The following is a 57,671-nucleotide window of genomic DNA, read 5'->3' as shown; positions in this document are numbered from 1 at the left end:
GCCGTAATCGGCATTATTGTCCCTACTATGATTAGCAATCAATCAGGTGCAGCGCTTTCTAGAAGTCAAAACGGTGAAGCTATTTTGTTGTCCAGTCAGCATAAAATGAATAAACGGCCGCGTCGGTTGAAACATTTATATCGGATTGACTTAGCTACGAACGATCTTGAAGAAGAGTTGGACGAGTTAGAACTTGAAGACGAATTAGAATTAGTAAATGAAGCAGTCGGTCAGATTGAGGTTGTGGATACTGTAGATGAGATTATTCAATCTGATCAGGATCAAAAGAAAACTAATCAATTTAATGAGACTACACAACCCAAACGTAATCAATCAGATGAAAGTAAACAAGATAACGACAATAATACTGAGACAGATGAGAACAAAAATGGCAATTCTCAAACGGATAAGGATGAAGAGCGAGATCCAATTGTAGAAGATCCTAAAAATCAAAAGGACAATATAGTTACTGACTCGTCAAAAGATAGTGAAAAATCAGATCAGCAAGAAAAGAAAGATGTAAACGAAGATAAAAACGCAGATGAAAAACAAAACGAAAATCAGCAAGAAGAAGAAGAACCACAGGATGAAAACCCTACTAATCAAGATGAAGAATAAGCGTCAAAATAATCATTCAATGTTACATAAATGTATGTTACAATAAACTTATGTAACATGGAGGTGTGGTTATGTCAGCTACCGAACCGATCAAAGATGTTGATAAGATTAGATCAATGATTGAAGCGAGTAAAGTTAGTCCAACACGAAATTACTGTTTTGTTTTGTTAGCGCTTCATACAGGATTACGAATGAAAGACTTATTACAACTAAAGAAGAAAGATGTTTATGAAGGTGACGAAATTAGAACATTTTTAAATTTATCACTATATCCTAACTCACCTATATACATCAATCCACAGTTAAAAGAGTTAATAGATCGATATGTAACAAGTGAGAATTTAGGTATGGATGATTATGTCTTCCAATCAAAAGAAGCAAAGGAACCAATCTCAAGACAGCAAGCAAGCCGCATCATAAAAAAAGTTGCTAAACGACATGGGATTGAAGGATCGATTAATATGCATACACTACGGAAAACTTATGCATATCACGCATATCGAAATGGAATCGCTATCTCACTGATACAGAAACGACTTCATCAACGGACGATTATGACAACGAAACGTTATATTGGCTTGGATAATTTAAACCCTACAGGAATTAAAGTTGATGTTCGATTTTAAGTAATTTGATATTGGAGGATACGCTCATGGCTAGAATGACTTGTGAGTTTTTTTCTGATGTATTGACAAAACATACAACGATGACAGTTATCTTACCTGATCGACCAAATAAAGATAAGGCTGGTTTAGAGAAACGTTTTCCAACATTGTATTTATTGCATGGATTTAGTGATGATCATTCAATGTGGACAAGACAAACGTCAGTTGAACGTTATGCCAATGAACGTGGCCTAGCGGTTGTCATGCCAGATGTTGACCATAGTTTCTATACAGATATGCGCTATGGTAAAAAGTATTGGACATTTTTAACCGAAGAAGTTCCACGTATAGCTCGTTATTTCTTTCCGCTTTCAGATCGTCGTGAAGATAATTTTGTTGCAGGACTTTCTATGGGGGGCTATGGAGCGTTTAAGTGGCTTTTAAATAAACCAGAACAATTTGCAGCAGGCGCAGCATTATCAGGTGTATTAGATTTAGCGAATCATAATCAAGAAGATAACGCTGAAAACCCAATGGATCAAGTAGTTTTTAATGCCTTTGGTGGTGAGAAACTAGTTGGCACAATGCATGATATCTTTCACTTAGCTAAAGTAGTGGATCAAATGGAGGGTAAGAAGCCTAAGCTTTACCTTGCTTGTGGGAAAGAAGACTTCCTATTTGATCATAATCTACGATTTAAGCAACTAACAGATCAATTATCATTAGATATTGAAACAACTTTTGATTCAGGTGAGCACGAATGGAGTTATTGGGATCGACATATTGAAAGAGTAATCAAGTGGTTACCGATACAATAATTTATAACCAACAGTCAATATATTTGGCTGTTGGTTTTTTTATGTTTATAAATCAAACTAAGTTTAAACTTAATATAGTTATGTTAAACTGTAACTATGATTAATCTATAGAAATTAGGTGAACCAAATGAATATTCTCATTGTTGAAGATGAAAAGAATTTAGCTCGTGCTTTACAATTGGAATTAGAATATGAAGGTTATCAGGTGACAACAACACATGATGGACGAGAAGCTTGGGGCATCATTAGTGATAAGACATATGACTTAATATTACTAGATATTATGCTACCTGGGTTAAGTGGAATGGAAATTCTCCGGCGGATGAGAAAAGACGGCTCACTAACACCGGTTATCCTATTAACAGCAAGAGACACTACTTATGATAAAGTTAGCGGACTAGATTTAGGTGCAAATGATTATATTACTAAACCATTTGAAATCGAGGAATTGTTAGCAAGAATTAGAGCTCAATTACGACAAAGTCAAAATCAAGTAAGCAAAAGTAAGCAGATCAAAATTAAAGATCTCGTTATTGATATTGGCCAATACCAAACAACATGGCAAGATGAAGTGGTTGAATTAACTAAGCGAGAGTTTGATTTACTCGTATATTTAGCAAGTAACGCAAACCAAGTCTTATCACGAGATCAGTTGCTTAGTGAGGTTTGGGGTTTTGATTATGTAGGAGAAACAAATGTTGTTGATGTATATATTCGTTATTTAAGACAAAAAATTGACTATCAATTAATCGAGACAGTTAGAGGAATCGGTTATGTTATAAGGACTGAATGATCATGACATTACGACGAAAAATCACGTTAATTGTTACGGGGATCATGTTGAGCTTTTTGGTCTTAATTTTTGGTTTAATTTATTATTCTTTTCAACAAGTAACAATAAATCAAGAAATGGAACGAATTGAAGATCAAGCATCGATAATAAGAGAGTCCCTAGCAAGTGATGCTGGTCAAGCAGTCAATCCTAACCAATTATTGCGCGCTTATTTGCCTGCAAATGGAATGATTCGAGTCATTGATAAAGAAGATATAGCCATCCAAACGATAACACGTGATACGGAATTAACTACTCTTAAGCCATTGTATAGTTCAGGTCAGTTATTAGAACAAATTAATCATACACAATTAGGTAGAATCGTTCGATTATCATTTCCTGTAATTTGGGCAGATGGTGAAGTTGTAACATTAGAAATTATCGAACGAATAGATCAAGTAGATGAGATGATGAATAGTTTACTTTATGTTCTGATTATTGCGCTAATATTTATGGTTATTCCGATTTGGCTTGCGGGTAAGGGAATCAGTCATATTGTGTTTACACCAATTAAGAAATTGACTGATGTCATGAAAGCTAACCAAACTGATGGTGAATGGCAACTCATTGAATTTGATTCAAAAACAAATGATGAAATTGCACAACTAGGTGCGACATACAATGAAATGAATGAACGGATTAAAGAGAACTTTCTTAAGCAAAAGCAGTTTGTCTCAAATGCATCTCATGAATTAAAAACACCGATTGCCATAATTAAAAGCTATGCCCAACTGATCAAGCGTCAAGGCAAAGTAAATCCAGAAGTCATTGAAGAGTCAGTTGAGGCGATTGATTTTGAAATAAATCGAATGACTCAGTTAATTCAACAAATGCTATTGTTAGCAACATTAGATCGAGGTGATGGTTTAACTTATCAACTAGTCGATATCGTAAAAATGTGTCGTGATACGATTCGCTCAATAGCGACTGCATTTGAACGGAAGATCCAGTTTGAAACAAATATAGAAGAGATTGAAGTAACGATTGATATAGAAAAAATTAATCAAGTTCTCTATATTTTATTGGATAATGCTCGAAAATACAGTGATGGACTAATAGAGCTTACGGTTGAGAATTTGCCTAATCATGTAAAGATTGACATTCGTGATCATGGTGAGGGAATCAGTCAAGCAGATCAGGAAAAAATATTTGATCGATTTTATCGTGTAGATCATGGAAGAAGTCGAGAAACTGGTGGTACTGGACTAGGTCTTGCGATTGCTAAAGAGATTGTATTAGCTCATGGAGGCTCATTAACAATCTCAAGTGAGGAAGGAAAAGGCTCAATTTTTACAATTATGATTCCGAATTAATCACTTTCTCATCAAATTCTCATTTTACTTAAAGTTGTTTTTCATCTTCTTTCGATAAGATTAAAGTAATCAAATAAGGAGGTCATCAAATGATGAAAAAAGCAACAATTAAAGCAATCGTAAGTATATTAGGTGGTTTGGTAGTTTTTGGTATCGCGTTCTATATATTCCAATCTTCACCGAGAACAACTGAAGCGACAATGACAAGACAAGACGCAGAAAGAATTGCGCAAGAGCAATTCCAAGGTGAGGTTGTTTCTGTTGAATTTGACGATGGTCGATATGAAGTTGAGCTAGAAACTGAAGATACACAATATGAATTAGAAATAGATGCTAAAACAGGTGCAATCGTAAAATTAGAAGAAAAACGAGTTAGACAACAAACAGTTAAAAATACTGAACTAACTGACGAGAAAAGAACTGAAAAAGAAGTAGAAGTTACTGAGAAAGAATCAAAAGTTGAAGTTAAACAAGAACAAACAAAAAATACTTCAAAAGAGAAAGAAGTAACTAATAAGGAAGAACAACCAGTCAAAAAGACAACAAAGAAACAAACTAAAAATGTGATCATTTCAAGTGATGAAGCAATTAAAATTGCTCATGAGCAAGTGCCAAATGCGAAAGTTATTGATATTGAATTAGAATCTGATGATGGTCAACGCTATTATGAGATTGAAATGCACACAGATGATCAAGAAGTAGATATTGAAATTGATGCTTATACGGGCAAAGTTATCATGATTGAGTTTGAACGTTTAGAAGGTAGTAGTAAAGCTAAGAGTGATTTGATTTCAATTGAAAAAGCTAAGCAAATAGCTTTAGATAAAGAACCAAATGCTAAAATAATTGAAGCAAAATTGGATTCTGATGATGGCTATTATTACTATGAAATTGAAATGGAAACTGCACAGTATGAAATCGATCTAGAAATTGATGCATATACAGGCAAAATACTTGATATTGATTATGATGATCGTGATTAAGCCAAAAATAATTATAATGTGTTTAAAAAATACCCTGAACAGCAACAAAGCTGCTCAGGGTATTTAGGTATGATATCAATTGATACTAATCTTTAGCTTGTGCTGTCCCCACATAATTGAATACACTCACTAAAAAAGATCATTAAAAAAAGAGAACGAATTTATTCGTTCTCTTTTATGTTTTTTAGTAATTACGCTTTAACAACGTTAGCTGCTTGTGGTCCGCGGTTACCTTCTTCGATATCGAAAGTTACGCTTTGTCCTTCTTCAAGTGTTTTGAAGCCTTCGCCTTGAATAGCTGAGAAGTGTACGAATACATCATCTTGACCTTCAACTTCGATAAATCCAAAACCTTTGTCTGCGTTAAACCATTTAACTGTTCCTTGTGCCATATTACTTTTCCTCCTAGTGTGGTATATCCACACACATGTATTACTATTCTTGCTCAAGCATCAAAACGAAAACTTTCACGATGTCAGTTACTTGAAGTGTTTTGTCGAACAAAATAGCTAAGTTCATTATAGCAAGCATATGTTTTAAATGCAAGCCTTTCTCCGTTAAAAGTATCCTGAATCTAAAATGAAGCAATATCTCATAGTTAAAAAAGCAATAAAAGCCATGAGTTATCAATGATTAAGGCGAATTTTCATATCCTTTTCACAAAAAAACTTTTTTTAAAAAAATAATTAGATATGTGTTAAAACTAAGATAAACGGGCGAAATTTGCGAACGTTATCAAAATCAAAATGGAAATAAAAAGATTACTGTTAGCCTTTGGAAATCGGCGTATGAGTAAAATTATTGTGGGCGCAAAAATATATTAACCCCTTCACTAAGTGAAGGGGCCAGCAAGCGATAGCGCGGTAGGAAACAAAGCAAAAGTCATGAAAAAAGGGACACTCCTTGGTAAAATGATAGTCGACTAAAACACCATTACCGAAAGGAGAATCCCTCATGGAAAAGAATATCATAAAATACCCAAATTTAAAACAAATTGAGCAATTGGTTTGGAGACAATTACAAGAAACCTTTGGTTTCGTTATGAAACAGGTCTTGGAGGATATGGACCAACAGATTGCCGATGAACGTGATAAAAAGCGCTATCGTCTTATTGATAAAAGAAAGTTTAATATAGCTAGTCTCTTTGGTGAGATTGAATTATATCGCAATTATTACCTTGACCGATCAACTGGGGAATATGTCTATCTTCTTGATCGTTATCTAGAGTTTGAGGAGGCCGGTTCTTTTAGTCCATTGATTGAGGAAGCTGCCATTGAGCTAGCTGTTAAGGGTCGCTCCTATCGAAATGCAGCTAATACATTACAAACTCTATTAGGTTACCGGGTTATCAGTCATGAGGCAATTCGTCAACACCTATTAGAGGTTACGTGTAAACCTAAAAAGCGTGAACCTATACTCCAACCCGTCTTATTTGTAGAAGTAGATGGTTTATTTGTAAAACGCCAAGGTAAATGGAAAAAGGGAAAAGAAGAGAAAATAGCAGCTGTCCATCAAGGATGGGAAGTCAATGGAAAACGGGTTAGCCTTAAGAACAAACGTCATTTTATTCACAAAGGAAAGCAACCCTTTTGGGAGGCTTTTGAGGACTTTCTAATTGAAAACTTCGAATATGACCCGACTTTTCACAAGCTGGTTATAAATGGAGATGGTGCCAACTGGATTACATCCTGTCGTGAGTATTTTAAAGGTCGTGTATTCTTTTCTCTTGATCGCTTTCATGTGGCACGAGAGGTTAAGAGTATATTCAGTAAGCATCCTCGTTATCGGTCCATTCGTAAAGCCCTTGCGGCATACAAATACAAAACGTTCTTAACAGAGCTTAACAGTGCCGTAGGAACGCTTGAGGATGAGGAGAAGGAGGAACGACTTGTGTCGTTTATCCGCCAATTAGAAAAATATCCAGAAGCATTGGGAGATTATAGAATATGGTTAAAAGAACAGGGAATTGATACAACTGGTATGCGTCCAATGGGAAGCGCAGAGGGAACCATGAGTGTGTTTGCCAAAAGACTAAAAAATGGCCGTAGTTGGTCGGATAAAGGTGTAAGTGCCATGGGCACTGCATTAGTGGCCTTCTTGGATAATTTGTCCCTAAAGACTTTATTCGGGCGAATAGATAAATGGACAGAAATCGAGCTGGAAAAGAAACCACCAAGACATTATAAAGAAAAGGTTAAAAGAACCATTGGTCAGGTTACCAGAGACAATCTTATGTACCTAAAAGGAAAGGCAAATATTCCGATATACAACGTGTTAAAGGAGTTATCTGGTTTTTAAAAAAGGCAAAAACTTTATCAAGGGGTCACCTTAAAATGATGAATCCGCTTTCATTATTAACGTAGAAAAAATTGCCTACAAATACTTGACTCAAACGAAATCGGCTTATTTCTTGACACTTTCTAAAATTTTATGATACCATTTTCACAGGCGAAACATGGTATCCAAAACTGTTTATTTTTAGGATGCCATGTTTTTAAGCGGGGAGGTCGTTAACTTGAGTACACATAATAATGGGAATAAGCAGCGCCCTAAAAAAAATGAAATGATGCGAACGTTAACGTACTTCTCACAAATAGGCGTAACAATAGGAACGACGATATTGATTGGTGTCTTTATGGGGAAATACTTAGACAACCTATTCGGTACGTCACCATGGTTGTTATTAGTTTTTTCTCTTCTAGGTGCAGGAGCAGCACTTAAATCTTTATTTAATTTCCCGAAAGAATAATTGATAACAACCAGTGAAAGATTATAGGGAAGAGAGGTATCATGAAACTGTCTAGTTTAGCCAAAAAAATGATTATAACGATCATAATCATTTCAATTATTAGTACATTGGGTTCAGTCATTTACCACCGCTCTTTAGATTTCCTTCCATTTTTATTTGGAGCCGCACTAGGCTCTGCCGTAAGTATTGCTAAAGTATTTCTCCTGGAATCTGCCGTCAATAAAGCACTGAAGATGGAAAAGAAAACCGCAGGCAACTATGTTACAATCCAGCATGTTCTTAGATTATTACTCTCTGGTGTTGTGCTTTTTCTAGGAGCAGTTGTGCCTCAAATCAGTTTGTGGGGTGTAGCGGTAGGTATTATTTCATTCCAAATAGCTGTTTATACAATTAGGTCTACAACTAAAAATTAATCTAAATTGATTTTCAAGACAGGTGGTGATGAGAGATTGGGTTTAGAAATAGAAAATCTAAAGAGTATAGAAATCTTCGGTCATGAATTTTGGATTACTGAAACTATCGTCAATACTTGGTTTATTATGCTGTTCCTAATTGTCGTAGCTATCATTGCTCGAATTAAGCTTCGGAATTTTAAAGAAGTACCTAGTGGCTTCCAAAATGCGATTGAAGCAGTTGTTGAAATCTTCGAAAATTTTGTCAAAAGCACAGTAGGTGAAAAACTTTCCTATATTGCTCCTTGGTTTTTCATGGTATTTATGTTCCTGTTATGGTCGGCTCTACTCAGTATTTTTGGACTTAGACCACCAACTGCTGATTGGGCAACCACGTTTGCTATTGCCTTTGTAAGTTTAGTATTAATGTTCTACATGGGCTTTAAGCACCGTAAAGGCGATTACCTTAAGGAGTTTTTCGAACCGCATTTTGTCTTCTTTCCGATGAACTTAATTGGGGAATTGGCCAAGCCTGTTTCATTAAGTTTCCGTCTATTTGGTAACATGTTATCAGGAACGATAATCATTACGCTATATTACGCATTGACTCCAATGTTGGTCCAATTTGGAATTCCGTCATTACTCCATGCATTCTTTGACGTAATCATTGGTGCTTTGCAAACGTATATCTTTGTTATTTTAAGTCTAATGTATGTTAAAACAGCTGCAGATTAGCAAACGTTGTTCATACATATATGACATAAATAATTCAAAAAAAATTATTCAGAATTGAATTGGAGGAATTAAACATGCAAGATCCATTAGCATTTGTAATCGCAATCGCACACATCGCAGCAGCAATCGCACTATTAAACGGTGTTACTACAACATTTGGACAGGCGAAAATCGCCTCACAAGCTTTAGAATCAATCGCTAGACAACCTGAAGCTGAGGACTCAATTCGTACAACAATGTTTGTTGGTTTAGCTTTAGCTGAAACTTCTGGTATTTATGGTCTCTTAATCGCGATCATCATGTTATTCGCTAACCCACTTGTTACAATTCTACTTAACTACTTAGGTTAAGCAGAAATGTATGTGACTGAACAGAGCGAAAGGAGGCTATTTTAATTGCTTAATATGGTATCACTTTTGGCTCAAACAGCTCCTGATGGTCGCGTTTTTGGTTTAGATTTGCAAACATTTTTTGATATGGGTATTCAACTATTTAACGGTATTTTATTATCAGTCATATTAGGTTGGCTTCTTTATAATCCCGTTAAACAATTTTTGCAAAATCGTGCTGAACGTATTCAGAGTAAGATAACTGAATCAGAGGCTGTGATGGCCAAAGGTAATAAACTCATTGCAGAATATGACAAAAAACTACAAGAAATCGATAAAGAACGAGTTGAAATTTTTGAGGCTGCACGCCTCGCTGCTGAAGAAGAAGGTAAAACTATTATTGAGGCAGCAAGGAAAGAAGCTCAAGAATTAAAAGCACGTTCGATGGAGAGCATTTCAAAAGAGAAAGCTCGACTTAAAGAAGAATCACGCCTCTATATTATTGAACTTGCCTCTCTAATGGCCGAGAAATATATCACTCAAAACATAGATGATGAAACTCAAGAGAAGATTTTTGAGGAAACATTAGCTAAGTTGGAGGACACGCAATGGCAAAACTAAACGAGCGTTATGCAAATGCACTTATAGAGCTATCTGATGAAAATAATAGCTTAAGTGAAGATTTACAAGGTGCAATTTTAGTTAGGGATATGTTATCTGACCAGGATAGTCAAGCATTTTTAACTCATCCCCATATTGCAGATTCAGCCAAGTACAATCTTTTTGATAGTGCTTTTTCGGGTAAGATTTCTCAACATCTTATGGGATTTCTATCACTCATGGTAAAGAAAAATCGAGAATCACTCATACTACCCGCTTTAGCAGAATTTATTAATCGTGCCAATCGACGTTTAGGAAAAATTGAGGCAAGAGTCGTATCTGCTAAACCACTTAAACAAGAACAACTAGAATCAATCCGTAAAATATTATCTAAGAAAACTAATATGCAAGTTGAGATTTGTACTGAACATGATCCTGATGTGATTGGAGGATTTTATATCTTAGTAGATGGTAAAATCTTCGATGGTACAGTCAGAACTAAATTAAATGTAATGAAAGAACGATTGAAGAGAGGAGGTTATCAATGATCATTAATCCTGATGAAATTAGTAAGGTAATAAAACAACAAATTAAATCTTATACAGATGAATTAGATTTTTCCGAAGCTGGTACAGTCATTCAAGTTGGTGATGGTATTGCGCGTGTTCATGGGTTGAATAGTGCAATGAGCGGTGAGCTTCTTGAATTTGCTAATGGTACTTATGGTATGGCATTAAACTTAGATGAAGACAGTATTGGTGTTGTTATTATGGGTTCAGATGCAGGTATAAAAGAAGGTGACCCAGTTAAATTAACAGGAAGAATGGCTGAAGTCCCAGTTGGTGACGGTATGCTTGGTCGTGTTGTAAATGCACTAGGAGAACCAATTGATGAAAAAGGTCCAATTGCATCTGATGGGTACAGATTAATTGAGAGTCCTGCTCCGAGTGTAATTGACAGACAAGAAGTTAATCAACCGTTACAGACGGGTATTAAAGCTATTGATGCACTTGTACCAATCGGAAAAGGTCAAAGGGAATTAATTATTGGTGACCGTGAGACAGGTAAAACAGCTATTGGTATTGATACAATTATTAATCAAAAAGATAAAGATGTTTATTGTGTATACGTAGCAATTGGACAGAAAGCGTCAACAATTGCGAGAATTATAAAAACCCTAAATGAAACAGGGGCTATGGAATATACAACAGTTGTTGCAGCTACAGCAAGTGAGTCTTCTTCATTACAATACATTGCACCTTATGCAGGTTGTGCAATTGCTGAAGAATGGATGCATAAAGGTAAAGATGTATTAGTCGTATATGATGACTTATCAAAACATGCTGTTGCATATCGTGCAATTAGTTTACTTCTACGCCGTCCACCTGGGCGCGAAGCATATCCAGGTGATGTGTTCTATCTGCATTCAAGATTACTAGAACGCGCAGCAAGCCTAAGTGAGGAAAACGGTGGTGGTACTTTAACAGCACTACCAATTGTTGAGACACAAGAAGGCGATATTTCTGCATACATTCCAACAAATATCATCTCTATTACTGACGGACAAATTTTCTTAGAGTCAGATTTATTTAATGATGGTATTCGTCCTGCTATTAACCCTGGTTTCTCTGTTTCACGTGTTGGTGGATCAGCGCAAATTCCAGTTATGAAGAGACTAGCTGGTCCATTAAGAATTGAATTTGCTCAATATAAAGAATTAGCCGCATTCTCTCAATTTGGATCAGATTTAAACCAAGATACATTAGATCGGTTAAATCAAGGTGAGCGAATTACCGAAGTACTTAAGCAGCCGCAGTATAGACCAATGGCTGTTGAAGATCAAGTATTGATCCTCTATGCTTTAAGCAACAAGCATCTTACAGATATTGAAGTTGAACGGATACTAAGATTCCAAAGAGACTTTATCAATTATGTCAATCAGCATGCTCCACACATTAAGGAAGAAATACAACAAACTGGAGACATTTCAAAAGATCTAGAACAAGAAATTGATAAGGCGATCGCGGAAACAAAGAAACAGTATCAATACAACTAATAAGGAGGTACCGATGTGACTTCGATGAGAGATATTAAGCAAAGAATCGAAAACGTTCGCTCTACAGAACAAATTATTAGAGCGATGGATATGGTCGCCTCCACGAAGTTGCAAAAAGCTAGAAGGCAGTTGGAAGGTGTCCGTCCTATCTACGGGAATTTGAAACGTGTAGTTGAGGAAATAGGGAATCTAGAAGAAGTAGAGACACACCCGTTTTATTATGAAAGAAAAGTTAAAAATACATTATATATCATTATTACAAGTGATCGTGGTCTTTCAGGAAGCTATAACGCAAACATTTTGTCTGAATCGATAAAACATATGAATAATGGCAAGAATGAAAAGATACTTGTAGTAGGATCTAAAGGTAATGATTATTTAAAAAAGAGAGAAAAAAATATTATCCGTAAAATTACAGACATTGCAGATTCACAAGTCTATTACGGAACCGAAAACCTTGCAAAATGGTTATCGGATCTCTACTTGTCTGGTGAAGTGGATGAAGTATTTGTTGCATATACGCGCTTTGAAAATGTGTTAAGTTATATTCCGCATGTTGAGCGATTACTTCCAGTCGCAACTGGGGTTGAGCTAGAAGATAATAACCGAAACAATGAAAAGAAATATGAGCCAGATTTAGCAACATTTATTGATCAAGTGATGCCATTATATCTGCATATGAGTCTTTTTAGAGCATTTTCTGAATCGCATACGAGTGAACAAGCAGCTCGAATGGTTAATATGGACGCTGCAGGTAATAATGCATCAGATCTCATTAAAGACTTAACTAGTATGTATAACCGAAAACGCCAGGCAGCTATCACACAAGAACTTAGCGAAATTGTAGGTAGTGCAAATTTTTTAAGTAAATAAGTAAAGGTGGAATACATGATAGTTAATAATAAAGGTAAGATAATTCAGATTATAGGAGCAGTTATAGATATTCACTTTGAAGGCGAATTACCAGCATTATATAATGCGATCGAAGTCAAGCACAATGATGAAACAATCATCTTAGAAGTTATGCAACATCTAGGGGATGATACAGTTAGATGTATCTCAATGCATCCGACAGACGGTCTGACAAGAGGTATGGAGGCGGTTGATACAGGATCGCCAATTACTGTACCTGTTGGTGAAGAGGTCTTGGGACGAATGGTGAATGTTTTAGGAGAACCGATTGATAACCAACCACCAATCGAAGCAAAGCAAAAATGGTCAATCCACCGAGACCCACCTAGTCTTGCTGATCAAGTAGCAGAACCAGAAATGCTTGAGACAGGTATTAAGGCAATTGATTTGCTCTGTCCTTTCTCAAGAGGTGGTAAGATCGGTTTATTCGGTGGAGCAGGTGTTGGTAAAACTGTATTAATTATGGAGTTAATCAACAGTATTGCTCAAGAGCACGGAGGATACTCAATGTTCGTTGGTGTAGGTGAACGTACTCGTGAGGGTAATGACCTATACTATGACATGAAGAACTCTGGTGTAATTGATAAAACTGGTTTAATTTTCGGTCAAATGAACGAACCACCAGGAGTCCGTATGAGAGTAGGTCTTACAGGTCTTACAATGGCTGAGTACTTTAGAGATAAGCAACAACAAGATGTATTATTGTTCATTGATAATATTTTCCGTTTTGTTCAAGCTGGATCAGAGGTATCGGCTTTACTAGGAAGAACACCTAGTGCTGTAGGTTATCAACCAACTCTTGCTACTGAGATTGGTGCATTACAAGAACGTATTACTTCAACAAAGTCTGGTTCAATCACATCTGTACAGGCAATTTATGTACCCGCGGATGACTATACAGACCCGTCAACAGCAACAACATTTGCTCACTTAGACTCAGTAACAGTACTTTCTCGAGCGATTGTGGAACAAGGAATTTATCCAGCAATTGATCCACTTAACTCATCTTCACGAATTTTAGAAGCAAGTATTGTTGGAAATGAGCACTATCGTGTCTCACGTGCTGTACAAAGTATTTTACAGCGCTATAAGGATCTTCAAGATATCGTTGCGATTTTAGGGATGGATGAATTATCTGAAGAAGATAAGCTTACAGTGAATCGAGCGAGAAAAGTTCAACAGTTCTTATCTCAACCGTTTCATGTTGCTGAGAAATTCACGTCAATCCCTGGGCGCTATGTTCCAGTTGAAGAAACCATTCGAGGTTTTAGAGAAATTATCGAAGGTGTTCATGATGAGATTCCAGAAGGATATTTCCATAATGTTGGAACGATAGATGAAGTTGTAGAAAAATACAAGAGCGCACAAGGTGATTAATATGTCTGAACAACAGACTGAGTTAGTCAATCGTGAAAAAATTAACCTAACAATAACGACACCTCGAGGTGTGAAATTTGTTGAAGAAGCAGATATGTTGATCATGCGTTGTATTGACGGAGATCTAGGAGTATTACCTCGACATGAACCAGTTTCAACTGTATTAGGTGAGGGAATTCTCCGCATTTTTAATAATGGTATTGAAAAAAAGTTAGCCGTTTTCAATGGTATTGTCGAAATTAATGGTACTGATGTAGATATTTATACAACTATCGCACAACGACCTGATGAAATTGACTTAGAACGTGCTGAGCAAGATCGACGCGAAGCAGAAGCCGCTCTTGAAGCTGCTGAAGAAGTTCAAATGAGAAGCCTTCAGGTTACGTTACGTCGTTCATTAGTTCGAATTGAAGTTAGTCTTCATTTAGAAGATGAAGAAACGCCTTGATTTACAAAGTAAATAATTAAAAGGGGAGCCAATGAAATATAACGGCTCCCCTTTTACCATGTATATGGTGTTTCTTGATAGACAAAATAATTTAACCAGTTCGAAAATATTAAATAGGCTTCAGAGCGCCAATAATTGATTGGAGCCTGATTTGGATCATTATTTGGAAAATAGTTGTGCGGCGGATGAATCGTTATGCCTTTCGCCAAATCACGCTCGTATTCTCTAAGTAATGAATCAGCATCATATTCAATGTGCCCTGTAATCATCACATTTTTTTCATCATTTGATACGATTAACAATGGTCCTGCTTCATCAGATTCATCTAATATTGTTAAATCATGATGTTGTGCGATGGCTTGATAATCTGAATCCGTATATCTAGAATGCGGAACTCTAAAGACATCATTTAAACCACGTACTAGTTTATTTGTTGGATTTATTAACCTTTGTACATAGATACCACTAATCTTCTTGTCTCGTTCGAATTTATTAATTCCATAATGATAATAGAGTGCAGCCTGTGCTCCCCAACAAATGTACAAGCTAGACGTGACGTGTGTTTTACTCCATTCCATAATGTTTACGAGTTCATTCCAATAATCAACCTCTTCAAATTTTAAATGTTCAACAGGAGCCCCCGTAATAATTAAGCCATCATAACGTTTTGATTTAATATCGGAAAAGGTTAAATAAAATTTTTCTAAATGTGATTTTTGGACATTTTTTGATTGATATGTTTCAGTATGAATAAAATCCACCATCACTTGGAGTGGTGAATTACTTAACAAGCGTAATAATTGGGTTTCAGTGCGTTCCTTATCCGGCATAAGATTTAATATTAATATTTTTAATGGACGAATATCTTGAGTCGTTGCTCGATCTGTTTCCATTAAAAAAATATTCTCTTTCTCTAATATTGCACGAGCTGGAAGCTGCTTGGGCACATTAATCGGCATCTTCTTCCCTCCTTATGAGCGTCCATCAAAAGTCGTTAACGTTTATTATAGCTTGGTTGCAAAATTTCAGCAACAAAAAAGATTGATTTTTCAAAAAAATCAATCAGTTTGATACGATTAAATATATTTAATGAGCGTACTACCTCTTATCTGCTGAATTGATCAGTAGTTTTTCTGGAAGAATGGTAATCGCCTCTATCAATGTATTTAGCTTTGTTTCAATTCTATGCAGTAAATAAAAGGTGACTGCAATTGGAAAACCAACTTCTGTGATGATTGATAACCAATGTTCGTTCATAGTGATCTCCTTTCAGCTCTAAGTATTTGAATTAAAGAGGTAGATAATTTTATCTACCTCTTCATTTATACATAATTAATTACCAAGTAATTTCATCAACATTTCGTTCAACAATTCTTGCGCTATGTTTCCCAACTAAATCGCCACCTGTTGATAAAAACACATTGGCTTCAATGATCTGATCCATTGCTTGACGAACTGCTTCTGGATCGACTGGTTCAATCGGATCGTCTAATGACAAAGTTACAATTCGTCCTTCTTGATTGGTAAATTTTAATTCCAACGTTTTCAAGTCGTTCACCCCCTATTAAGAAAAGAGTAAATGTTCATCTTATGCTATAGTTGCGACATCATTTCGACGCACCTCATGGAGTGGATGTTGCTGTAATCCTGCTAGTGTCTCAGCAATATCCAGTAATTGATCAGGTGTTGCAGATGTTTTCACATTATTAAATGATTTTGATTTAACGATCATTTCCCCAGTTTCCTGATCAATACCTTTTTCAAAGTATAATTGTAGTCTTGATTGAATCATTGTAGCTTGTGCCACTTAGATCACCTCCTCTCACCCTTATAATCGTTTAGTGAAACAATTACCGGCCTATTATAAAAAATAAATATGCCTAGTCAGCAATTCATAAGAACCTATGCTATACTAGAAATCGTTAAATATAGAGAAGAAGGGTATGGGACAATCAATGAATAACCAAGCATTAATATTTTTTGATATCGATGGTACGTTGTTAGATCATGATAAAAAATTACCATCATCAACGAAGAAGGCAATTGAACAGCTACATGCAGATGGACACATTGTTGCAATAGCAACTGGTAGAGGACCATTTATGTATAAAAAACTGCGTGATGAACTAAAGATCAATTCTTTTGTTAGCTATAATGGATCATACGTCGTAATTGACGGAAAGGTTGTCTATAAACAGCCATTAAATAAGAATGCATTAATTAAACTCACTCAAGAAGGTTTAGAAAAGGGCCATCCAGCAGTTTTTCTTACTCCGGAAGGCATGCATTCGAATGTAGAACATCACTCATTTATGGAAGAGAGTTTAGCTACACTAAAATTAGATGTTGAACCAACATTTGAACCTGTGATTGACTTTGACCAAAATTATCTCCAAACTTTATTTTTTATTGAAGATAAAGATGAGGCATACTATAAGAAACAGTATCCTGAATTTGAATTTGTTCGTTGGCACCCGCTATCTGTTGATGTATTACCTCAAGGTGGATCGAAAGCAGTTGGCATCCAGGCTGCTATCGAAGCATTAAACATTAAACCTGAGCATGTTTATGCATTTGGAGACGGTTTAAATGATATTCAAATGTTAAAAACTGTTCATAATAGTGTTGCTATGGGTAATGGAGAGCCGGTAGTAAAAGAGGTTGCAAAGTATGTAACGAAGAACGTTGACCAAGATGGCATTCTTTATGGGTTAAAAATGGTTGGGTTGCTGTAACTAGAAAATCACATTACTGATAACGAAATAAAATACAAAAAAATTAATAATTATTCAAAAAACCTCTTCCCAAATTAATAATTATTTGTTAAAATACATACCAACGAATAATTATACAACAAAAGTGAAGGGGATCATAAAAATGAAAAAAAGCTATCTATTGTTTGTATTTGTAACAATGTTGATAATCGGTATCGTAGGTTGTGGAACTAGTTCTGACGGAGATAAAAATGGTAATAGTCAATCTGATAAGGAAGTACTTGTAATGGGGACATCAGCTGACTTTCCACCATTTGAATCTCGTAATACTGAAGGAGAAATTGTTGGCTTTGATATTGAAATAGCTAACTATATTGCTGATGAGTTAGGGATGGAATTAGAAATCCGCGATATGAATTTTGATGGTCTTATCGGTGCACTTCAGGCTAACCGAGTTGATCTCGTCTTATCAGGTATGTCTGCAACAGAAGACCGTCGTGAGAATGTCGATTTCTCAATTGAGTATCATCGTTCTGGTGAAATGTTTGTAACAAAAAATGATCAAGCTATGACATCATTAGATGATCTAAATGGTATGACAGTAGGGGTTCAATTAGGATCAATTCAAGAAGAAGGAGCTAAGAACCTTCAAGCAGACTATGATTTTGAAATTAAGTCACTTAATGATGCACAAGTATTAATTCAAGAATTAATGAATAATCGGATTGATGCTGTTTACTTAGATAAAGAAGTGGCGCTAGGCTTCATTGAAGCACAAGAATTAGCAGGCTTCGACGATCCATCTGGAACTACGCCAGGAATGGCAGTTGCTTTTCCTAAAGAAAGTGATTTAGTTGAAAAAGTAGATCAGATCATCGAGCAAGCGATCGAAAATGGTAAACTTGCTGAATGGGAAGCAGAGTGGTTATCAGGGTCATAATTAGTAAACGATTCTAGAAATACGAGTTGAAATAAATTTCATTAAGAAAAGAGGTGTAGGGCATGAATTTGGATTTTAGCCAAATCGTGCCTTATATTCCTTTTATGTTAGAAGGAATATGGGTTACATTAAAATTTGTTAGTTTGTCGATTTTAATTGGATTTCTACTTGGTACGGTTTTTGCTTTGTTTAAAATTGGTAACATCAAACCATTAAAGTGGATTGCAGATGCTTATACTTCAATTTTCCGTGGGACACCACTCATTCTTCAATTAATGCTGATTTATCTAGCTGTACCACAACTAACGGGATACGATATTTCTGCATTTTTATCAGCGATATTAGCTTTTGGATTGAATTCAGCTGCATATGTTTCGGAAATTATTCGAGCAGGAATAGAGGCTGTTGATATTGGTCAAACAGAAGCATCGATGGCATTAGGTATTCCATATCGCAAACAAATGATAGATATCATTTTACCGCAAGCATTTAAAAATATACTACCTGCATTAATGAATGAATTTATTACATTAACTAAAGAATCAGCGATTGTTTCGACAATTGGTTATTTAGATCTCATGCGTCGAGCAACCGTCGTATCAGCAGGGACATATCAATATTTTGAACCGTTGTTGTTTGTTGGTTTACTTTATTATATGCTTGTTATGGGATTAACTTTAATTGGCAAACAACTTGAACGGAGGTTAAAGCATAGTGATTAAAATTGAACAACTATCTAAAAATTTTAATAAAAATGAAGTCTTACATGATATTAGTTTAGATATAAAAAAAGGCGAAGTTGTTTCGATCATTGGTCCTTCAGGTTCAGGGAAGTCGACATTATTACGTTGTGTTAACCTACTTGAAAAGCCTACTGAGGGTCGAATTTTCGTTGCTGGAGAGGAATTAACAGCTCCTAAGGCAAATGTGACAAAAGCAAGAGAGAAGATCGGTATGGTATTTCAGCACTTTCATCTTTTCCCTCATTTGACGGTTCTTGAGAATATTACTTATGCACCGATCAAGGTTAAACATTTAACGAAAGAGCAGGCACAAGAGAAAGGTCGAGAATTACTTAAAAAAGTAGGCTTGGCTGAAAAAGAAAGTGACTACCCAAATCGTTTATCTGGTGGACAGAAGCAACGTGTTGCCATTGCACGTGCATTAGCAATGGAACCAGAATTAATGTTATTTGATGAACCGACATCTGCATTAGATCCAGAAATGGTCAAGGAAGTTCTTGATGTTATGAAAGACTTAGCAGAATCAGGTATGACGATGCTAATCGTGACACATGAGATGGGTTTTGCAAAAGAAGTAGCTGACCGTGTGATCTTCCTAGCCGATGGGAAATTAGTTGAACAAGGTGATCCTAAATCATTCTTTGAACAACCGAAGACTGAACGTGCACAAGACTTCTTAGCAAAAATATTATAAAGATGGTGACAAAAATACATTTCATGACTGGAATGTATTTTTGTGTTAAGATTAATTATTAGCGAATTAATTGACCGTGAAAATAGTAGATTATATAATGAAGGTACATATTAATGTACAAGACATAAAGTAAGATTGCGAGGTGTAAAAATGAATTCCGCACAGTTTGAACGATTACCTCACTTTATTAAAAAGGAAATGGATTCTATTTCAGAAAAGATTCGTCCAATTATGAAGAAAGTATCAACTTATTATATATTCGGTTTACCATTAATGTTGATAGGTATATTCAACATTATCTTGTTATTTATTGACAATCATCTGGTTATCGATAATTACCTGATCCCAATATTTTATGCATTTTTAGCTGCATTAGGCTTAGCGATGTTTAATGAATCACGTCAATTAAAAAAAGAGATTCATAAGGTAGGGAAAGATTATATTATCGAACGAATTAGTAAGAGTGAAATTATGGAGAAATCTGAGAAGGATCGCTATATCGCAAGCATTAAGAATCAAGTGAAAATGGATTTGCAACCATTTTTCAGATTTTTAACTGAAGAAAATCGAAGATCAAGTGATCACTACATTAAGTGATGTAAATTATAAGGGTTCAATGTCAAATAGTGTTGTTAGGTTTTATAATTAGTCGAGAATAAATTTATATTAGTTTTAATAAAGATACAACTTGTTCACCGCAGGTGAAATACACTCGCTTTCCGCGGGCACGGCTTTTAGCTAACTAAGGCAAGCAAAGAGCGCTTGCCTTAGTGGATCTTCAGCTCGTGCTAGTCCCGCAGGAGTCTCGTGTATTTCTCCTGCTGTTTTTCACTTCTAAATTAAATGGCTGCTTCATACCGTGTTTCTTTTTGTATTTTTTTACTCGAATTTGTTTCTATTGCTTTAAACTTGGGGTGAACCATCATTCGTTTCTTGAAATTATAAAAATTACGATAACCGTATGCGACTTTGCTTAGTACCTTGATCATGTTGTTAATCCATTCAATTCGACCGTTGTTGTATGTGTGAATAAAACTATTCTGTTTATATGGTAATTGTATTCTTAAAGTTTTTAGACTAGTTTTCATTTTTGATACCACACTTTTCACAATGAGTAGGACCATAAGTTAGATCAACACGAATAAATTTATATGAGAAATAGACAAGTGAGTTCCCTCATAGGATATGGTTTTGGTCGACTTTAATTCTACAGGGAAACTCACTTGTTTTCTATATTTAAGCATAAGAAAGTTGATAATTAGCAGTTAGCCGAACCGGAGACTCCAATGGGAACAGCACGAGCTGAAGATCCACTCAGTCAAGCGTACTTTGCTTGACTGAGTTAGCTAAAAGCCGTGCCCATGGAACGCGGAGGTTCGGCTAACTGCGGTTTATAACGTGAGATATAAAATTAAATATACTTGAATGAATTTCATAATGACCTAATTGGCTATAAAACACGAACAATTGGGTTACAGGTGACGCGGTGATTTCCACTCTAGGCGGACGCTTTCCGCGGGATCGGCCTCAGCTAATTGATAAAAGCTTTCCAAGCTTTTATCACTGGATCTTCGGACACGATTGTTCCCGCTGGAGTCGCCGCCTGCCGTTCTAATCACTTGATTAGGCTTCTTTATTTACGTATGATATTGTATTTTCATTTGTAATTGTTCGTGTTCTTAACTAGATTTTTGTATTATGAAATTGACTCACTTAAAATAAAAAAAATAATGTTAGTAAGTTTTCAAACTCACCAACGTTATATATTGTACAACCATTATAAGAGCCTTAACCAGTGCATTAGAGAATTGGTTAAGGCTCTTTCATAAATAACTTTACTTGACTAAAAACTTTACTTACAAAATAATTGGGATGCTGTAATTAGGAGATTTCAAAGATAAATCTTTCTTGAACTCAACTCACACCATAGTAAAGAAATAAATGCACTATCCAAACCTAGTTCAACAGCCTTTAAGTACGCTTCAACTAATAATTCATTCGATAATGAATTCATAACATCGCCCACTTTCTAATATTAGCTAATGTATGTAAAGTTGCTTTTTGATGTCGGAAACAAAAAGAAGGTTGTGAAACGTTGTAAAATACTTTATGATTGTTGATAGAACAGTATATTATGTCGTTATTTTGAGGTGAATCCTATGGAAATAAATGAATTAATTAAGACAGCGATTCAATCGCCTGAATCAAATCTACTCGGTATATTTATTTACTTAACATTACTTCTATTATTTACGATTGTATTTTTAACTCTTGTTTTATATTTAATCCCAAACCCGTTATCAAGACGATGGAAAAATGCAATTATCGGTACAATTTCATTTAGTGTTCTTATTATATGGTTGTACCATTTTGTGATTAAACAGTTTATCTAGGATTTAATATATATATTTCCTAATATAACGAAAAATAAACCTAACATTTACTGAAATATTCTGATAATTTTTTGTTGTATTTATATTCTGTAAGGATCTATAATTATGAAAACTTACAAACTGGGGGTAAATTAATGAGAGTTGGTTTTATTGGTACTGGAAATATGGCAACAGCAATTATTAAAGGAATTATTGCAAAAGGGTTTTTATCTGCTAATAAGGTATATGTAACAGATTTGAATCTAGATAAAGCAAAATCATTAGCTGATGCTGTGGGGGCTAATGTTGTAACATCAAATCAACAGTTAATAGAGTCGGTTGATTTTGTGATTTTAGCTGTTAAACCAAATGTAATGGAGCAAGTATTGTTAGAATCAAGAGATGAAATTATTAATCATAAGCCAGTTCTTGTGTCAATTGCCGCTGGTACACCGACAGATAAGCTATACCGTTATTTACAAACAGACGAGAAAGTGCCAATTGTACGTGTTATGCCTAATGTGAATGTGATGGTAGGTATGGGAGCTGCAGCAATTTGTGGTCATGACTATACGGACGATACTATGCTTAATTTTGTCGTTAATATGTTTGAATCAGTAGGGAAGGCTTGGATTCTTGCTGAGGAGGATTTTTCGAATTTTACAGCATTAGCTGGTAGTTCACCTGCATATGCTTATTTATTTATCGATAGTATTGCGCGAGCAGGTGTAAAGCATGGCTTACCAAAGCAAATAGCTAATGAGATGGCTGCTCAAGCTGTATTAGGCAGTGCGAAAATGATTTTAGAAACCGGGGAAAACCCATGGACATTAATTGATCAAGTTTGTTCTCCTGGTGGCACGACAGTGGCGGGATTGTTAACGTTAGAAGATAATGCATTTATTTCGACAGTCGTCAAAGGAATTGACGCAACGATTGCTAAAGATCAAGAATTAAATAACAAGTAATAAAAGCCGGCATCGAATAGTGCCGGCTTTTATTGTATATACAATTGTATTTATCTGTTGAACTTATTTTATTAAAGCTTCAATTTCGTCAAGATTAAATGGGTCTTCAACTTTAACCCCATTAATATAGAGTGTTGGTACAACTTCTACTCCAAGAGCACTCGTATAAGCCCTTGATAATTTAATTGAATAAAAATCAGGCTCCGATAAGATCAGATCTTGATCAAGTTGATAGTTATTTAGTAGGTCACTAATATATTGATCTGATCCCCACTCTAAATCCTCATTTTGTGAATCGGCAATGATCTCTTGGAAAATCTGATGATATTGATCTTCTGCATATTTTTTTATATTTTGATCTAAATCTGCTAATCTAAGCGATGCATCATTCACGTATACCATTGCTTGCGTTCTGAATTTTACTTCGCCTGGATCAATGTATTTGGATTCTATCGTTGGATATATATCATTCATCCAAAGCGCGCACCAATAACAAGCATAGTCAAATAAAAATAACATTTCATTATCAGCTTCTGGATCCCCATGATAAATCAAACTTTGTTCTTCAACAGGCTCCATATTTACTTTTGATGATTTGTTAGATTGAATAACAGCGATCAATATCATACTCGCTATGATCAAACCCACTATAATAATGATCAGATAATTTTTTTTCATAAAATTAAATCCTTTCAAATAGATTTAGTTTCTATTGGTCTATCATAACCTTTAATTTGTTTTATGACAATATTTAGTAGCTGAAATGCTTCTCCTACAACTAAGCATAGTCATTTTGTGAAGAAAATAAACAGTAAATACGAATAAAATTAAGTTTTTCCTTTAATTTGCATAGCTTGACACATTGAAAGCGTTACCTTTATGATTGAATCTAAAGAACTAAAAATCTATTAAAAGGTAATAGACTCAACTATTTTCTACAACTAAAATTTCTAAGAGGGGGATATTATGCAAATATCAGATATAAAGCCAATGATGGATCGGATTAAACGAGAAATAAACAAAGTGATAGTAGGGAAGGAGCAAGTGATAGATAAGCTCCTTGTTTCTTTACTAGCCTCACGACATGTATTACTAGAAGATGTACCAGGTACCGGAAAAACATTATTAGCAAAAACCTTAGCGACCGTAATTGATTGTCAATTTAATCGAATTCAGTTTACACCTGATTTGCTACCTAGTGATGTGATGGGTGTGACGATCTTCCAACAGCATAAAGGGACATTTGAATTTCAAAAAGGTCCGATTTTTACTCATATTTTGTTAGCGGATGAGATTAATCGTGCAACACCTCGAACACAATCGAGCTTGTTAGAAGGAATGGAAGAACAACAAGTAACAGTAGATGGTATAACGTATCCATTAGAAAAACCATTTTTAGTTATAGCAACACAAAACCCGATTGAAAGTCAGGGTACGTTCCCATTACCTGAAGCACAATTAGATCGTTTCTTTATCAAAGTAAATCTCGGGTATCCAGAAAAAGAAGAAGGGGTTGAAATCTTAAAGCGATTCCGAAAAGACCAACCATTGCATAATTTATCAGCAGTCGTTACACGTGATGAATTAGTCGAGGCTCAAGCGATTTTTACTGATGTAGAAGTAGATGATGCGATTTATCAATATATTATTGATATTGCAGAAGTTACGAGAAATCATGAAGAGATTGTGATTGGTTTAAGTCCACGAGGAACGCAAGCATTACTGCGAGCATCTCAGGCTTTAGCAGTCATTCGCGGTCGATCATTTGTCACACCAGATGATGTTAAGGAGATTGCCCCTGCAGTGATTGAGCATCGATTAGTCTACTCACCAATGATTGGACGCTCTGCGGGAGGAACATCGTCTATTATTAAGTCAATTTTGGAAAAAGTGGAGGTCCCAACAGAAGATTTTAAGGAGTTACAAGCATGAATATTGCTTGGTTAATTGCTCTATTAATTATTTCAATCTTTGGTCAGGGGTATATATATTCCAAATGGGGACTTAATAAAATATCTTATAAGCGTCAATTTGATCAGTCGTCAGTCTTTGTTGGTCAGAAAGTAATTCTAGTTGATGAAGTCGTTAATAAGAAGCTATTACCACTGCCATGGGTAAGATTAGAGTCAAAAATGGATTATTCAATTAAAACAATCGGTGAATCACAATTTGATTCAAGTGACCTTGATGTGCATCGGACATTGCTAAGTTTATTACCTTATCAAAAATTAACGAGACGCCATCACTTAATCTGTACAAAACGTGGTGTATTTGAGCTGGATACAATAGCTTTAACGTTAGGTGATGTGTTTGGTTTTATTGAGCAATTTCGTTCATTTGAAACGGATGCAAAAATTATTGTCTATCCTCAAATACTAAGAAAAGATGATCTAACGATACCATCACAAATATTTCTTGGTGAGCAAACAGTTAAACGTTGGATAATTGAAGATCCTTTTATATCCGTTGGTACGAGAGATTATCTAATCGGAGATAATATTAAGCAAATCAACTGGAAGGCTTCTGCACGGACAAAAAATATTCAAGTTAAAGTAAATGATCACACTGCAGATCGTGAAGTCGTCATACTCGTAAACGCAGATCAATCAGAAGATATTTGGTTACCGATAAGTAATCTAGAATTATTTGAAAAGACACTTAGTTATGCAGCAACTGTCGCTCATTACTTAGAAAGTAATGGAGAGGCGTATAGTTTTTCAACTAATGCAGTTGATAAAAGAAAGGCACATGAATCAAATCGATCATTTGTTAAAGTAGAAGCGAATTCTGGTACGGCTCATTTTTATCATTTACTCACCCAAATAGCTTATTTAATACCAAAGCGTAGTCGTCATATTAAATATTTACTTGATGAGTATGTGCAGCTGCAATCTAAAAGAGCGGATATTTTATTGATTACCCCTATAATTACAAATGAAATATTAGAGAAGGTCAATCAATTAAGAGCGGCTGGCCATTCAGTAGTGATTGATCACGTGACTATCGAGGCTCAGGAGGGTGTATCATGAAGCAAATTTATCGATCAATTAAATATATCCTCCTAGAATGTTTAGCGATTTTCCCGATTTTATTGTGGCTAAACACATTATTATTAAAACGTTTTTTTGACGGGTATTACTGGTTGTTAATCCCGGCTGTCTATATATTATTTTCTCTCGTCGGTCGAGTATTAAGTAAAATTAATCATAAGTTACTACTGAGTATATTAATGACAATTAGTCTAATTTTTATCCTGTCATTAGATTCTATTTGGCAGCAAATGATTATGTTGATCATACTCTTTGTTAGCTCGTTAAGGGGATATCAATATAGTCAGGAGGATATCTCTGATGTGTTACCAATCGGTCTTATTTGGTCATTTAGTTTACCTAGTTATTTTATTAGCTACATTTTATATCGTGGTCAAACCTTCGAAAATGAGCAACAATTACTAACGACTCTAGCGTTAATTTTATTATTTTTCTTGCTCTTCTTAACAAACCAAGACCATTTAAGTAAAGCGTCACTTGTAAAACGGCAAATGTCGCAGATGAATAAGAAATTAAAACTGCAAAATTACTTATATGTCTTTGTCTTTTTCATGATCATGTTATTAATAATGAGATATAACTTTATTGCATCAGGAATATTATTATTACTTAAAGGCTTATTTAAACTGTTAGGAATGGGTAAACCAGAAGAGAGCATAACAGAAGATGTTATTGTCGACATGGAGATGCCGGATCTTGGGCCACCACCAGAACCATCACGCTGGGCTGAAATAATCGATCAAATCTTGATGATTGTTGGCTATGGGATCTTAATCATTGTTAGTTTGATTATTATTTATTATCTGATAAAGAAAATTCCGTTTTTCGCAAATAAAATCAAATTAATAACTGAAAAAATAATGGAAATGCTATTAAGGATACGGAAAGGAAGAGAAATTGAGCATCACGAAGCTTATTATGATGAAACAGAATCGGTCTTTGATTTTGCTAAAAGCGTTGATCAATTTGTTGATCGATTCAAACAGCGTTTTACCAAGCGAATCAATTGGGATGAATTAAGTGATAGACAAAAAGCAAGGATGATTTATAAAGTATTGATTGGAAAAGCAAACAAACAAGGGTTTGAATTTTTTCCGTATGAAACTGCAAAAGAAGCGATCATTCGACTTGAACGCGAATTGATTCATGACAAGGAACTTTTACAATCACTTGTATCAATCTATGATCAAGCACGTTATTCGAGCTTAACAGTAGAGCAAATAGAAGATCTTAAAATGGCGTTTGAGCGGAATGGTTGGCTCAACTAATTTGTCGTGGTATAATTATCTCGAATTCAAAATAAATTAAAGTGAGGTTAAAAATATGCGACATATTTTTAAATCTGGCCAATTAAATGGACCGACACTTCTCTTGTTACATGGTACTGGTGGGAATGAACATGATTTATTGCCATTAGCTGAAATAATTGATCCAAATGCTAATATACTAAGCGTTCGAGGAAATGTTTTAGAAAATGGTATGCCGAGATTTTTTAAACGATTAAAAGAAGGGGTATTTGATATCGAGGATCTCGAAAAACAAACGAATGAATTAGCTGAATTTATTGATCAAGCTAGCAAGAAGTATCAATTTGCTCGTGACAAAGTCGTAGCTGTAGGTTATTCGAATGGTGCAAATATTGCTGGAAGTTTACTGTTCCATTATGAGAATGTATTGCTTGGTGCAATTTTACATCATCCAATGGTACCGAGACGTGATATCGACATTCCAAATCAAAATCAAATCCCTGTATTTATTGGAGCGGGCGAGAATGATCCAATGTGTCCTCCAGAAGAATCAGTTGAGTTAGAAAGATTGCTTGCTGATCGAGGTGCCAATGTGACAATTCATTGGGAGAGAAATGGACATCGATTGACCCAGACAGAGGTGAAGGCAGCAAGAGACTGGTATCAAAAACATTTTAAATAAAAATGGATTATAACCAAACACTATTAATACTGTGTTTGGTTTTTTTGTGAGAAATTTTAAATTAGGCCTTTACAAATATTAAAAAATATTGTACGCTTTAACTGTATTACATGAACTAGTACGGTTAATACGGTTAATACACTTAATACGGTTAGGAGGAGGCATATGTTTGAATTAGACTTGCGTAGTCGTGATCCAATTTATCAGCAGCTGGTTGATAAGTTTAAATCATTGATTATTAAAAATGTCTTACAGCCAGATGAACAGTTGCCATCTGTACGGACATTGGCACAGCAATTAACGGTTAATCCGAATACAATTCAAAAAGCATATCGAGAATTAGAGGCTCAAGGTTATATATATTCGGTAAAAGGTAAAGGCAGTTTTGTTTCTCCTACCAATGAACAAGATAATCATGAAGCCATTCAACTGTTAAAGACAGAAATAAAAAAACTGCTATTAGAAGCTGCTTTCTTAGGTGTTACAGAAGAAGAATTATTTGAGCTTGTCAAAGAAGCGATAAAACAGGCCGAAGGAGGAAAGACGGAATGATAAATATACAAGATCTGACCAAATCATATGGAAGGAAAAAAGTTGTAAACAATGTGAATTTGCAAATTAATAAAGGATCAATCTATGGGTTACTCGGATCTAATGGCGCTGGCAAAACGACGATATTAAAAATGGTATCAGGAATTTTAAAACAGCAATCAGGTACAATTATTGTCGATGACGAAGCCATTTTTGAGAATACAAATAGAAAAGCAAAGCTAATTTTTATTCCGGATCGACCTTACTTCTTTTCACATTATACTGTTCAGCAAATGGCAGAGTTTTATCGAAATTTCTATCCGAATTGGAATGAGGAACGCTTTATAAAGTTACAGTCTATTTTTAAATTAGATATTAAAAGTAAAGTTCATCAATTTTCTAAAGGAATGCAACGACAAGTGAGCTTTTGGCTCGCACTTAGCGCAATGCCAGATTATTTAATCCTGGATGAGCCTTTCGATGGATTAGATGTCGTGGTCCGTAAAAAAGTAAAAAATCTGATCATTAATGATGTTGCAGAAAGAGAGATGACAGTGATGATCTCATCACATAATTTACGTGAAATTGAAGATATTTGTGATCATATCGGCATCTTGCACAATGGTGAGTTCGTCTTAGAGAAAGAGTTGGATGATTTGAAATCAGATGTTCATAAAGTTCAAGTAGCATTTGATGGCGATTTTCCAGAACAAATTTTCAATCAATTTGAAGTTTTACATCAAGAAAAACGTGGTACAGTTCATCTATTTATTTTAAGAGGAAATAGAGATCAGATTGATGAAAGCATTTTAGCACATCAACCGTTAATATATGATCTATTGCCACTAACGCTTGAAGAAATCTTTGTTTATGAGATGGAGGGGATTGGCTATGCAATCGAAAACATCTTGGTTTAAAAAAGAAATATTTAAACAAAACTTCCGCCAAGTTGGCTGGATTAGTTTAATTTATATGATTATATTATTTTTTGCAGTACCATTAAATATTTTCATGAGATTCCAAAGGCACGATGAATACTATGGTTACTTTGGCGAATCTGTCTTTGAGTATGGTGTATATGTACAGTTATTCAGCTTGTTTATTGCACCTGTATTAATGGCGATGTTTATCCTTCGTTATTTACATCAGAAGGATTCAAGTGATTTTATTTACAGCTTACCGATTAAGCGTGATTATTTCTATTGGCATCAAGTTGTATTTGGCTTTATCGGGCTCTGGTTACCGGTAATCATTAATGGACTATTAGTTTCTTTTGTTTATAACATAGTGGACGTTCAAGGATCATTTAATATAAATGATATTGGTTATTGGTTTGTCGTTTCATCAATTATACTTTTTCTCACTTATAGTGTCAGTATTGTAATTGGTACGATGACAGGAATTACAATTATTCAAGGGATCTTTAGCTATATCTTTTTATTATTGCCGTTTGGATTTACACTCTTATTTATTTCAAATTTAAACTATTTTGTAATTGGATTACCTGAATCGTATTTGATTAATGATAAAATTACGACCTACTCACCAATAACAAATATCGTTAACTTAATCAATTCACCAGAGGATGCTAGCTATAGTTTAGTTATCTATGTAATCTTAACGATTCTAAGTTTCATCGTAGGTCTGATTCTTTATCGAAATCGACCTGCTGAAGCAGCAACACAGGCAGTTGCATTTCATAAGTTAAAATACATTTTTATTTATAGCTTTACGTTTTGCTTTACATTAATTGGAGGAATATACTTTGCTATATTCCATAGATCCACGTCAGCGATCATCTTTGGTTATCTCATCTTTTCGGTAATTGGTTATTATATTACACAAATGATTATTCATAAGACGTGGCGCGTGTTCAATGAGTGGCGTGAATATATTTATTATTTAATTGGTTTTTCAATTATTTTATTATTGACTATCTTTGATGTAACAGGTTATCAGAACAGAATTCCTGAAACTGATCAGGTAGAATCTGCATTCGTTGTGATTGACAAATATTCATTTAATGAAAACCTTGATAAATATGGTGATTTAGAAGGCTTTACAACACAAGTGGATATTGATCGTGTTCGCGAATATCACCAACAATTAATTAATTCAAATCAAATGACAGAATGGTATGACTACTTCTATAAAGATATTACGATTCTGTATCGCTTGAAGAATGGTAAGGAAATGGTGAGAGAATATAGATCTTCGGATCAACTTGATCATCAAAAACTTTTAGAAGAAATTACTCAAACACAAACTTATAAAAAATACACAAATGAAATATTTTATGTCAATCCAAAAGACATTAGTCAAATTAGGATTGTTGCATATCCAACGAACTCAGAACTAACGATTACTAATTATAAAGAGATAGCAGAATTTGTAGACCTGTTTAAACAAGATCTTTTAAATACAGATCATGATTCAACTCCATATAGTTCAACAGTGGAAGTACATTTTAATGATAACTTAAATCAATATCATCAATTCTATGAATTGTCGTGGAATTATAAGGAAGTCATCAAGTGGCTAGAAGATAATGATTTGTTAGAACAAGCAATGATGACAGCAGAAGATGTAGAGAAAATTATTATTGCAACACCAGATGATCTTGAAGAGTATTACTATTATGACGAGCGTGAATATTTCTCTAATATATTGTCAGAATCTAAAAAATCAATCATCACAGATGCTGATCAGATTAATCAAATCTTAACAAAAGTCACGTATGAAGATTTTGAAGGTGATCATTTACTAGTATTGTACTTAAAAGACACTTGGTATCCATACGTCATTAAAATTCACAAATCACAGTTGCCAGATGAAGTGATCAACAATCTAAAATAGCGAAAGGAGAGCACCAAATGCATGAGGTAGTCGAAAATCGAGAAGCTGATTTTACCGGGTATTATCAAAAGCACTATAATGAAATGTTTTATGTGGCAAATCGAATTGTTCATAATCACTATAGTGCTGAAGATATTGTGCAAGAAGCGTTTATAAAAGCATATAAAAACTACGGTCACTTAATTGATCAGTCCAAGCATCGTGCCTGGCTTCGAACGATTGTTATTAGAACTGCGATTGATTATTATAGAAAGCAGACGAGATACGAAACAGTCTCAGTAGAAGAAGGAGCAGAAGCTGGCCAATTATTACGTTGTCCTAAAGACTCGATTCCAACTCAACTAAATTGGCAGTTTGAAAAAGATGGTATTTTAGAAAAAATTGATACATTACCGAAAGGGATGCAAGAGGTTTTAAAAATAAAAATAGCGACAGATGGTAAGGATCAGGAGATAGCAGATCAATTAAACATATCATTATCTGCGGTAAAAACAAGACTACACCGAGCAAGAAAGATGTTGAGAGCTGAAATGTCTACCGTTAATTAGCATTTTTTACTGCCAATAGTGGCCTTAATAAATGGGTAAGCTATTGGTGGGAGGTGTTAAATAGTGAATAAGAAGGGTAATATAATCATTCCAATCCTCGCATCAATCGGAGTAGGCGCTGCAGCTTTTTACAGTATGCGTCGTAATGGGAATAAAAACCCAATCCAACAAGTAACAAATATGCTAAAAAACCAATCATAATGACTAATTTTAACCCGACAAGTGGATCAAATTCACTTGTCGGGTTAATTGAATTTAAGAACAATAGTAATTTCTGACTAATTTATTATCAGAATCTTTACATAATTAATGTTAAAATATTAGTGGATTATCGGTATTTTTGCTATACTAGACATAGCAAATTTGCAGAAGGAGCAGATAGAATGACGAATGTAATTACAGGCTATTTAGGTTCATATACGAAAGAAGAGAGTAAAGGTGTTTACCGTTTTACTTTTGACACTGAGCAAGCAAAAATCGTAGAAGTAACACCAGTTGCTGAATTAAGTAACCCGACTTATGTTACGGTCTCAGCTAATAATAAATACTTATATGCCGTAACGCAAGAAGGTGATCAGGGAGGAATTACTGCATTTTCAATTGATCAAGCAACTAAAGAGTTAACTAAATTGAATAGTTTAACTGAAGCAGGTTCACCACCATGTCATGTCAGCGTAAATCAAAATCAATCAATTGTCGTAACGGCTAATTACCATACTAAGCAAATTATATCTTATTTAACGAATCCAGATGGTTCATTAAAAGAGGTTGCTGATATTGCAATTCATGAAGGATCTGGACCCCATGAGCGTCAAGAGAAGCCACATATGCATTATGCTGGATTCTCACCAGATCAAAAATATGTGTTTGCCGTTGATTTAGGTAGTGATGAGATCACAACTTATGCGATTGATCAAATCGGGAAATTACAGAAAAAGCATGTATTAAAGACACCAGCAGGAAGTGGTCCGCGTCATTTAGCATTTGCAGCTAATGGCGAATACGCATATGTAATGACTGAGCTTTCATCTGAGGTACTTACATTAAAATATGATCAAGCAGATGGCTCATTTGAACTATTACAGCAATTGAAAGCAATTCCTGATTCATTTAATGAAGTCAATGATGGTAGTGCGATTCACGTTACAAGTGATGGGAAGTTTGTCTATGTTGGGAATAGAGGACATAATAGTATTGCGATTTTTAAAGTTAATCAAGATACGCATTTACTTGAATTTGTTGATTGGACATCAACAGAAGGAGATTGGCCACGTGATTTTGTCTTAACGCCTGATGAGAAGTTTTTAATTGCTTCAAATCAAAAATCAGGAACATTAACTGTTTTTGAACGTGAACTAGAGACTGGAAAATTAACGCTAAAACAAGCAAATGTGAAAGCACCAGAAGTAGTCTGTGTGAAATTTATGAATTAATTTAAAATGGTTCAATGTCAAATAGTGTTGGTAGGTTTTATAATAAGTCGCGAATAAATTTATATTAATTTTAATTAAGATACAACTTGTTCACCGCAGGTGAAATACACTCGCTTTCTTACGTTTAGTCAAGTGTTTAAATCCCTTTTTTTAATTAATTCCCGGAGGGGTACCCCTCCGGGAATTAATTAAAATTTTGCACTTCGAATAGACCTTGTGTTTTTTGTCTTTTTTCAAGGTCTATTGTGTTATAATTAAATCATAGTATGATTATTGTTGGCTTGAAGCTTTCTCATAATCATACAATAGGTCGTTTTGAATAAGATGAAATGTGACTTTCAAGAATTTATTCATACAAGCGACTACTGCAACCTTATGATGCTTATTATAGGGTTGTTTTTTTAATTTATAATAATAATCAACTAAATGATTTATTTGTTTTCCTTTAGCAGAAAGCATTGAGACAATCATAAAATACAAAATACCACGCAGTCTACTATTACCTCGTTTATTTATACGATCTTTATACTCCATATTTCCAGACTGATATCTTACGATATCTATACCGGCGTATGCATTTAGTTGTTTATTATTTTTAAAACGTGTTAAATCCCCTAGTTCAGCTATGATTCTACAGGCTAATTTATCTTTTATTCCGGGAAATGACCGAAGGATCCTGTATTCTTTACGGTCTTTTGACATTTCTGTCATTCTTTGAATGATTTCATCTTGCTCTTCCTCCATCTCTAATATTTTCTTGGCATAATCCCTTACTAACTCACAAGAATAGTCTGTTTCATCAACTGCTGGAAATGAATCCTTTGCGATTTCAATCAATAAAATTGCTCTTTCCTCTAACTTTTTTAATGAATAGTTTTTCTTAGTGCATTTTTTAATACGATTTTTAATAACTGTTTTAGATCGTTTTAATATCAAGTTTGGGTGAGGGAATACTTGTACAAGATTATAATAAAGTTTTGATTTGTTAATAAAAGCCGTATCAAAGTCTGGGAAAGATAATTGTAATGATGCATGTAGTCGATTTTTGTACTGAATCTTCTCTTTCATAATCTCATCATAGCGACGTGACATTGTACGCATCTGTTCGTAATAAGAATCTTCGCGATAAGTTTGGAAATAATCGTTTTTAAAATGATTCTTAGCCAGTTGATGCGCATCACTTATATCTGTTTTGTTTCTTCTTAGAGATTGGGTGTTAAGGTGTGCTAATAAAGGATTTAAAGAATAATAAACGAGATTATTCTCTCGTAAGAATCGTTCTAAAGCAGCCGAATATACTCCAGTCGCTTCAAAAACAAATTCTAAGGTATAATTATTCTTTTCACTTAGATCTTTAATGATTTTACTTAAATTAGAGAATCCCGTTTTTGAATGAATTAACCTCCCTTCAAATTCACAGTTACCTTGCTCGTTGTAAGCGGCCATGGTACTACTCTTTCGACTAACGTCGAAAGCAATAACGCATCTCATTTTCTTCTCCTCCTTAATATTTTTGTAGAAGTCTCCACTTTACCTTATCGATTCCACTTTCTTATACACGGTCTCTGGGGACCCAACATACTAAGCTGATTCAAATAAGGGAGTGAAGTTAGCCAGTTTCCGATCGTCGAACTCAAGGTCCTTAGCGTGATTCGGCTTTACTTCACTTCTACTATAAAAAAATAGTAGCACAAAACCTGGCCTAGGTCTTGTACTACTAATCTTAGTATGTTTCCGCGGGCACGGCTTTTAGCTAACTAAGGCAAGCAAAGAGCGCTTGCCTTAGTGGATCTTCAGCTCGTGCTATTCCCGCAGGAGTCTCGTGTATTTCACCTGCTGTTTTTCACTTCTAAATTGAATGGCTGCTATTTTAACAATGCAGTTTCCTCTTATTTTCGTTCCTCTATAAATGTAAGGGATTCAACCCTTTGTCTTTAATATTAAATGGTTTTCGTCGACTAAATTATAAAGGAATCTACTGCCCTTTTTCTATGGAAACACAAAAAAGGTGCCAGCGAATTCAAAAAAAGAACTCACCAACACCAAAAATATAGAACCTTTAAAATGCCTCAGAAAAGGTTTTACCCTTATCTGAGGTATTTTTTTATCGAATAATACTTAATAAACAACATGGTTCTTTTCAAATTCAGCAATTTTGTCTTCATGTGTTAAGGTTACAGAAATTTCATCCCAACCGTTTAAGAGCATTTGTCTTGGATATTCTGCTAGAGTGAAACTAGTTTCAAAATCTTTATTATCATAGACTTTTAAGTTTTCTAAATCAACTGTTAGGTGATAGGATTCAGACTCTGCATTTTTTATAAGTTGATTAACCTCAGCTTCAGGTAGAACAACAGGTAGTAGTCCGTTTTTCGTACAGTTGTTAAAGAAGATATCGGCAAAGCTCGGTGCAATAATCACTCTAAAACCAAAGTCTTCTAATGCCCACGGTGCGTGTTCACGTGATGAACCACAGCCGAAGTTTTCACCACCAACTAGGATACTAGCATTTTGATATTTAGGTTGATTTAGTGAGAAGTCTTCTCTAGGACGATCTTTTTTATCAAAGCGCCAATTGTAAAATAAATATTGGCCAAATCCTTGGCGAGAAATTCGCTTTAAAAATTGTTTTGGAATAATTTGATCAGTATCGACGTTGGCGCGGTTTAATGGATATACTAATCCGGTATGTTGTTTGATCGGTTCCATTTTTGGCCTCCTTTTTATACAAATGTTCTAACATCAACAAAGTGTCCAGCAATTGCTGCTGCTGATGCCATTTCTGGACTGACAAGGTGCGTTCTGGCATCCGTTCCTTGTCTGCCCTCAAAGTTACGGTTAGACGTTGATGCACAACGCTCACCTGGTGGAATAACATCATCATTCATCGCAAGACAACTACTACATCCAGGTTCGCGCCATTCAAATCCTGCTTCTTTAAATAATTGATCTAAGCCTTTTTTCTCAGCTTCTAATTTAACTGTTTGTGAACCAGGTACGACAATAGCTTTGACATTTGGATGGACTTTTCGACCTTGAATAATACTAGCTGCTCGTTCTAAATCTTCAACCCTTGAGTTAGTACAAGAGCCAATAAAAACATGTTCAATTGGAACTTCGCTAATTGGCGTTCCAGCTTCTAAGCCCATATATTCAAGTGCGCGTTTAATTTCATTTTTATCATTTTCATTGTCTGCTTGTTCTGGGTCAGGTATCGTTCCATTTACAGGGATACACTGACTAGGGTTAGTTCCCCATGTCACTTGCGGCTCTACTTCACTTGCATTAAATGTCACTGTTCGGTCGTATTCAGCATTTTCATCAGAAGCGAGTGCTAACCACTCTTGTGCGGCTTTTTCAAATTCTTCGCCCTTAGGTGCGTATTCACGTCCTCTTAAAAAGTCGATCGTTGTTTGATCTGGGCTGACTAATCCAGCTCTAGCACCAGCTTCGATGGACATATTACAAATCGTCATTCGACCTTCCATTGATAATTTACGAACAGCTTCGCCAGTATATTCAATGACATATCCAGTACCAAAATCAACACCAAACTTAGCGATAAGGGCAAGAATTAAGTCTTTAGCAGTGACACCCGTTTTTAGCTCTCCATCAATTTGTACATTAAGTGTTTTCGGCTTTGCTTGCCAAATAGTTTGTGTTGCTAAAACGTGTTCAACTTCACTTGTTCCAATTCCAAAAGCAAGAGCTCCAAAGGCACCATGAGTAGATGTATGGCTATCTCCACAGACGATCGTTTTTCCTGGCTGGGTTAAACCTAATTCAGGTCCAATTACATGCACAATACCTTGATGTTTATGACCAATACCCGCTAATGGTACGCCAAATTCCTCACAGTTTTTTCTTAACGTATCCATTTGTAATTTGGAGATTTGATCTCTAATAATGTGAGTATGAATCGTTGGTACGTTATGGTCCATCGTTGCAAAAGTTAACTTCGGTTGTCTAACTTTACGACCCTTTAGACGTAAACCCTCAAATGCCTGTGGTGAAGTCACTTCATGAACTAAATGTAAGTCAATATAAAGAATCGCCGGTTTACCTGGTTCTTCTTCGTACACGACATTTTTATCCCAAATCTTCTCAATTATTGTTCTAGGTTTCGTCAATTTATCTCACTCCTTTATGACTTTGCAGTAGCAATAAAGTTAATCATTGCATCAGTCATTTCAGTTGTAGAAACTTTAGTTCCATTTTTCACTTGTAAATCTGCTGTATGGAAGCCTTGATTAATACAAGCTTCAACAGCCTTTTCAATTAATTCTGCCTCAGCATTTAAGTCGAAGGAATAGCGAAGCATCATCGCACTAGATAAAATCATCGCTATTGGGTTAGCGATATTTTGTCCTGCTATATCTGGTGCTGATCCGTGAGCTGGTTCATATAACCCAACACCGCTTTCAGCTAGACTAGCTGATGGAAGCATACCTAGTGATCCTGTAAGGACAGATGCTTCATCACTTAAAATATCACCAAACATATTCTCTGTAACAATGACATCAAAATGACTTGGATGTGTAATTAAATGCATGGCAGCTGCATCAACTAATAGATGTTCAACTTCAACATCCGGATAGAATTGACTTTGTTCTTCAACGACTTCGCGCCATAGTTTACTAGATTCTAAAACGTTTGCTTTATCGACTGATGTTAATTTCTTACGTCGTAGTTGAGCACTTTCGAAGCCTTTTTTAACAATTCGCTCGATTTCAGCTTTGGAGTAGGCTAGTGTATCAACTACATCTTGACCATCATTGCGACGTTCACTTGGGCGACCGAAGTAGAGGCCACCAGTTAACTCTCTGACAATAAGCAGGTCACTACCTTTAATAATATCCTCTTTCAATGGAGAGGCATGGAGTAACTTTTCAAATCCTTTTACAGGTCTTAAATTGGCATACAGGTCTAATGCTTTTCTGATAGCTAGTAAGCCACGTTCTGGTCGCAGTTCAGACGGATTATGATCCCATTTTGGTCCGCCGACAGCACCTAATAGGATTGCATCCGCTTTTTTAGCTGCATCTAGTGTTTCTTGAGGAAGTGGGTTATTTACCGCATCAATTGCAGCTCCACCAATTAAATGTTCCTCAAAAGTAAATTGATGATTAAATTTTTTGGCGATTGTCTTTAAGATGGCAACAGAACTAGCTAATATTTCTGGACCAATTCCATCACCAGGCAATAGGACGATATGTTTTTTCATCTTAATTCCTCCTCAATCACCCTTGACTTTAATAAATGATCTGTTAACAGCATTTAAAAAAGCGTATGCGGCTGCTTCGAGTACGTCCTGAGATGTGCCACGCCCGCTAACGGGTTGATTATCAACATTTAAATGAATATGCACTTCAGCTAGTGCATCTTTTCCTTTACCAACTGAGCTTAATGTAAAGTCGGTTAATTGCACGTTTTCTTCGATTAGTGATTCAATAGTGTTATACAGTGCTTCAACACTACCAGCGCCACTTTTCTCACCGACAACCACTTCTTTATTAGGTGTTTCAATTTTTACAGTGGCAGTAGGGGAGTGATCGGAGTCGTAATGAACTTGAAAGGATAACAGCTTATATTGTTTTCGATTGCTTATTCCTGTTTGAATATCCATTAATAAAGCGAATAAATCATCTTCAGTAACTTCTTTTTTACGGTCAGTTAATAGTTTAAAAGATTTGAAGGCTGCTGATATTTTTTCTTCAGATAAGGTAAAACCAAGCTGAGTAATACGGTCTTTAAATGCATGACGACCTGAATGTTTTCCGAGTACTAGATTATTAGATTGGACACCGACCATTTCCGGTGTAATAATCTCGTATGTTTGTGTATTTTTCAATACGCCATCTTGGTGAATGCCTGATTCATGCGCAAAAGCATTACGACCAACAACAGCTTTGTTACCAGGGACGATCATGCCTGTTAGTTTACTTATCATATCACTTGTTCGCTTAATTTCTTTAAGCACTAAACCAGTCGAGTACGGATAAAAATCTTTTCTAATCTCAAGTGCAACAGCTAATTCTTCTAATGCGACATTTCCTGCGCGTTCTCCGATACCATTAATAGTACCTTCAACTTGTGTTGCGCCATTTTGTATCCCTGCGATTGTATTTGCTAAAGCCATCCCTAAATCGTCATGGCAGTGCGTAGATAAGTCTACTCGATCAATGTTTGGTACGTTTTCTTTAATGTACTTAAACATCTCACCATATTCTTTTGGCATTGTGTATCCAACAGTATCAGGTAAGTTGATCACATTTGCTCCAGCATCAATAACTTTTTCAATGATTGTAGCTAAAAATGAAAGATCTGATCGTGAAGCATCTTCAGCAGACCATTCAATATCATGACATTTCTGTTTAGCGTATTTAACCATTTCAACAGCGATATTAATTACTTCTTCAGGTGTTTTCTTTAACTTATCTTTCATATGAATAGGGGAGGTAGCGATAAAAACGTGAATGCGTGGTTTTTTTGCGTCTTTAATCGCTTCCCAAGCTCGATCAATATCATTCTTATTTGCTCTTGCTAAAGCAGTTACAGTCGATTTCGTAATGGTTTGAGCGATTTTCTTCACTGCATCAAAATCACCTTGTGATGAAGCAGGAAATCCTGCTTCGATCACATCAACTCCTAAACGTTCAAGTTGTTTGGCGATTTCTAATTTTTCAATTTGATTCAAATTGACACCTGGTGATTGTTCACCATCTCTTAACGTTGTATCAAAAATCTTAATTGTTTGAGTCATCCGAGACCACTTCCTTTTTTGCATTTGCTCTTTGCTTAACAAATGGCATTAAATCACGAAGCTCTCTACCTACTTTCTCAATTAAGTGATTTTTCTCTGCTTGGTTAATTGCATTAAATTGTGGGCGATTTGCTTGGTTCTCTAAGATCCAGTCTTTAGCAAATTTACCTGTTTGAATGTCTGTTAATACATCTTTCATACGTGCTTTTGTTTCATCATTAATAACACGTGGACCAGAGACAAAGTCACCCCATTGAGCTGTATCAGAGATAGAGTATCTCATTCCTTCAAGCCCGCTTTCATACATCAAATCAACAATAAGTTTAAGTTCGTGTAAACATTCGAAATACGCAACTTCTGGTTGGTATCCAGCTTCAACAAGTGTTTCGAATCCTGCTTTTACTAAGCTAGTTGCACCGCCACAAAGGACAGCCTGCTCACCGAATAGGTCAGTTTCTGTTTCTTCTTGGAATGTTGTTTCAAGAATTCCTGCACGGCCAGCACCTACACCTTTGGCATAAGCTAATGCAAGTTCTCTAGCATTTCCTGTATAGTCTTGATAAATACCATACAATGCTGGTACACCAGCACCTTCTTCAAATGTACGGCGGACTAGGTGACCAGGTCCTTTAGGTGCAACTAAAAACACATCAACATTTTCTGGTGGTGTGATCTGGCTATAGTGAATATTAAACCCGTGTGCAAATACAAGGGCGTTTCCTTCTTCAAGGTTCGCTTCAATACTTTCTTTATAAACTTGTGGTTGGTTCTCGTCAGGAAGTAAGATCATAATCACATCAGCTTCTTTACTAGCCTCAGCAACTGTTTTAACGTCTAGACCATCCTCATATGCTTGATCCCATGACTTACCTTTTCTTAATCCGACAACCACATCAAAACCACTTTCTTTTAGGTTTAATGCGTGTGCGTGTCCTTGTGAACCGTATCCGATAATTGCGATTTTCTTACCCTTTAGTACATCCTCTTGTATTTGATCGTTATAAACTACTTTTGCCATTTGTAATCATTCCTTTCAAAATAATAACTATGATTATATTTTTAATAATAATTGATTCTAAAGTGAGTTAATTTAATAGTGAAAAAGGTTCTTGATCTGGATTTGCTTGTGGTTGATGACCACGTAAGAATGCAGTAATACCTGTTCGAGCAAGATCCTTAATCCCATAAGGTTTCAATAATTCTATTAATGCTTCTACTTTTTCAGTATCACCAGTTACTTGAACTGAAATCGTATCTTTACTAACATCAATCACTGTTGCTCGGAATGGATCGATAAGCCCTTGAATTTCACTACGCATTTGTGCGTTACTTGTAATTTTGATTAGTGCTAGCTCTCGAGCAACAATTGCCTTATCTGTAATATCAGTTACTTTTAATACATCAATTTGTTTGTTGAGTTGTTTTGTGATTTGCTCTGCTTTCGGGAAGTCTTCCACGTCTACAACAAATGTAATTCTGGAAATCCCTTCTTGCTCAGTGCGACCAACTGAAATACTCTCAATATTGAATTGACGTTTTTGTAAGAGTCCTGTTATTCGATTGAGGACACCACTTCGATTTCTTACTTTTGCGGTAATAATTCGTTTCATGGTTTCACTCCTATCATTTCATGTAATCCTTGCCCTGGAGGAATCATTGGGTAAACATTTTCTTGTTGTAAGACGCGCGCATCAATCAATACAGGTCCATCGTGCGCTAACAATTCAGGTAGTTGTTTATCAAATTCTTCTTTATTTGATAACTTTGCAGCCTTGATTTGGTAGGCTTCTGCTAGTTTCACAAAGTCAGGCTGAATACTGAAAATTGATTCCGAATAACGTTCAGAATAAAATGCTTGCTGCCATTGACGAACCATTCCAAGCGCCTCATTGTTGACAATAACAACTTTAACAGGTAGTCGTCGTTCTTGGAGGATCGACAGTTCCTGAAGTGTCATTTGGAAACCTCCGTCACCAACAATAGCAATAACGAGATCATTGGGTGCTGCAATTTGTGCGCCGATTGCAGCAGGGAAGCCAAAGCCCATTGTTCCAAGACCACCAGAACTTACGAAGCGATTAGGCTGATTAAATTTATAAAATTGAGCCGCCCACATCTGATGTTGACCAACGTCAGTTGTGACTATCGCTTTACCTTCTGTGAGTTGATACACCTTATCGATAACATACTGGCCAATCATGTTACCATCTTCAGGTTGGTTATACCAAAGTGGGTAATCCTGTTTATTTTGATTAACTTCTTCTAACCATTCAGCATAGCTCGGCGTTTCATCAATATGCTTATTGATTTCTATTAAAGCATTTTTTGCATCTGCAACGATTGGAATATGTGTATTCACATTTTTTCCGATTTCCGCAGGATCAATGTCAATATGTGCGATAATTGCTGCCGGTGCAAAGTGATCCAAATTACCTGTTAGACGATCATCAAAGCGGGAACCGATATTAATTAATAAGTCGGTATGATACATGGCCATATTTGATGCATATGTTCCGTGCATTCCTCCCATACCTAAAGCTAGTTCATGTTCACCAGGAAATGCTCCAAGACCTTGAAGGGTCGTGACTACAGGAATTTGATGTCTTTCAGAAAATATTTTAAGTTCATCCGCAGCATCGGCAAACTTAATACCTGCCCCTGCAAGGATTAGTGGTTTTTTCGCTGTTAAGAGTGCTTCCTTTAGTTTCCTAATCTGAAGCGGGTTTGGATGTACTTTAGGTTGATAGCCTGGTAAATCAAAGCTTGAATCATATGAATCAGCACATGGATTTGCTGCAATATCTTTTGGAATATCGATTAATACAGGTCCAGGACGTCCAGTCGTCGCAATATGGAATGCTTCCTTAACAATTCGCGGAAGATCCTCAATTTTTCGTACTTGATAGTTGTGTTTTGTTATAGGTGTTGTAATTCCCATTATATCTGCCTCTTGAAAGGCGTCAGTTCCAATCACGTTTTGAGCAACCTGACCGGTAAAAATAACGAGTGGAAGTGAATCCATCATCGCATCGACAATACCAGTGACTAAATTTGTAGCACCAGGCCCACTTGTAGCAATGACGACACCTGGTTTTCCTGATATACGTGCATAACCTTCAGCAGCATGAATTGAACCTTGTTCATGGCGAGCTAATATTTGGTTGAAATGTTCTTTTCGTTTGAATAATGCATCAAAGATTGGAAGTACGGCACCTCCAGGGTATCCAAACAATGTGGTTACACCGGCTTCAATTAATGCGTCTATAAGAATTTCAGAGCCATTCTTTGGTGTAACCTGATTGGCATTTAAATCATGATTTGATTTCACCACATTAATCCCTCCTAAATGTATTGAATGATTATATTTTGATTGATAATAAAAAAGATCAATTCTCTCTAAATAATCTGTAGCCTGCTACAAGATTACAAGGGAGAAAAGATCTAACTTTTCACGGTACCACCTTGATTCACTTCACCTTTACAATGAAGCCTCAGTAAGCCAATATTATGGCCATTTTTGATAACGGGTCCTGATCGAAAGACCCGGTTAAATCTAAAAGGAATGTATCCGTTCAATTTAACAGCTCAAAGACGATGTCAGAACAAAATGTATTTCCGGGCTTCCAGCAACCCCGGCTCTCTGGGAATACATGGGCTTTGCTCTTTTTATCTTATCATCGCAATCATTCGTATTTTATTGTTAAACATATGAACAATTTAAAAAGATGTGATTGATTCTAATTTATGAATGAATCATTTGATTATTCAATTTATAAACAATTATTTAAAAAGTGAAAATATTATTGTTTGACGACAATCATACAACCAAATTTAAAAATGGTCAACAGGTTTTGTGAAAATTTTCTGATTTTTTGCTAAATTGTTAACTTTTTTATAAATTAGCTAACCCATGAGTTAAAAATTTAGTTTGAAAAAGGATTTACTAAGAAAAATTGCTAATATTATTTAAGTGAGGTGAAAATAAGGATAATATTATTCCGAAAATGGAATGGAACGTGGTAAACTGTTGATAGATGAAAGGAGAATATAGATGAAAAATAATTTATCACTTACGTGGGATTTAGAGACAATATTTGAAGGAGGGAGTGAATCATCAGAATTAAAGCAATACATTCAAGCTGCACAAGATTGGATTGAAACTTTTAAGCAACAGGTCACTCCATTTGCAGAAAAGCCTGAATTAGATCAGCTAATTGAATTAACTGAAACGATAAGACAAGTAAGTATGCATAATGGCGAAATTGGTGCATTTGTTAGCTGTTTAACTGCACAAGATGTTAACGATAAATATGCAAGAAGATTAGTTGGTATTAGAAATGAATTAAATGCAGCAACTCAGAAGTTGATAACTAAATTTAGTTTTGCCTTATCAAGAGTGGATGATCAGGAATGGCAGAGCTGGTTAGAAGATCAACAATTAATTGAGATTAGATTTGTTTTAAGTGAACTACGAGATGAAGCAAAAGATAAATTACCAGAAGATCAAGAGCAATTAATAACTGACTTGGAAATCGATGGTTACCATGCATGGGGCGAAATGTATGATACAATCGTTGGATCGATGACTGTTGCATGGGAAAATGAACAATTATCAATTGGACAATTAGAGAATAAATTAAATCATGCTAATCGTGAAGTCAGAGAATTAGCATTTCAGAAATTAGAACAAGCATGGCTCGATAAAGCTGATTTGTTTACTGAAACATTAAATCATTTGGCTGGTTTTAGATTACAGACATATGCACATAGAAAATGGGATGATGTTTTAAAAGAACCATTGAACTATAATAGAATGACAAATAAAACATTATCAACTATGTGGGAAACGATTGTTAAAAACAAACAAGCATTTTATGAATATTTAAATCGTAAAGCTGAAAAGTTCGGTTTAGATCAGTTAGCGTGGTATGACCTAGAAGCGCCTATTAGTCAAGATGTGAAGGAAATTAATTATCAAGAGGCAGCGGATATAATTATTAAGCAGTTTGGCCAATATAGTGAGCGTATGGCTGAGTATGCAACACTAGCTTTTGAAGAAAGTTGGATCGAGGCAGAGGACCGACCAGGTAAACGCCCAGGTGGTTTTTGTACAAGTTTCCCAGAAAGTAAGCAATCAAGAATTTTTATGACGTATTCAAATACGGCTTCGAACATGGCGACATTGGCACATGAGCTTGGACATGGTTATCATCAATATGTAATGGATGAGATCGATCTCTTGAACCAAAATTATGCCATGAATGTGGCTGAAACAGCGTCTACGTTAGCTGAAATGATTGTTGCCGATGCAATGGTTGAAGAAGCGACTACAAAAGAAGAACGACTCGTATTAATTGAAGATAAAATTCAGCGTAGTGTAGCTTTCTTTATGAATATCCATGCCCGTTTCCTATTTGAAACAAGATTTTATCAAGCTAGAAAAGAGGGTGTGGTATCGACTGAGCAGCTAAATGAACTAATGGAGCAAGCTCAAAGAGAAGCGTATGGCGATCAATTATCAACGTATCACCCGATTTTCTGGGCATCTAAGCTACATTTCCATATTACAGATGTGCCATTTTATAACTTCCCATATACATTTGGTTACTTATTCAGCCTAGGAATTTATGCATATGCAAAATCGGATAAAAAGAACTTTGCAAACTTCTATGATGCATTACTTAAGGATACTGGTAGAATGACAGTAGAAGAACTTGCTAAAAAACATTTAAATGTTGATTTAGAGCAACCAGAATTCTGGCAAAGAGCAATTGATTTATGTATTGAAGATGTTAAACAATTTATTGAGTTAACTAACTAAGTGAAAAAAAGTTCAATGTCAAATAGTGTTGGTAGGTTTTATAATTAGTCGAGAATAAATTTATATTAGTTTTAATAAAGATACAACTTGTTCACCGCAGGTGAAATACACTCGCTTTCTTACGTTTAGTCAAGTGTTTAAATTCCTTTTTTTAATTAATTCCCGGAGGGGTACCCCTCCGGGAATTAATTAAAATTTTGCACTTCGAATAGACCTTGTGTTTTTTGTCTTTTTTTCAAGGTCTATTGTGTTATAATTAAATCATAGTATGATTATTGTTGGCTTGAAGCTTTCTCATAATCATACAATAGGTCGTTTTGAATAAGATGAAATGCGACTTTCAAGAATTTATTCATACAAGCGACTACTGCAACCTTATGATGCTTATTATAGGGTTGTTTTTTTAATTTATAATAATAATCAACTAAATGATTTATTTGTTTTCCTTTAGCAGAAAGCATTGAGACAATCATAAAATACAAAATACCACGCAGTCTACTATTACCTCGTTTATTTATACGATCTTTATACTCCATATTTCCAGACTGATATCTTACGATATCTATACCGGCGTATGCATTTAGTTGTTTATTATTTTTAAAACGTGTTAAATCCCCTAGTTCAGCTATGATTCTACAGGCTAATTTATCTTTTATTCCGGGAAATGACCGAAGGATCCTGTATTCTTTACGGTCTTTTGACATTTCTGTCATTCTTTGAATGATTTCATCTTGCTCTTCCTCCATCTCTAATATTTTCTTGGCATAATCCCTTACTAACTCACAAGAATAGTCTGTTTCATCAACTGCTGGAAATGAATCCTTTGCGATTTCAATCAATAAAATTGCTCTTTCCTCTAACTTTTTTAATGAATAGTTTTTCTTAGTGCATTTTTTAATACGATTTTTAATAACTGTTTTAGATCGTTTTAATATCAAGTTTGGGTGAGGGAATACTTGTACAAGATTATAATAAAGTTTTGATTTGTTAATAAAAGCCGTATCAAAGTCTGGGAAAGATAATTGTAATGATGCATGTAGTCGATTTTTGTACTGAATCTTCTCTTTCATAATCTCATCATAGCGACGTGACATTGTACGCATCTGTTCGTAATAAGAATCTTCGCGATAAGTTTGGAAATAATCGTTTTTAAAATGATTCTTAGCCAGTTGATGCGCATCACTTATATCTGTTTTGTTTCTTCTTAGAGATTGGGTGTTAAGGTGTGCTAATAAAGGATTTAAAGAATAATAAACGAGATTATTCTCTCGTAAGAATCGTTCTAAAGCAGCCGAATATACTCCAGTCGCTTCAAAAACAAATTCTAAGGTATAATTATTCTTTTCACTTAGATCTTTAATGATTTTACTTAAATTAGAGAATCCCGTTTTTGAATGAATTAACCTCCCTTCAAATTCACAGTTACCTTGCTCGTTGTAAGCGGCCATGGTACTACTCTTTCGACTAACGTCGAAAGCAATAACGCATCTCATTTTCTTCTCCTCCTTAATATTTTTGTAGAAGTCTCCACTTTACCTTATCGATTCCACTTTCTTATACACGGTCTCTGGGGACCCAACATACTAAGTTGATTCAAATAAGGGAGTGAAGTTAGCCAGTTTCCGATCGTCGAACTCAAGGTCCTTAGCGTGATTCGGCTTTACTTCACTTCTACTATAAAAAAATAGTAGCACAAAACCTGGCCTAGGTCTTGTACTACTAATCTTAGTATGTTTCCGCGGGCACGGCTTTTAGCTAACTAAGGCAAGCATAGAGCGCTTGCCTTAGTGGATCTTCAGCTCGTGCTATTCCCGCAGGAGTCTCGTGTATTTCACCTGCTGTTTTTCATTTTTAAATTAAATGGCTGCTTCATATCGTGTTTTTGTGCATTTTTTTACTCGAATTTGTTTCTATTGATTTATACTTGAAGTGAATCATCATTCGTTTCTTGAAATTATAAAAATTTCGATAACCGTATGCGACTTTACTTAGTACCTTGATCTTGTTGTTAATCCCTTCAATTCGACCGTTGTCGTATGTGTGAATAAAACTATTCTGAATATATGGTAAATGTATTCTTAAAGTTTTTAGACTAGTTTTCAAACTCACCAACGTTATATATTGTACAACCGAAAAAAATCAGCCATATCTTTTTTGATAATTGGCTGATTTTTATTTTGTTACTACTTTATTAGCCTTTAGGCTTGAAAATAAGTGCTCCAATCATGGCGAAAATAATCGCAGCAGAAATCCCTGAACTAGTGACTTCAAACATTCCCGTAGCAACACCAATAATTCCATATATTTCAGCTTCTTGTAATGCACCGTGTACAAGTGAGTTACCAAAGCTTGTAATAGGTACTGTTGCTCCAGCTCCAGCAAAATCAATTAGGGGCTCATATAAACCAAATCCATCTAAAATGGCTCCAATAACGACCATCAGGCTTAATGTAAATCCAGGAGTCTTCTTAAATAAGTCCATAATGAGCTGACCAATAACACAAATGAATCCTCCGACTAAAAACGCCCATAGAAAAACCATTTTAAACACCCTCGCTTTCAATTGCTACTGCATGCGCTATGACAGGAATGGATTGATTTTGTAAAGTTGACAACGGGGATAGTAATGCGCCAGTTGCAATAAAGAGAATCCGATTTAACTCTTTATTACTTAACTTTCGATATAACTGACTATATAAATACAATGCAGAGCATCCTGTACCACTGCCACCAGAAAACACATTTTGATCTTGACTATAGATCGAAAGACCAGCATCAATTAATTGTTCTTCTTTTAGGTAAATTTGTTCTTTTCTTAAAATGTCAATTAATAAATTTCGGCCAATTTCACCTAAGTCACCAGTAACAATAAGATCATAGTGGTCTAGTGTTAGCTGGTGATCTTTTAAATGATTTTTCAATGTGTCGGCGGCTGCTGGCGCCATTGCTGCACCCATGTTAAAAGGGTCTGATTGATTTAAATCGATTACTCGACCAATTGTTGCTCTTGTCACAACAGGTCCTGTTCCAGTCTGACTGACTAAACCAAATCCTGCTCCTGTAACAGTCCACTGTGCAGTTGGCGGCTTTTGAGCGCCATATTCTGTTGGATATCGGAATTGCTTTTCAACCGCTGCGTTGTGACTAGCTGCTCCAGTAATGACATAGTTTGCACTTTTATAATTAACCATTAATGCGGCCAAAGCTAGGGACCCAGCTGAAGTAGCACAAGCATTAAAGGAACCGATAAAAGGGATTTTGTGTGTGCGAGATGCAAAGTTCGTCGGTGTCATTTGATTGATTAAATCACCACTAATAAAAAAGTCGATATCCTGAAAGCGTAAGTCCGCTTTTTGAACAGTTAATTTTGTTGCATCTTCAATTAATTGTTGGTGTGCTTGTTCATAAGTTGGTTGATTCATATATAGATCTTTATGAAATAGATCAATTTCATTAGCCAATTTGCCGTTAGCTTCAAAAGGGCCTGCTACTGTCGCCGCTGCAGATATGACAGGTTTTTCGTTAAAAATCCAACTTTGCTTACCTATTTTCATCCAATCACTCCTAAGTTTATCAGTATGGTTTTAATTAAGGCGACGACAAATGCAGAAAAGACTCCAAAGAGAATGACTGAACCAGCTAATTTAAACATATTTCCGCCAACACCTTGAACAAATCCTTCACTCTTATGGTCAATCGCAGCCGAGATGACCGCATTACCAAAGCCCGTTACAGGTACAGCAGTTCCAGCTCCAGCAAATTGTGCGATTTTATCATAGACACCTAATCCGGTTAAAATCATTGTGATAAAGATAAGTGTTGCAGTAGTTGGATCTCCAACTGTTTCCTCGGTAAAATCGAAGAAATACATGTAAAAGAAGCTAATACATTGCCCAATAAAACAGATCGTCCCACCAACTAAAAAAGCTCGGATACAATTTTTTAACACTGGTCGTTGTTTTTCATGTTTAGATGCAAGTGGTTGATAGTTTTGTTTATTTGTTTTATTCAATGCTATTCCTCCTGATCTGACGGTGGATTAATGAGTGTTTTAATTGAATTAAAAGCTTCATTAATCTCATTTGTGCTTAACGATTTTTGAGCAATTTTCTTTTTTAATCGATTGATTTCAAGAAATATTTTATAGTCTGATGACACGTTTACTTCCATGTCTGAATAAGTATTACTTAAATAAGCTTCTACTTCATCAGCGGTTTTTTGTTCATTAAATTGCGATAATGGTTTAACTTGAATGGCCATTAGAATATCTTGCTGATTGGAGATGCTAGTTATTTCGTTAATTTCTTTAAACAATCTGCGAACGGATGCGTTAATTTGATCACCATCTTGTTTAACGTAACTAATATTTTGAATGCTTTGTTGATTTTCAGTCGTAGGGGGACTTGCTTGATCATTTTGACATCCGACAAGCAATAAAATGAATAAGCTGGCTATCGTTAAGTAATAAATTTTTTTAGTTGTCACGTTTACCTCACCTCTCTGCTATGTAGGTTTTGAATAATTCCTATTTTTATTCAGAAAATTACATCATACGATCGAGTGAGCGTATAAAAAAATCCATTCCATTCTAAATGATAAACTTAGAATGGAATGGATTTACTATTTAGGTATGACAGTGATCGTCTTTTTTGCTTTATTTTCTGAATGATACCACTCTGTTAAATGTTCTGTAGTGGCTGTTTCAATATCAGGAATAGTTACTGTAACTTCAGAATCATTTATCCAATCAATCTCATGAATTGGCCATTGAAACGTATTAAGTGTCATTAAAGGTTCATTAACGACTTCAATAGGAATCTCTTCCCACTTTTCAAGATCAATCATAATGAGTTTACTAGTTGACCAAGGATGTTGACTACTTTTACGATCAAATTGAAAGAATAAATAAGACTGATCAGGGGAAGGTTTGATTTTAATAATATTCGCTTGATCAGCTAGTAGTTGAGAATATTCATGATCTGTATTAATTAAGAGGTAAGAACACATTTTATTTTCACATGCAAAACTTAGTAAAAAGACATTATCGAGAGTGTGTTTTACGATTTGTGTGAGCTGCATTTCTTGTATCGCTTGCTCTTGATCAATGTGATTTTGTCAATATTTAAACTGATTTGTTGATCGATCAGGGTAAATTCCAAATATTGAATGCGCTCTTCTTTATCAAATTCCTCAACCAGATCAATAAAAGTTTCATTTAATGATTCAGATTCCTCTTGAATGATAATTGGTGCCTCTTTTGAACACCCAAATAAAAATATAACTAACAGTAGGAGAATTAGTCTCATTCTCATTTAGGGCACATCCTTTCATATGGGTGAAAATATTTTACTCTTTTTCAATCATTAAAACCTTTAATTGATCTATCTCATATCCAATTGTAAATGTGTATTTAGCTGTTTTTAGATTGTTTAAATCGTTTAAATCTTCGTATTGGATCGAAGCAGATAGTTGAATTGTTTCACTTGTTGAATTTATAATTTCACTATTTAATAAACTTAAATTTCTAAAATGGACGTAACTCGATCTAAAACTAGGATAATCAAGTTCACTATGTAAACTACTGCCTAGTAAAGTGTAAGCATTAATATAATCATTAATTGCTAAGCTATTAAAGAAATAATCAATAAGATAAAGGGCTTCTTCTTCAAATACCTCAGGATCTGGTGTTAGGTTTTGGACCCGAGTTGGAAATGTTAATTGATCATTTGTAATCGATGTTGACCATTCAGTTACATCATCAATTATAGTTGGAATCGGAATACTAAATCCAATATCGCTTTCCTCTATCCCAGCTGAATTTATCCCAATAACTTTTCCAGTTTCACGATTTATCAATGGTCCCCCACTATTACCATGAGTAATATTAGCAGATATTTGATAGACATTTTCATAATTATAACCATTAATATCAAACGAACGATCTACACCGGAGATAATCCCAATTGATACAGTATTTTGGAAGCCAAGTGGACTACCTACTGCTAATATTTCAGTACCTGGCTGATACTGATCGGTTGCTTCAATTTCAATGGGTTGATAATTAATTAATTGCGGAACTCTAATGACCGCGATATCTTTATCTTCTCCTAGTCCAACAATAGCTGCAGGGTATGTTTCAGCATTTGACATGGTGACTTCAATTGAGATTGCATCTTTAATGACGTGTGCATTCGTCATAATATCACCACGTGAATTATATAAAAATCCAGAACCTACCCGTTCAGTGTTCCGAGTTTGTACATTGATTTGTACGACACTCTTTTGCGCTTCGTGAATGAGATGCTGTAAATTATCTGTATCTAAGATCTGCTCTTGATAAATAACTAATGGCTGACCGACATCTATATCCTGCTTTTGAAGACTATTAATAAAGAACAAGATGAAGGCTAGTCCAAAGATTAAAATTAATAAACTTAAAAAAATTATAGTTGCTTTCTTTTGCTTTTGCATTTACTAACCTCCAGCATCTTATTGGAGCAACCAAGTGATAGAAGTAACTTGCACACTAGTTGTTTTATCAATTAATTCTTGATCAAAATGGATATGATCAAATTTCCCAATTTCACCAGGATACAATGTTTCAGGATAAACATAGATTTCATTTGATTTAAGTTCATTTAATTCATCATCAAACAATGTGTAGTGAACAAAAATAGCATGGATCGGAACAGTTGCTACACTTTTCAATTGTCCTGATACAACTAATTGATCGTCACTATTTACTTTAAAGTCAATCTCCAGTTCTTCAATTGCTTCATTTTGATTGACTTGTTGTTCCACTTCATACTGATAAAATGCTTGTTCTAATCGCTCTTCTTGTGTAGCAATAAAGGCTGCTTTTTCCTTTTCAATCGAGTTTAGCAAGCTTGATAATTTTAGATCATTAGGGGCATAGTATAATCCATTTTCGACGATACTCTGTGCTTGGGAAAATTGGTTTTTATTTAAATATTGATATGCTTGATCAGTTGTATGAGCGATAAGTTGATCTCTAATACGTCTAACTAGCTGATAAGCTTCAGGATCTTGAATGCTATTTGCTTCCCAAAGTAGCAGCGGTAAATCGTCAACTGATGGGTTTTGAGCTAATCTTGCTTTTACCATTTCGATTTGAATCTCTGCTTGTGTAGATAAAAGCTGTTGCCTAAAGATGTCGACAGCCTCACCAGTAAAGTGTGCTAAATCATTTTTAGCCTGGATGATTAATCGTAACTTATCTTGATTTGAATCTGTCTCAGATAATTGGTCAAGAATCTCGACAGAGAATTGAGTAAATTGCTTAAGTTGCTGGGCTTGGTTAAATCTAGGTAAAGTCTCAATTGATTCATCAATATATTGATTAGCTAATTGATAGTCTGATAGTAATAATGCTTCCTCAGCTTTTGTATAAGCAAGCTTAGCTTCATTTAATTTATAATGATAAATAGTGTAAATGGCTATCGTGATAATGATGATCAAACTTAAGATTGTAATTGGCATTATAAAATGTTTAAAGCGCCACTTGTTTGTATATAATCTTTGATCAAGATCATGAGGTAATTTCTCACCGCAATTTACACAGAAGATTTCCTCGGAATAGACCGAAGCCCCGCACTTCGGGCAATATGCCATAATAATCACCAGCCTTTTTAATGAATAACTTTCCAATCTGATAGTGGATAGATGATAAATTCAGCACGTCCAATAATGTCAGCTTTATTAATAAATCCTAACTCATAACGACTGTCGTTACTCATTATTCGATTATCACCTAATACATAGTAAGAATGACTCGGAACTTTAGTTTTTGGAATGTCGTGAGTCCAAAAGCTGCTCTTATTTGTAATAAATCTTTGTGTGTAAGGGACATCATCAATATACAATTGTTGATCAATAATTTCGACAGTTTCATTAGGTAGGCCGATAATCCGTTTTACGTACTTTTGATCTTTGTGCTTAATGACGACAATATCGCCTCGTTTTGGTTGATTGAACCAATAAGAAATCCGATTTGAAACAATCCATTGTTCATGTTTAATTGTTGGTGACATACTCTGACCGATAACTTGAGAAAAAGTAAAAGTATAATAACATGTTAAAATTATGATGACTGAGATCGTTACTGACAACATATTTAGACGCCGTTTTCGCTTCATGATAAAACAAACCCTTCGTGTATTTCTAAAAAGTAAAATTCGCTAGACAAAAAGGATAAAAAGTTGTTAAATAGATTTCTAACCTAAAAATCAAGGAAATTTCAGAAATTTATTAATCTTATGTTTAGTTTATCATATCTAGAGGTAATTTTATATAATACAAGCAAGTGTTATATCAGCATTTTTATGATAATTATGTTACAATAATTTCGAAAGAAGAGAATGGAGGTCACTCGATTGAATGCAACAGATTTGCTATTTAGAATTGAAAATTTGCGTCGTAGTATGATCGAGGTTGCTATAGAAAAAGGGTTTTCTAGCAAAGAGTCCATTGAGATTAGTCGAGAGTTAGATGGTTTACTATATAAATGTCAAGATAAGAATGCTCACTTTTGATTGTTTAACGATGTACAAGTTTGGGCTATTGAGTATGGCGGAAGCCATACCTAATAGCTTTATGAACTTACGACTTATTCTCCGTTTGAATATGATCTTTGAGACGATAAGAATCTCCTACAATATTAACAACCGTCGCATGGTGAAGAATCCTATCCAAAATGGCATTTGCTAGTCTAGGATCTTGAAAAATTTCGCCCCATGATTTAAAGCTCGCATTCGTTGTAAAGATGGTGCTTTTCTTTTCATAACGCATATCAATTAATTGAAAGAAGAGCTTTGCGTCATCTTCATCAATTGGAAGATAACCGATTTCATCGATGATGAGTAATTTATATCTTGCGTAATGTTTTAAGCGTGTTTCTAATCGGTTTTCAAGTTTCGCTTTCTTTAAGTTTAATATTAAGTCATTGCACTTAATAAAATACGTACTGTTTCTCTTCTTTGCTGCTGCGATTCCTATCGATGTTGCTAAATGGGTTTTACCTACTCCACTTGAGCCTAAAAAGACGATGTTTTCCTTTTGTTCAATAAAACGTAGCGATGTAAAATCTAGTATTTGTTCTTTGTTAATCGATGGTTGAAAGGAGAAATCAAAGTCTTTTATTTCCTTTAAATGCGGGAAGGCTGCCACTTTTACCATCGATTTAATCATATTAAATTCTTTCATATCAATCTCATAATCCGTTAATTTAATGAGGGCATCTACAAAAGATAAATCATTGTTGTTCATAAAATCGATTGTTTCATCTAAATGAATCATCATTTGATTTAATTTTAGGTATTTTAGATTTTCCATAAGTTTCGTATAGCTACTATTCATTTTTATACACCTCACTAATTGCGGATAAATTTCTTATTGCTAGTTCTTCAATGTCATCCTTATAGTGAAGTTGCTTGGATAAACTTTCAATATAATGTGTTTCTTTGAAGTTCATCTTTTGATTACTTATGGGATGTTCCGCAATTAAATCCGTGTTATAATAAACATGAATTTTATTATCGTATACCTGTAAACCTACGGTTTTACCAACGTATCCTGGTGGTACAGAATACAAATTGGACTTAAATGAAACCATATTGGAAGTGTTTACTTTTACAGGTATGTGATCTATCTTATAGAAATCTCTTATTTTCCTATGTGGTAATGGGTTTAAGAGGTTTCTTTCTTTTTTAAGATGTAATATCGGTATTTTACCTGTTCCTTGATGATATTGACTGTTTACTCGATTGCTTAGTTCCTGTACAAAAGAGTGTAATTCCTCATAATTAAATTTCCCTTGATAGGCATGAATCTCATCTAATAGCTTCATAGGTGCTTCTACTTTAGCTTTTGTTCGTGGTCTTCCTGCTATACAAGGCCTAACTTCAAACCCACAATCTTTCGCGAATTGATAAAATCGCTCATTCACTTTACCTGGGTGATAAGCCGTTCTTGGCTCATCCATAACTGTTTTCATATTATCTACTAAAAGAGTTTTAGGCACACCACCGATAGATTCGAAACTTTCCGTAAGGAAAGATAATAGCACACTTTGTGATTTAGAAATCGACAATAGGTAAGTCCGGAATCGCGAGTAAGATAGAAGAAATACACAAACATTCACATACAATATTTCCCCATCTCTAGTGATGTACTTTATGTTTTCTTTCCAATCGACTTGAGCTTGTTCAGCCGGAGGAGTTTCAAAGCGGATGGTTTCCTGGTTGTCTGATCTCCCTTTATGAGAATCAAAGTATTGTTGGAATTCGGGCTTTCTCGAAATATACGCTCTGAAACTAGAATCCGCACAGTCTAGTCCATGATTATCTTTTAAATACTGCCAAAGTATTCGCTTATAGTAAAACTTCTGTGGTGATTCATCTGAGAGAAGCAATTTGATAACATCATAAAAATCATCGATTTTCGACTTTCTTTTCCTTGTATGACTTGGTTGAAAACCGTTTAAGTATTTATCGATTGTTCTACGATCAACATTCAGATCTCTCGCTAATTTACTTTTATTAATTTTCATGTTCAGACTCTCCATAAATAATTTTAATTTTGGTAAGTCTGTAAGCTCTTTTATTTCTATTTCGGTATTTACATCAATTTTTATATGCATCATATTCACCCCAGAATATTATGCAATAACCGAACGAAACTGTACATGCTTATCTAATCATTTCTGTACATTCTTAAGCTATCATTTATATACTAAATGAGTATGATAAAATAAAAACATTAAATAATTAAAGAGCAGGGTATCAATTTTGATACCCTGCTCTTTAATTTATGTATGTATGTCATGAAGATTGGTAATGATGAATCTTAAGGGGGTAGGGCAAATGTTTGAAACGATATATCAAAAGTTAATTATCATCGGCTTTACAGACAAAATGATTCTATTAACAATTCTCACAGTTTGCTATTTACTGCTGTATTTAATTATGCGAAGGGTTATTTTTGTTCTCATTAAATATCGATGCTATAATTTGCTAAGCTATCTTACAGCTTTCCTAATTATTTTTTTAATAACAAAAGATCAGATCATCCAAACTAATCACTTAATATACATGTATCTACTTTGTTTAATAGGAAGTTATTTAACGATTCAATTATTATTCAAAAAAATAATACGGAAACAGACTTGAATTTTATAGCTCATCTACGTTTCTTGTTATCGTAGTATGAATAATTCCATCTACCTAATAATGATGGTGTGTAGTAGGTCGTTTTAGGATGTCCCTGTTTTTGTCGTTCAAAGGGGACGTCTAAATATTTGCAAATAATCCTCTTTGCTTCTCTTAGGGACATAACCGTTTTAGGGTTACGATAACTTTGGTCTAAATCACCTAAGTGCTTTTGATTCTTAAAGTCCTGCTTTTTTGGGGGGATATGAAAGAAATAATTATCTACTTGAACAAGTAACGTAGAATGTTGTTTACTTAACTTTGGTTGCCTTGAAAAATGCAAACCAATTTTTTTTGCCTGTTTCTCTGTCAATAGT

66 protein-coding genes and 1 pseudogene (2 of these 67 running past the window's edge) are annotated in these 57,671 nt (G+C 35.0%); 36 read left to right on the top strand and 31 right to left on the bottom strand.

All coding sequences use genetic code 11. The annotated features are described in order from the left end of the window. From AXY_RS08625 to AXY_RS08600, 6 genes are all read left to right on the top strand, one after another. On the top strand, positions 1-618 hold the 3' portion of the coding sequence (locus AXY_RS08625; RefSeq protein ID WP_015010417.1) for a hypothetical protein. 45 nt of this gene lie to the left of the window's left edge; 618 of the gene's 663 nt are visible here — the last part of the coding sequence; its start codon lies beyond the left edge, outside the window; it ends in the stop codon at positions 616-618. Between the two features lie 71 nt (positions 619-689). Continuing rightward, positions 690-1,244 (top strand): tyrosine-type recombinase/integrase, encoded by a 555-nt coding sequence (locus AXY_RS08620; protein WP_015010416.1) that lies wholly within the window; start codon positions 690-692, stop codon positions 1,242-1,244. A gap of 26 nt (positions 1,245-1,270) precedes the next feature. Continuing rightward, positions 1,271-2,041: an alpha/beta hydrolase gene (locus AXY_RS08615; protein WP_015010415.1), complete on the top strand. Its 771-nt coding sequence runs from the start codon at positions 1,271-1,273 to the stop codon at positions 2,039-2,041. A gap of 127 nt (positions 2,042-2,168) precedes the next feature. Next, positions 2,169-2,834, top strand: a complete 666-nt coding sequence (locus AXY_RS08610; RefSeq protein ID WP_015010414.1) for a response regulator transcription factor — start codon at positions 2,169-2,171, stop codon at positions 2,832-2,834. A 2-nt stretch (positions 2,835-2,836) separates the two neighbouring features. Then, complete coding sequence (locus AXY_RS08605) at positions 2,837-4,186, top strand: sensor histidine kinase (protein WP_015010413.1); 1,350 nt, start codon at positions 2,837-2,839, stop codon at positions 4,184-4,186. A gap of 89 nt (positions 4,187-4,275) precedes the next feature. Next, the gene (locus AXY_RS08600) at positions 4,276-5,169 is read left to right on the top strand and encodes a PepSY domain-containing protein (protein WP_015010412.1); all 894 of its coding nucleotides are present in this window, start codon (positions 4,276-4,278) and stop codon (positions 5,167-5,169) included. A 191-nt stretch (positions 5,170-5,360) separates the two neighbouring features. On the opposite strand, the gene AXY_RS08595 is transcribed toward AXY_RS08600, so the two are convergent. Further along, a complete protein-coding gene (locus AXY_RS08595) occupies positions 5,361-5,561 on the bottom strand; it encodes a cold-shock protein (RefSeq protein WP_015010411.1) in 201 nt (66 codons plus the stop codon). A gap of 562 nt (positions 5,562-6,123) precedes the next feature. On the opposite strand from AXY_RS08595, the gene AXY_RS08590 reads away from it, so the two are divergent. The 11 genes from AXY_RS08590 (at position 6,124) to atpC (ending at position 14,767) form a co-directional block, all read left to right on the top strand. Further along, positions 6,124-7,467 carry an ISLre2 family transposase gene (locus AXY_RS08590; RefSeq protein WP_015009875.1) on the top strand — a complete coding sequence of 448 codons (1,344 nt, stop codon included), beginning with the start codon at positions 6,124-6,126 and terminating at the stop codon, positions 7,465-7,467. 217 nt (positions 7,468-7,684) lie between these two features. After that, complete coding sequence (locus AXY_RS08585) at positions 7,685-7,918, top strand: AtpZ/AtpI family protein (protein ID WP_015010410.1); 234 nt, start codon at positions 7,685-7,687, stop codon at positions 7,916-7,918. A 41-nt stretch (positions 7,919-7,959) separates the two neighbouring features. Then, positions 7,960-8,331, top strand: a complete 372-nt coding sequence (locus tag AXY_RS08580) for an ATP synthase subunit I (RefSeq protein WP_015010409.1) — start codon at positions 7,960-7,962, stop codon at positions 8,329-8,331. 36 nt (positions 8,332-8,367) lie between these two features. Continuing rightward, positions 8,368-9,045: a F0F1 ATP synthase subunit A gene (gene atpB, locus AXY_RS08575; RefSeq protein WP_015010408.1), complete on the top strand. Its 678-nt coding sequence runs from the start codon at positions 8,368-8,370 to the stop codon at positions 9,043-9,045. A gap of 74 nt (positions 9,046-9,119) precedes the next feature. Continuing rightward, positions 9,120-9,395, top strand: coding sequence for an ATP synthase F0 subunit C (atpE, locus tag AXY_RS08570; protein WP_015010407.1), 276 nt, complete (start codon positions 9,120-9,122; stop codon positions 9,393-9,395). Between the two features lie 54 nt (positions 9,396-9,449). Further along, positions 9,450-9,995: a F0F1 ATP synthase subunit B family protein gene (locus AXY_RS08565; RefSeq protein ID WP_015010406.1), complete on the top strand. Its 546-nt coding sequence runs from the start codon at positions 9,450-9,452 to the stop codon at positions 9,993-9,995. Then, positions 9,983-10,522, top strand: a complete 540-nt coding sequence (gene atpH, locus AXY_RS08560) for an ATP synthase F1 subunit delta (protein ID WP_015010405.1) — start codon at positions 9,983-9,985, stop codon at positions 10,520-10,522. The genes AXY_RS08565 and atpH overlap by 13 nt, the downstream gene beginning before the upstream one ends. Further along, positions 10,519-12,030 carry a F0F1 ATP synthase subunit alpha gene (gene atpA / locus AXY_RS08555; protein ID WP_015010404.1) on the top strand — a complete coding sequence of 504 codons (1,512 nt, stop codon included), beginning with the start codon at positions 10,519-10,521 and terminating at the stop codon, positions 12,028-12,030. Before atpH ends, atpA begins: the two co-directional genes overlap by 4 nt. A 24-nt stretch (positions 12,031-12,054) precedes the next feature. Next, positions 12,055-12,903, top strand: a complete 849-nt coding sequence (gene atpG / locus AXY_RS08550; RefSeq protein ID WP_041450322.1) for an ATP synthase F1 subunit gamma — start codon at positions 12,055-12,057, stop codon at positions 12,901-12,903. 15 nt (positions 12,904-12,918) lie between these two features. Beyond that, positions 12,919-14,319, top strand: a complete 1,401-nt coding sequence (atpD, locus tag AXY_RS08545) for a F0F1 ATP synthase subunit beta (RefSeq protein WP_015010402.1) — start codon at positions 12,919-12,921, stop codon at positions 14,317-14,319. 1 nt (position 14,320) lies between these two features. Continuing rightward, the gene (atpC, locus tag AXY_RS08540; RefSeq protein ID WP_015010401.1) at positions 14,321-14,767 is read left to right on the top strand and encodes an ATP synthase F1 subunit epsilon; all 447 of its coding nucleotides are present in this window, start codon (positions 14,321-14,323) and stop codon (positions 14,765-14,767) included. A gap of 53 nt (positions 14,768-14,820) precedes the next feature. Here atpC and metA read toward each other — a convergent pair whose 3' ends face one another. From metA to AXY_RS08520, 4 genes are all read right to left on the bottom strand, one after another. Next, entirely contained in the window at positions 14,821-15,726 is a 906-nt protein-coding gene (gene metA, locus AXY_RS08535; RefSeq protein WP_015010400.1) for a homoserine O-acetyltransferase MetA, read from the bottom strand. Positions 15,727-15,865: 139 nt separating this feature from the next. Next, on the bottom strand, positions 15,866-16,024 hold the full coding sequence (locus AXY_RS08530; protein WP_015010399.1) for a YvrJ family protein: 159 nt from the start codon (positions 16,022-16,024) through the stop codon (positions 15,866-15,868). Positions 16,025-16,103: 79 nt separating this feature from the next. Further along, complete coding sequence (locus AXY_RS08525; protein ID WP_015010398.1) at positions 16,104-16,316, bottom strand: DUF2922 domain-containing protein; 213 nt, start codon at positions 16,314-16,316, stop codon at positions 16,104-16,106. Between the two features lie 39 nt (positions 16,317-16,355). Further along, the gene (locus AXY_RS08520; protein WP_015010397.1) at positions 16,356-16,574 is read right to left on the bottom strand and encodes a DUF1659 domain-containing protein; all 219 of its coding nucleotides are present in this window, start codon (positions 16,572-16,574) and stop codon (positions 16,356-16,358) included. Positions 16,575-16,710: 136 nt separating this feature from the next. Here AXY_RS08520 and AXY_RS08515 point away from each other — a divergent pair, with 136 nt between their 5' ends. The 5 genes from AXY_RS08515 (at position 16,711) to AXY_RS08495 (ending at position 20,455) form a co-directional block, all read left to right on the top strand. Further along, entirely contained in the window at positions 16,711-17,502 is a 792-nt protein-coding gene (locus tag AXY_RS08515; RefSeq protein WP_015010396.1) for a Cof-type HAD-IIB family hydrolase, read from the top strand. A 142-nt stretch (positions 17,503-17,644) separates the two neighbouring features. After that, positions 17,645-18,421: a transporter substrate-binding domain-containing protein gene (locus AXY_RS08510; protein WP_015010395.1), complete on the top strand. Its 777-nt coding sequence runs from the start codon at positions 17,645-17,647 to the stop codon at positions 18,419-18,421. 62 nt (positions 18,422-18,483) lie between these two features. After that, complete coding sequence (locus tag AXY_RS08505) at positions 18,484-19,143, top strand: amino acid ABC transporter permease (RefSeq protein ID WP_015010394.1); 660 nt, start codon at positions 18,484-18,486, stop codon at positions 19,141-19,143. Beyond that, entirely contained in the window at positions 19,136-19,858 is a 723-nt protein-coding gene (locus tag AXY_RS08500) for an amino acid ABC transporter ATP-binding protein (protein ID WP_015010393.1), read from the top strand. Before AXY_RS08505 ends, AXY_RS08500 begins: the two co-directional genes overlap by 8 nt. Positions 19,859-20,008: 150 nt before the next feature. Continuing rightward, on the top strand, positions 20,009-20,455 hold the full coding sequence (locus AXY_RS08495) for a YwnF family protein (RefSeq protein WP_015010392.1): 447 nt from the start codon (positions 20,009-20,011) through the stop codon (positions 20,453-20,455). 242 nt (positions 20,456-20,697) lie between these two features. Here the strand turns inward: AXY_RS08495 and AXY_RS08490 are convergent, their stop codons facing one another. Beyond that, on the bottom strand, positions 20,698-20,946 hold the full coding sequence (locus tag AXY_RS08490; RefSeq protein WP_041450149.1) for a transposase: 249 nt from the start codon (positions 20,944-20,946) through the stop codon (positions 20,698-20,700). 803 nt (positions 20,947-21,749) lie between these two features. Beyond that, positions 21,750-21,872 (bottom strand): sporulation histidine kinase inhibitor Sda, encoded by a 123-nt coding sequence (sda, locus tag AXY_RS12600; protein WP_015010390.1) that lies wholly within the window; start codon positions 21,870-21,872, stop codon positions 21,750-21,752. 145 nt (positions 21,873-22,017) lie between these two features. Between sda and AXY_RS08485 the strand changes: the two genes are divergently transcribed. Beyond that, entirely contained in the window at positions 22,018-22,251 is a 234-nt protein-coding gene (locus AXY_RS08485; protein ID WP_015010389.1) for a hypothetical protein, read from the top strand. Between the two features lie 134 nt (positions 22,252-22,385). Beyond that, positions 22,386-23,198 (top strand): pyrroline-5-carboxylate reductase, encoded by an 813-nt coding sequence (proC, locus tag AXY_RS08480; RefSeq protein ID WP_015010388.1) that lies wholly within the window; start codon positions 22,386-22,388, stop codon positions 23,196-23,198. A 63-nt stretch (positions 23,199-23,261) separates the two neighbouring features. On the opposite strand, the gene AXY_RS08475 is transcribed toward proC, so the two are convergent. Then, the gene (locus AXY_RS08475) at positions 23,262-23,876 is read right to left on the bottom strand and encodes a thioredoxin domain-containing protein (protein ID WP_070104674.1); all 615 of its coding nucleotides are present in this window, start codon (positions 23,874-23,876) and stop codon (positions 23,262-23,264) included. 288 nt (positions 23,877-24,164) lie between these two features. Here AXY_RS08475 and AXY_RS08470 point away from each other — a divergent pair, with 288 nt between their 5' ends. From AXY_RS08470 to AXY_RS08430, 10 genes are all read left to right on the top strand, one after another. Further along, the gene (locus tag AXY_RS08470) at positions 24,165-25,130 is read left to right on the top strand and encodes an AAA family ATPase (RefSeq protein ID WP_015010386.1); all 966 of its coding nucleotides are present in this window, start codon (positions 24,165-24,167) and stop codon (positions 25,128-25,130) included. Continuing rightward, the gene (locus AXY_RS08465) at positions 25,127-26,227 is read left to right on the top strand and encodes a DUF58 domain-containing protein (protein WP_015010385.1); all 1,101 of its coding nucleotides are present in this window, start codon (positions 25,127-25,129) and stop codon (positions 26,225-26,227) included. The genes AXY_RS08470 and AXY_RS08465 overlap by 4 nt, the downstream gene beginning before the upstream one ends. Beyond that, entirely contained in the window at positions 26,224-27,516 is a 1,293-nt protein-coding gene (locus AXY_RS08460; protein WP_015010384.1) for a hypothetical protein, read from the top strand. Before AXY_RS08465 ends, AXY_RS08460 begins: the two co-directional genes overlap by 4 nt. Before the next feature lie 55 nt (positions 27,517-27,571). Further along, positions 27,572-28,177 (top strand): alpha/beta hydrolase, encoded by a 606-nt coding sequence (locus AXY_RS08455; RefSeq protein WP_015010383.1) that lies wholly within the window; start codon positions 27,572-27,574, stop codon positions 28,175-28,177. 165 nt (positions 28,178-28,342) lie between these two features. Continuing rightward, positions 28,343-28,729: a GntR family transcriptional regulator gene (locus AXY_RS08450; RefSeq protein ID WP_015010382.1), complete on the top strand. Its 387-nt coding sequence runs from the start codon at positions 28,343-28,345 to the stop codon at positions 28,727-28,729. Further along, entirely contained in the window at positions 28,726-29,625 is a 900-nt protein-coding gene (locus AXY_RS08445) for an ABC transporter ATP-binding protein (protein ID WP_015010381.1), read from the top strand. The genes AXY_RS08450 and AXY_RS08445 overlap by 4 nt, the downstream gene beginning before the upstream one ends. Beyond that, complete coding sequence (locus tag AXY_RS08440) at positions 29,600-31,564, top strand: ABC transporter permease (RefSeq protein ID WP_015010380.1); 1,965 nt, start codon at positions 29,600-29,602, stop codon at positions 31,562-31,564. The genes AXY_RS08445 and AXY_RS08440 overlap by 26 nt, the downstream gene beginning before the upstream one ends. A 17-nt stretch (positions 31,565-31,581) precedes the next feature. After that, complete coding sequence (locus AXY_RS08435) at positions 31,582-32,112, top strand: RNA polymerase sigma factor (protein ID WP_015010379.1); 531 nt, start codon at positions 31,582-31,584, stop codon at positions 32,110-32,112. A 63-nt stretch (positions 32,113-32,175) separates the two neighbouring features. After that, positions 32,176-32,313, top strand: coding sequence for a hypothetical protein (locus tag AXY_RS12795; protein ID WP_155835486.1), 138 nt, complete (start codon positions 32,176-32,178; stop codon positions 32,311-32,313). A 182-nt stretch (positions 32,314-32,495) separates the two neighbouring features. Next, positions 32,496-33,545, top strand: coding sequence for a lactonase family protein (locus tag AXY_RS08430; protein WP_015010378.1), 1,050 nt, complete (start codon positions 32,496-32,498; stop codon positions 33,543-33,545). Between the two features lie 270 nt (positions 33,546-33,815). Here the strand turns inward: AXY_RS08430 and AXY_RS08425 are convergent, their stop codons facing one another. The 8 genes from AXY_RS08425 to ilvB all read right to left on the bottom strand — a co-directional run bounded on the left by AXY_RS08425 (position 33,816) and on the right by ilvB (position 43,639). Then, entirely contained in the window at positions 33,816-35,036 is a 1,221-nt protein-coding gene (locus AXY_RS08425) for an IS110 family RNA-guided transposase (RefSeq protein ID WP_015009979.1), read from the bottom strand. Between the two features lie 627 nt (positions 35,037-35,663). Next, positions 35,664-36,254 (bottom strand): 3-isopropylmalate dehydratase small subunit, encoded by a 591-nt coding sequence (leuD, locus tag AXY_RS08420; RefSeq protein ID WP_015010377.1) that lies wholly within the window; start codon positions 36,252-36,254, stop codon positions 35,664-35,666. Between the two features lie 14 nt (positions 36,255-36,268). Continuing rightward, a complete protein-coding gene (leuC, locus tag AXY_RS08415) occupies positions 36,269-37,675 on the bottom strand; it encodes a 3-isopropylmalate dehydratase large subunit (protein WP_015010376.1) in 1,407 nt (468 codons plus the stop codon). Between the two features lie 14 nt (positions 37,676-37,689). Then, the gene (gene leuB / locus AXY_RS08410) at positions 37,690-38,769 is read right to left on the bottom strand and encodes a 3-isopropylmalate dehydrogenase (RefSeq protein ID WP_015010375.1); all 1,080 of its coding nucleotides are present in this window, start codon (positions 38,767-38,769) and stop codon (positions 37,690-37,692) included. 12 nt (positions 38,770-38,781) lie between these two features. Continuing rightward, the gene (locus AXY_RS08405; protein ID WP_015010374.1) at positions 38,782-40,308 is read right to left on the bottom strand and encodes a 2-isopropylmalate synthase; all 1,527 of its coding nucleotides are present in this window, start codon (positions 40,306-40,308) and stop codon (positions 38,782-38,784) included. Beyond that, the gene (gene ilvC / locus AXY_RS08400; RefSeq protein WP_015010373.1) at positions 40,292-41,326 is read right to left on the bottom strand and encodes a ketol-acid reductoisomerase; all 1,035 of its coding nucleotides are present in this window, start codon (positions 41,324-41,326) and stop codon (positions 40,292-40,294) included. Before ilvC ends, AXY_RS08405 begins: the two co-directional genes overlap by 17 nt. 67 nt (positions 41,327-41,393) lie before the next feature. After that, complete coding sequence (gene ilvN, locus AXY_RS08395) at positions 41,394-41,918, bottom strand: acetolactate synthase small subunit (protein WP_015010372.1); 525 nt, start codon at positions 41,916-41,918, stop codon at positions 41,394-41,396. Further along, a complete protein-coding gene (ilvB, locus tag AXY_RS08390) occupies positions 41,915-43,639 on the bottom strand; it encodes a biosynthetic-type acetolactate synthase large subunit (RefSeq protein ID WP_015010371.1) in 1,725 nt (574 codons plus the stop codon). Before ilvB ends, ilvN begins: the two co-directional genes overlap by 4 nt. A 720-nt stretch (positions 43,640-44,359) precedes the next feature. On the opposite strand from ilvB, the gene AXY_RS08385 reads away from it, so the two are divergent. After that, the gene (locus AXY_RS08385; RefSeq protein ID WP_015010370.1) at positions 44,360-46,129 is read left to right on the top strand and encodes a M3 family oligoendopeptidase; all 1,770 of its coding nucleotides are present in this window, start codon (positions 44,360-44,362) and stop codon (positions 46,127-46,129) included. A 272-nt stretch (positions 46,130-46,401) separates the two neighbouring features. Here AXY_RS08385 and AXY_RS08380 read toward each other — a convergent pair whose 3' ends face one another. The 12 genes and pseudogenes from AXY_RS08380 to lepB all read right to left on the bottom strand — a co-directional run bounded on the left by AXY_RS08380 (position 46,402) and on the right by lepB (position 54,285). Continuing rightward, positions 46,402-47,622 (bottom strand): IS110 family RNA-guided transposase, encoded by a 1,221-nt coding sequence (locus AXY_RS08380; protein WP_015009316.1) that lies wholly within the window; start codon positions 47,620-47,622, stop codon positions 46,402-46,404. Between the two features lie 376 nt (positions 47,623-47,998). Beyond that, entirely contained in the window at positions 47,999-48,238 is a 240-nt protein-coding gene (locus AXY_RS12595) for a transposase (protein ID WP_231841338.1), read from the bottom strand. Positions 48,239-48,320: 82 nt separating this feature from the next. Then, positions 48,321-48,671, bottom strand: coding sequence for a stage V sporulation protein AE (gene spoVAE, locus AXY_RS08375; RefSeq protein WP_015010369.1), 351 nt, complete (start codon positions 48,669-48,671; stop codon positions 48,321-48,323). 1 nt (position 48,672) lies between these two features. Continuing rightward, complete coding sequence (gene spoVAD / locus AXY_RS08370) at positions 48,673-49,683, bottom strand: stage V sporulation protein AD (protein ID WP_015010368.1); 1,011 nt, start codon at positions 49,681-49,683, stop codon at positions 48,673-48,675. Further along, positions 49,680-50,141: a stage V sporulation protein AC gene (gene spoVAC, locus AXY_RS08365; RefSeq protein ID WP_015010367.1), complete on the bottom strand. Its 462-nt coding sequence runs from the start codon at positions 50,139-50,141 to the stop codon at positions 49,680-49,682. The genes spoVAD and spoVAC overlap by 4 nt, the downstream gene beginning before the upstream one ends. Positions 50,142-50,143: 2 nt before the next feature. Further along, positions 50,144-50,614: a hypothetical protein gene (locus AXY_RS08360; RefSeq protein ID WP_015010366.1), complete on the bottom strand. Its 471-nt coding sequence runs from the start codon at positions 50,612-50,614 to the stop codon at positions 50,144-50,146. A gap of 135 nt (positions 50,615-50,749) precedes the next feature. Then, on the bottom strand, positions 50,750-51,136 hold the full coding sequence (locus AXY_RS08355; RefSeq protein WP_041450148.1) for a hypothetical protein: 387 nt from the start codon (positions 51,134-51,136) through the stop codon (positions 50,750-50,752). 50 nt (positions 51,137-51,186) lie between these two features. Next, the gene (locus AXY_RS08350) at positions 51,187-51,441 is read right to left on the bottom strand and encodes a hypothetical protein (RefSeq protein WP_041450147.1); all 255 of its coding nucleotides are present in this window, start codon (positions 51,439-51,441) and stop codon (positions 51,187-51,189) included. A gap of 34 nt (positions 51,442-51,475) precedes the next feature. Next, positions 51,476-52,600 (bottom strand): S1C family serine protease, encoded by a 1,125-nt coding sequence (locus AXY_RS08345; protein ID WP_015010363.1) that lies wholly within the window; start codon positions 52,598-52,600, stop codon positions 51,476-51,478. Between the two features lie 18 nt (positions 52,601-52,618). Then, the gene (locus tag AXY_RS08340) at positions 52,619-53,629 is read right to left on the bottom strand and encodes a hypothetical protein (protein ID WP_015010362.1); all 1,011 of its coding nucleotides are present in this window, start codon (positions 53,627-53,629) and stop codon (positions 52,619-52,621) included. 66 nt (positions 53,630-53,695) lie between these two features. Then, positions 53,696-53,761 (bottom strand): annotated as a pseudogene (locus tag AXY_RS13190) (zinc ribbon domain-containing protein); the annotation flags it as partial. Between the two features lie 17 nt (positions 53,762-53,778). Further along, on the bottom strand, positions 53,779-54,285 hold the full coding sequence (gene lepB / locus AXY_RS08335) for a signal peptidase I (protein WP_015010361.1): 507 nt from the start codon (positions 54,283-54,285) through the stop codon (positions 53,779-53,781). Positions 54,286-54,522: 237 nt separating this feature from the next. Between lepB and AXY_RS12590 the strand changes: the two genes are divergently transcribed. Beyond that, the gene (locus tag AXY_RS12590; protein WP_015010360.1) at positions 54,523-54,681 is read left to right on the top strand and encodes an aspartyl-phosphate phosphatase Spo0E family protein; all 159 of its coding nucleotides are present in this window, start codon (positions 54,523-54,525) and stop codon (positions 54,679-54,681) included. 67 nt (positions 54,682-54,748) lie between these two features. Here AXY_RS12590 and istB read toward each other — a convergent pair whose 3' ends face one another. The 3 genes from istB to AXY_RS08315 form a co-directional block, all read right to left on the bottom strand. Further along, positions 54,749-55,504 (bottom strand): IS21-like element helper ATPase IstB, encoded by a 756-nt coding sequence (gene istB / locus AXY_RS08330; protein ID WP_015009210.1) that lies wholly within the window; start codon positions 55,502-55,504, stop codon positions 54,749-54,751. Beyond that, a complete protein-coding gene (istA, locus tag AXY_RS08325; protein WP_015009209.1) occupies positions 55,497-56,786 on the bottom strand; it encodes an IS21 family transposase in 1,290 nt (429 codons plus the stop codon). The genes istB and istA overlap by 8 nt, the downstream gene beginning before the upstream one ends. Before the next feature lie 539 nt (positions 56,787-57,325). Beyond that, positions 57,326-57,671: the 3' portion of a YkyB family protein gene (locus tag AXY_RS08315; protein ID WP_015010359.1), read on the bottom strand. It continues 113 nt past the right edge of the window; 346 of the gene's 459 nt are visible here — the last part of the coding sequence; the start codon falls outside the window, past its right edge; the stop codon is at positions 57,326-57,328.

The organism is Amphibacillus xylanus NBRC 15112, assembly GCF_000307165.1.
In the GTDB taxonomy this organism is placed as follows: Bacteria; Bacillota; Bacilli; order Bacillales; family Amphibacillaceae; genus Amphibacillus; species Amphibacillus xylanus.
Note: the sequence above shows the minus strand (reverse complement) of the source record. Positions and strands in the feature narration are given on the sequence as shown.

Coding starts and splice junctions, on each gene's coding strand:
- AXY_RS08340 (WP_015010362.1), bottom strand. CDS start 53,629: ATGCCAATTACAATCTTAAGTTTGATCATCATTATCACGATAGCCATT.
- AXY_RS08430 (WP_015010378.1), top strand. CDS start 32,496: ATGACGAATGTAATTACAGGCTATTTAGGTTCATATACGAAAGAAGAG.
- metA (WP_015010400.1), bottom strand. CDS start 15,726: ATGCCGATTAATGTGCCCAAGCAGCTTCCAGCTCGTGCAATATTAGAG.
- AXY_RS08530 (WP_015010399.1), bottom strand. CDS start 16,024: ATGAACGAACATTGGTTATCAATCATCACAGAAGTTGGTTTTCCAATT.
- AXY_RS08610 (WP_015010414.1), top strand. CDS start 2,169: ATGAATATTCTCATTGTTGAAGATGAAAAGAATTTAGCTCGTGCTTTA.
- ilvC (WP_015010373.1), bottom strand. CDS start 41,326: ATGGCAAAAGTAGTTTATAACGATCAAATACAAGAGGATGTACTAAAG.
- AXY_RS08405 (WP_015010374.1), bottom strand. CDS start 40,308: ATGACTCAAACAATTAAGATTTTTGATACAACGTTAAGAGATGGTGAA.
- atpG (WP_041450322.1), top strand. CDS start 12,055: ATGAGAGATATTAAGCAAAGAATCGAAAACGTTCGCTCTACAGAACAA.
- AXY_RS08385 (WP_015010370.1), top strand. CDS start 44,360: ATGAAAAATAATTTATCACTTACGTGGGATTTAGAGACAATATTTGAA.
- atpE (WP_015010407.1), top strand. CDS start 9,120: ATGCAAGATCCATTAGCATTTGTAATCGCAATCGCACACATCGCAGCA.
- AXY_RS08505 (WP_015010394.1), top strand. CDS start 18,484: ATGAATTTGGATTTTAGCCAAATCGTGCCTTATATTCCTTTTATGTTA.
- atpA (WP_015010404.1), top strand. CDS start 10,519: ATGATCATTAATCCTGATGAAATTAGTAAGGTAATAAAACAACAAATT.
- atpH (WP_015010405.1), top strand. CDS start 9,983: ATGGCAAAACTAAACGAGCGTTATGCAAATGCACTTATAGAGCTATCT.
- AXY_RS08605 (WP_015010413.1), top strand. CDS start 2,837: ATGACATTACGACGAAAAATCACGTTAATTGTTACGGGGATCATGTTG.
- AXY_RS08490 (WP_041450149.1), bottom strand. CDS start 20,946: ATGAAAACTAGTCTAAAAACTTTAAGAATACAATTACCATATAAACAG.
- AXY_RS08485 (WP_015010389.1), top strand. CDS start 22,018: ATGGAAATAAATGAATTAATTAAGACAGCGATTCAATCGCCTGAATCA.
- AXY_RS08355 (WP_041450148.1), bottom strand. CDS start 51,136: ATGTGTTCTTACCTCTTAATTAATACAGATCATGAATATTCTCAACTA.
- lepB (WP_015010361.1), bottom strand. CDS start 54,285: ATGAAGCGAAAACGGCGTCTAAATATGTTGTCAGTAACGATCTCAGTC.
- atpD (WP_015010402.1), top strand. CDS start 12,919: ATGATAGTTAATAATAAAGGTAAGATAATTCAGATTATAGGAGCAGTT.
- spoVAD (WP_015010368.1), bottom strand. CDS start 49,683: ATGAAAATAGGTAAGCAAAGTTGGATTTTTAACGAAAAACCTGTCATA.
- AXY_RS08600 (WP_015010412.1), top strand. CDS start 4,276: ATGATGAAAAAAGCAACAATTAAAGCAATCGTAAGTATATTAGGTGGT.
- AXY_RS08580 (WP_015010409.1), top strand. CDS start 7,960: ATGAAACTGTCTAGTTTAGCCAAAAAAATGATTATAACGATCATAATC.
- spoVAE (WP_015010369.1), bottom strand. CDS start 48,671: ATGGTTTTTCTATGGGCGTTTTTAGTCGGAGGATTCATTTGTGTTATT.
- proC (WP_015010388.1), top strand. CDS start 22,386: ATGAGAGTTGGTTTTATTGGTACTGGAAATATGGCAACAGCAATTATT.
- AXY_RS08450 (WP_015010382.1), top strand. CDS start 28,343: ATGTTTGAATTAGACTTGCGTAGTCGTGATCCAATTTATCAGCAGCTG.
- AXY_RS08455 (WP_015010383.1), top strand. CDS start 27,572: ATGCGACATATTTTTAAATCTGGCCAATTAAATGGACCGACACTTCTC.
- leuD (WP_015010377.1), bottom strand. CDS start 36,254: ATGGAACCGATCAAACAACATACCGGATTAGTATATCCATTAAACCGC.
- AXY_RS08590 (WP_015009875.1), top strand. CDS start 6,124: ATGGAAAAGAATATCATAAAATACCCAAATTTAAAACAAATTGAGCAA.
- istB (WP_015009210.1), bottom strand. CDS start 55,504: ATGAATAGTAGCTATACGAAACTTATGGAAAATCTAAAATACCTAAAA.
- AXY_RS08345 (WP_015010363.1), bottom strand. CDS start 52,600: ATGCAAAAGCAAAAGAAAGCAACTATAATTTTTTTAAGTTTATTAATT.
- AXY_RS08510 (WP_015010395.1), top strand. CDS start 17,645: ATGAAAAAAAGCTATCTATTGTTTGTATTTGTAACAATGTTGATAATC.
- AXY_RS08445 (WP_015010381.1), top strand. CDS start 28,726: ATGATAAATATACAAGATCTGACCAAATCATATGGAAGGAAAAAAGTT.
- AXY_RS08620 (WP_015010416.1), top strand. CDS start 690: ATGTCAGCTACCGAACCGATCAAAGATGTTGATAAGATTAGATCAATG.
- AXY_RS08425 (WP_015009979.1), bottom strand. CDS start 35,036: ATGAGATGCGTTATTGCTTTCGACGTTAGTCGAAAGAGTAGTACCATG.
- AXY_RS08495 (WP_015010392.1), top strand. CDS start 20,009: ATGAATTCCGCACAGTTTGAACGATTACCTCACTTTATTAAAAAGGAA.
- AXY_RS08515 (WP_015010396.1), top strand. CDS start 16,711: ATGGGACAATCAATGAATAACCAAGCATTAATATTTTTTGATATCGAT.
- AXY_RS08465 (WP_015010385.1), top strand. CDS start 25,127: ATGAATATTGCTTGGTTAATTGCTCTATTAATTATTTCAATCTTTGGT.
- istA (WP_015009209.1), bottom strand. CDS start 56,786: ATGCATATAAAAATTGATGTAAATACCGAAATAGAAATAAAAGAGCTT.
- AXY_RS08565 (WP_015010406.1), top strand. CDS start 9,450: ATGGTATCACTTTTGGCTCAAACAGCTCCTGATGGTCGCGTTTTTGGT.
- sda (WP_015010390.1), bottom strand. CDS start 21,872: ATGAATTCATTATCGAATGAATTATTAGTTGAAGCGTACTTAAAGGCT.
- AXY_RS08350 (WP_041450147.1), bottom strand. CDS start 51,441: ATGAGAATGAGACTAATTCTCCTACTGTTAGTTATATTTTTATTTGGG.
- AXY_RS08615 (WP_015010415.1), top strand. CDS start 1,271: ATGGCTAGAATGACTTGTGAGTTTTTTTCTGATGTATTGACAAAACAT.
- AXY_RS08460 (WP_015010384.1), top strand. CDS start 26,224: ATGAAGCAAATTTATCGATCAATTAAATATATCCTCCTAGAATGTTTA.
- atpC (WP_015010401.1), top strand. CDS start 14,321: ATGTCTGAACAACAGACTGAGTTAGTCAATCGTGAAAAAATTAACCTA.
- AXY_RS08435 (WP_015010379.1), top strand. CDS start 31,582: ATGCATGAGGTAGTCGAAAATCGAGAAGCTGATTTTACCGGGTATTAT.
- AXY_RS08595 (WP_015010411.1), bottom strand. CDS start 5,561: ATGGCACAAGGAACAGTTAAATGGTTTAACGCAGACAAAGGTTTTGGA.
- AXY_RS08475 (WP_070104674.1), bottom strand. CDS start 23,876: ATGAAAAAAAATTATCTGATCATTATTATAGTGGGTTTGATCATAGCG.
- leuB (WP_015010375.1), bottom strand. CDS start 38,769: ATGAAAAAACATATCGTCCTATTGCCTGGTGATGGAATTGGTCCAGAA.
- AXY_RS08470 (WP_015010386.1), top strand. CDS start 24,165: ATGCAAATATCAGATATAAAGCCAATGATGGATCGGATTAAACGAGAA.
- AXY_RS08440 (WP_015010380.1), top strand. CDS start 29,600: ATGCAATCGAAAACATCTTGGTTTAAAAAAGAAATATTTAAACAAAAC.
- AXY_RS08380 (WP_015009316.1), bottom strand. CDS start 47,622: ATGAGATGCGTTATTGCTTTCGACGTTAGTCGAAAGAGTAGTACCATG.
- ilvN (WP_015010372.1), bottom strand. CDS start 41,918: ATGAAACGAATTATTACCGCAAAAGTAAGAAATCGAAGTGGTGTCCTC.